Origin of the sequence: Geodermatophilus sp. CPCC 206100 (assembly GCF_048569675.1) — a bacterium.
GTDB lineage: Bacteria > Actinomycetota > Actinomycetes > Mycobacteriales > Geodermatophilaceae > Geodermatophilus.
The window spans coordinates 1-56,086 of the sequence record NZ_JAQISV010000045.1 but is presented as its reverse complement, the minus strand read 5'-3'; the positions used below and the strand labels follow the sequence as shown (position 1 = coordinate 56,086).

The window sequence follows — 56,086 nt, the reverse complement described above, 5'->3', positions numbered from 1 at the left end:
CCGGCGCACGGCGCGCTCGACCTCGTCGACCTCGACCGGGCGGCTGTCGATCTCCATTCGCAGCCGGCTGGCGGCCTCGTCGACCAGGTCGATCGCCTTGTCCGGCAGGAAGCGGGCGGTGACGTACCGGTCCGACAGCGTGGCGGCGGCGACGATCGCGGCGTCGGTGATCCGGACGCCGTGGTGCACCTCGTAGCGCTCCTTGAGACCACGCAGGATGCCGATGGTGTCCTCGACGCTGGGCTCGCCGACGAAGACCTGCTGGAAGCGGCGCTCGAGGGCGGGGTCCTTCTCGATGTGCTGGCGGTACTCGTCGAGCGTGGTGGCACCGACCATCCGCAGCTCGCCGCGGGCCAGCATCGGCTTGATCATGTTGCCGGCGTCCATGGCCGAGTCACCGGTGGCGCCGGCGCCGACGATGGTGTGCAGCTCGTCGATGAAGGTGATGACCTGGCCCTCGGCCTCGGTGATCTCCTGGAGGACGGCCTTGAGCCGCTCCTCGAACTCGCCGCGGTACTTCGCGCCCGCGACCATCGAGCCGAGGTCGAGCGCCATCAGCCGCTTGCCCTTGAGGCTCTCCGGGACGTCGCCGGCGACGATCCGCTGCGCCAGGCCCTCGACGATCGCCGTCTTGCCGACGCCGGGCTCGCCGATGAGCACGGGGTTGTTCTTGGTGCGCCGGGACAGCACCTGCACGACCCGCCGGATCTCGGTGTCGCGGCCGACGACGGGGTCGATCTTGCCCTCGCGGGCACGGTCGGTCAGGTCGACGGCGTACTTCTCCAGCGCCTGGAAGGTGCTCTCCGGGTCGGCGGTGGTCACCTTGCGGTTGCCGCGCACGGTCCGGAAGGCGGCCAGCAGCGTGTCGCGCGTGGCGCCGGAGCTCTCGAGCACCGCGCCGGCCTCGCCGTCGCTCTCGGCGAGGCCGACCAGCAGGTGCTCGGTGGAGACGAACTCGTCGCCGAGCGCACTGGCCTGCTCGCCGGCGGCGTTGAGCACCCGCAGCAGCTCGCGGGACGGCGACGGGGCGGGCACGGTCGCGCCGCTCACGCTGGGCAGGCGGCGGAGGGCGGCCTCGGTCTTGCTGCGGACGTCGGCGGTGTCGGCCCCCACGGCCTTGAGCAGCGGGCCGGCGATGCCGTCGGTCTGCTCCAGCAACGCGGCGAGCAGGTGCAGGGGCTCCAGCGCGGCCTGGCCACGGTCGACCGCCAGCCGCTGGGCGGCGGCGATGGCCTCCTGCGATCGGGTGGTGAGCTTGCTCTGCATGGTCTGTGGGGTCGGTCCTCTCCGGGAGTGGCCGGCGAGCCGGCCGGTGTTCTCGAGCGGTCCAACGTCGATGGAGTTGAGTCTGTTCCGCTCAACTCCGCTGCGCACGGAGCCGGCACGGGAGACGCCGTGCCCACGATCGTGCAGTTCTCCGCCACGGCTGCGGTGCCGCGCTGGACCGGACGCCTAGACTCCGGGGCGTGACGCGTCTGCCGGCTCCGAGCGCGGTCCTCGAGGACCAGCTCTGCTTCGCGCTCTACGCCGCCTCCCGGGCGATCACCGCGCGCTACCGGCCCCTGCTGGACGCGATCGGCCTCACGTACCCGCAGTACCTGGTGATGATGCTGCTGTGGGAGGAGGACAACCAGACCGTCGGCCAGCTCGGCGCCCGACTGTTCCTCGACAGCGGCACCCTGTCGCCGCTGCTCAAGCGGCTCACCGCGGCGGGCCTGGTCACCCGCAACCGCCGGGTCGACGACGAGCGCTCGGTCTCCATCGCGCTCACCGACGCCGGCCGGGCCCTCCGCGACCGCGCGGAGGCCATCTCCGGCGAGATCATCTGCGCGATCGACCTGGACCAGGACGAGTTCACCGACCTCCGGGCCAAGCTGAACGTGGTCACCGAGCGGATCAACGCCCGCTGACGCCGTCCCCCGGGGTTGCGAGCAACCGGCCGGGGTAGGGCGGGCTCCGTACGCACCCTGCGACAGAGGAGTTCGCATGCCCACGCGCTCGGCCCGCACCGCCTGGAACGGCACCCTGATGGACGGGTCCGGCCAGGTGGAACTCTCCAGCTCGAAGGTCGGCACCTACGAGGTCTCGTTCCCCAAGCGCGCGGCCGAGGAGGCCGACGGCACGACCAGCCCCGAGGAGCTCATCGCCGCGGCCCACTCGGCCTGCTACGCGATGGCCCTGTCCAGTGAGATCGGGAAGGCCGGCGGCACACCGCAGGCCCTCGAGGTCTCCGCCGACGTCACCCTGGGCCAGCAGGACGGCGCCCCGACGATCACGGCCATCGCGCTCACCGTTCGCGGCGAGGTCGACGGCCTGGACGCCGACGGCTTCGCCCAGGCCGCCCAGGCCGCGAAGGTCGGTTGCCCGGTGAGCAAGGCGCTGGCCGCGGTCGACATCACCCTCGACGCCCGCCTCGACAGCTGACGGCCGCGGCCCCGTGCAGGGTCCCGCCGCGAGCCTGCGAGCGGTGGGGGGCAGGGGGTCACCCCTCGGCCCCTGGCCCCGTGCAGGGTCCCGCCGCGAGCCTGCGAGCGGTGGGGGGCACGGGGTGCTCTTTCAGCGGTCGGCGCGCAGCCGCTCCTCGCCGCTCTCGGTCTTCAGCGCGATCTCGCGGATGAAGACGATCGCGACCACCGCGACCACCGCGACGACGGCGGAGATCGCGAAGATCCGCCCGGTCGCGTCGCCGTAGGACACCTCGATCAGCCCGCGGATCGCCGGCGGGGCGTCGGCCAGGTCGGCCAGGCCGACGTCCCCCGACCCCTGGGTCGCCTGCGTGGCGCCGGGCACGCCGGCCAGGCCCTGCGTGATGAGGGCGCCCACCCGGGAGCTGAGCACCGCGCCGAGCACCGAGACGCCGATCGTGCCGCCGAGGCTGCGGAAGAAGGCGACGGCGGAGCTGGCCGCGCCGAGGTCGCGGGCCGCCACGGTGTTCTGCACGGCCAGGACCAGGTTCTGCATCGTCATGCCGATGCCGACGCCGAGCACGAAGAGGAAGCCGCCGAGGACGGCCATGTTCGTCTCGTGGTCGATCGTCGACAGCAGCCCGAAACCGGCGACGACGAGCAGCGAGCCGACGACCAGGAACCGCTTCCACCGGCCGGAGCGGGTGATGAGGATGCCGGAGACGGTCGAGGACACCAGCAGCCCGGCGACCATCGGGATGGTCAGCAGGCCGGCGGCGGTCGGCGAGTAGCCGCGGGAGATCTGCAGGTACTGGCCGAGGAAGACCGTCGAGCCGAACATCGCGACGCCGATCGCCATGCTGGCGGCGATGGCGAGGGTCGTCGTCCGGTCGCGGAACAGCCGCAGCGGAACGATCGGCTCGGCCGCCCGCAGCTCGGTGACGACGAAGGCGACGATGGCGAGGATGCCGCCGCCGAGGAACAGCGCCGTCTCCACCGACCACCAGGGGAAGGTGCCGCCGGCCAGGGTGACCCAGATGAGCAGCGCGGAGACCCCGGCGGTGAGGAAGGTCGCACCGAGGTAGTCGATGCGCACCCGGCGCTTGGTGACCGGCAGGTGCAGGGTGCGCTGCAGCAGCACGAGCGCCACGACGGCGAACGGGACGCCGACGTAGAACACCGAGCGCCAGCCCAGCCAGCTGGTGTCCACGAGGACGCCGCCGATGAGCGGGCCGCCGACGGTGGCGACGGCCATGACGGCCCCGATGAGGCCGGAGTACCGGCCGCGCTCACGGGGGCTGATCATCGCGGCCATCGCGATCTGCATGAGCGCCTGGATGCCGCCGAGGCCGAGCCCCTGGAGCACCCGCCAGGCGATGAGGCTGTCCACCGACTGGGACAGGCCGGCGAGCATCGAACCGACGATGAAGACGACGATCGAGATCTGGATCAGCAGCTTCTTGCTGAACAGGTCGGCGAGCTTGCCCCAGATGGGCGTGGAGGCGGTCGAGGCGAGCAGCGTCGCGGTGACCACCCAGGTGTACTGGCCCTGGGTGCCGCGCAGGTCGGTGATGATCGTCGGCAGGGCGTTGGAGACGACCGTCGAGGACAGGAACGCCACGAACATCGCCAGCAACATCCCGGACAGCGCCGAGAGGATCTGCCGGTGGGTCATCCCGCCCTGCTGCTCGACGGGGACGACGTCGGTCGGCGCGATGTCGGCGGCTGCGGTGGCGGCGGGTGCGGAGCCGGCGGTGCCGGCCGCCGCGCGGTCGAGAGTGCTGGTCACGGTTCTCCTGGGCGGTGCAGAGGGATCGGCGGGCGGCGGGTCGAGGGGGCCGGTCACGAGGCGGCCCGGACCGGCGCACCGGAGAGGGAGGAGTCGAGGTCGGCGGCGAGGCGCTCGAGCAGCTCGGTCAGCTGCCGGGCGTCGTCCTCGGCCCAGTCGGCGAGCGCGGTGGAGGTCCACTCCCCGCGCAGCGCCCGGGTGGCGGCGAGGGCGTCGGCGCCCGCGTCGGTGAGGTGCATGAGGCTGGCCCGGCCGTCGTGCGGGTCGGGACGGCGGGCCACGAAGCCGGACCGCTCGAGGGCGGCCAGCTGCCGGCTGGCCACCGAGACGTCGACGCCGGCACGGGCGGCCAGGGCGCTGCAGCGCTGCTCGCCCTCACGCTCGAGGGGCACGAGCAGGGCCCAGCCGTAGGAGGGCAGGTCGCCGTCGATGCTGCCGGCCGCGCGGACGCTGAGGTGCCGCCCGGTGCGGACCACGCGGGCCATGCCGGCCGTCAGCCGGTCCCGGGTCTCGGGGGTGATGGGCATGGGGGTCCTCGCCACGATGTGTGCTTGCAGAATGCAACCATACGACTGTTGGTTGCGGTCTACAACATCCTGTGACGAGGATGACCCCGAGGGGTCAGGCGGCCGCGATCAGCCGCGCGGGGCGTCCCGGGAGAAGTCCTCGCGGGCCTCGCCGAGCCGGTTGAACCGGGCGAGCAGCTCGGCCAGGGTGGCGACGTCCTCCGCCGGCCAGTCAGCGAGGTCGGACTCCCACCGGGCGCGCCGGACCTCGCGGATCGAGGCCAGCCGGGACGCCCCCTCCTCGGAGGTGCGCAGCACCTGGGCGCGCCCGTCGGCCGGATCGGCCTCGCGGTCGACCAGCCCGAGGTCCACCAGCGAGGCGACCTGCCGGCTCACCGTGCTCTTGTCCAGCCCCAGCCGCGCCACCAGGTCGCTGGCCCGCAGCGGCCCGGCGTCCTGCAGCAGGGCGAGCAGCCCGTAGGCCGCGCCGTCCAGGTCGGGGTGCAGCTCCCGGGCCAGCCGGGCGGAGATGGCCCGCGACCGGCGCAGGAGCAGGCCGATCTCCCGCTCGACCCGGACGAAGGCGTCGTGGAGGTCGGTCACCGCTGCTGCTCCCGGGGCCGCCAGACGACCAGCGCCGACGTCGAGGGCCGCAGGGGCACCAGGTCGCGGCCGTAGGCCTGGAGGGTCGACTCGGCGGCGATGCGCCGCGTCTCGGACGCCTCCAGGTCGGCCAGCAGCTCGTGCACCCGCTGGTGCAGCGCCTCGACCTGCGACTCGAGGTCGATGATCCGCTTGATGCCGGCGAGGTTGACGCCGTCCTCCTGCGACAGCCGCTGGACCTCGCGCAGCAGCGCGACGTCCCGCGGGCTGTACCGGCGACCGCCCCCGGCTGTGCGGCCGGGGCGCACCAGGCCGAGCCGGTCGTACTGCCGCAGCGTCTGCGCGTGCATCCCGGCCAGCTCGGCGGCGACCGAGATGACGAAGACCGGCGCGTCCTCGGCCACGGCGCGGCCGGCGTCCGGCCGCTCCCGGCCGGCGTCGGCGGCGGTCACCGCACCCCACCCCCGCCCTGGACGGCGGCGGTGATCCGCGGCCGCGGGTCGCCCAGCTCGGCGTCGAGCACCTTGACCGCCTCCTGGGCCGCCGGGCTCAGCTTCTTCGGCACGGCCACCTCGACGGTCACCAGCAGGTCACCGGCGCGGCCCTTGCCGGGGGCGCCCCTCCCCCGGACCCGCAGCGTCTGGCCGCTCGCCGTCCCCGCGGGGACCTTGAGCGAGACGTTGCCGTCGAGGGTGGGCACCGTCAGCGTCGCCCCGAGGCTGGCCTCGGTGAAGGTGATCGGCACGGTCAGCGTCAGGTCGTTGCCCTTGCGGCCGAACAGCTCGTGCTCGGACACGTGGACGACGACGAACAGGTCACCGGCCGGCCCGCCCCGCCGGCCCGGAGCACCCTTGCCGGCCAGCCGGATGCGCTGGCCGTCCTTGACGCCCGCGGGGATCCGGACGGTGATGGTGCGGGTCTGGGTGGTGACGCCGTTGCCCGCGCAGGTGGGGCACGGGTCGTCGACCACCTGGCCGGTGCCGCGGCAGTTGCGGCACGGCTCGGAGAAGGCGAACGCGCCCTGGCTGCGGCTCGTCACGCCGGCGCCCTGGCAGACCGGGCAGGTGTGCGGGCTCGTCCCCGGCTTGGCGCCGCTGCCGGCGCAGGTGGGGCAGGTGCCGGGGCTCTGCATCCGCAGCGGCACGGTCACGCCGAGGACGGCCTCCTCGAAGGAGAGCGTCGCCTCGGTCTCGACGTCCTGCCCGCGGGCCGGCCCGGAGGCCGCCTGACTGCGCGCCCGGGCCGACCCGGCGCCGGCACCGCCGCCGCCGCCGAACAGGCCACCGAAGAGGTCACCCAGCCCGCCGGCGCCGCCGCCGGTCCGGGTGCCGGCGCCGGCCGCCCCGAACAGGTCGCCGAGGTCGAAGGGCTGCCCGCCACCGGCTCCACCGGCTCCACCGGCTCCACCGGGGAACCCCCCGGGGAAGCCGGCGCGGGCGCCGGCGCCGCCGGCCCCGAACAGCCGGCGGGCCTCGTCGTACTCGGCCCGCCGCTTGGTGTCGGACAGGACGTCGTAGGCCTCCGACACCTCCTTGAACTTGGCCTCCGCCTGCGTGTTTCCCGGGTTCTTGTCCGGGTGCAGGTCACGGGCCAGCTTGCGGTAGGCCTTCTTGATCTCCGCGGCGTCGGCGGCCTGGGGGACGCCCAGCGCGGCGTAGTAGTCCTTCTCGATGAAGTCCCGGGTGCTCATCGGGCGCCCTCCTCCCGTCTCAGTCGGACGCCGGTGTGGCCGGGCCCTCGCCCGGCTGCGCCGCCGGCTCGCCCGCGACGTCGGCCGGCGCGGCGGCCGGGACCGGGTGCTCCGGATCGGTCACCGCGACCATCGCCGTCCGCAGCACCCGGTCGCCCCGGCGGAACCCCTGCCGCAGCACCGTCGTGGCGGTGGGGACGTCGACCTCCGCGGAGGTGTCGTGGATGACCGCCTCGTGCAGGGACGGGTCGAACGGGTCGCCGCCGACGCCGAAGGGCTCGACGCCCAGGCCGTCGAGCAGCCCGAGGATCCGGTCGGCCACCGACTTGAAGCCGCCGGTCAGCTCGCCGTGGTCGCGGGCCCGCTCGACGTCGTCGACGATCGGGAACAGCTGCGCGGCGAACCGCTCGGCGGCCTGGTCGACGACGAGCTGGCGGTCCCGGTCCACCCGGCGGCGGTAGTTGGCGTACTCCGCGGTGACCCGCTGGAGGTCCTCGGTCCGCTCCGCGAGCTGGCGGGCCAGGTCGTCGTCCACCATCGCGGGCTGTTCCTGCCCGGCGACGGCCTCGTGCTCACTCATCTGCTCCCCTGGTGCTCGTGCGCCCGTGCGGGCGCCGGCCGGCTGCTCACCGGCCGGCACCCGCACGGTGCCGCTGGTCGGGTCGATGCGCCGCTTGTCGCGGATGACGACCCGCGGCTCCTCTTCCCTCGCTGTCATCGGCGGTCGTTGTCCTCGTCGACGATCTCGGCGTCGACGACGTCGTCGTCCGCCGTCGTGGTACCGGACGCACCGGCGTCACCGGGGGTTCCCGCGCCGCCACCGGGGCCGGCCTGCTCGCCGGCCGCCCCCGCCTCGGCCTGCTGGGCGTAGAGCGCCCCGCCGACCTCCTGCGAGATGCGGGCGACCTTCTCCTGCGCGGCCTTGATGGCGGCGATGTCCGAGCCGCCCAGGGCCGAGCGCAGGTCGGTCAGCGCCTCGCCGAGCTCCTCCTTCTTCTCGGCCGGGATCTTGTCGCCGTTCTCGGCCAGGAACTTCTCGGTCTGGTACTGCAGCGACTCGGCCAGGTTGCGGGTCTCGGCCTCCTCGCGGCGGCGCTTGTCCTCCTCCGCGTGGGCCTCGGCGTCCTTCATCATCCGCTCGATGTCGTCCTTGGGCAGGGCCGAGCCGCCGGTGATGGTCATCGACTGCTCCTTGCCCGTCCCGAGGTCCTTGGCGGTGACGTGCACGATGCCGTTGGCGTCGATGTCGAAGGCCACCTCGATCTGCGGGACGCCGCGCGGCGCCGGGGGCAGGCCGGTCAGCTCGAACATGCCGAGCTTCTTGTTGTAGGCGGCCATCTCGCGCTCGCCCTGGAACACCTGGATCTGCACGGAGGGCTGGTTGTCGTCGGCCGTCGTGAAGATCTCCGAGCGCTTGGTCGGGATCGTGGTGTTGCGCTCGATGAGCTTGGTCATGATCCCGCCCTTGGTCTCGATGCCCAGGGACAGCGGGGTGACGTCGAGCAGCAGGACGTCCTTGACCTCACCGCGGAGCACACCCGCCTGCAGTGCGGCACCGATGGCGACGACCTCGTCGGGGTTGACGCCCTTGTTGGGCTCCTTGCCGCCGGTCAGCTCGCGGACCAGTTCGGAGACGGCGGGCATGCGGGTGGAGCCACCGACCAGGACGACGTGGTCGATCTGGGCCACCGAGATGCCGGCGTCCCGGACCACCTGGTTGAACGGCGCGCGGGCCCGCTCGAGCAGGTCCTGGGTCATCCGCTGGAACTCGGCGCGGGTGATCGTCACGTCGAGGTGCAGCGGGCCCTCGGCGCCGGCGGTGATGTAGGGCAGGTTGACGTTGGTCGACTGCGCGCCCGACAGCTCGATCTTGGCCTTCTCGGCGGCCTCACGGAGCCGCTGCATGGCCAGCTTGTCCTTGGACAGGTCGATGCCGTTCGAGGCGTTGAAGGTCTTGACCAGGTGGTCGACGACCTTCTGGTCCCAGTCGTCACCGCCGAGGTGGTTGTCCCCGGCGGTGGCCTTCACCTCGATGACGCCCTCGCCGATCTCCAGCAGGGAGACGTCGAAGGTGCCGCCGCCGAGGTCGAAGACGAGGATCGTCTGCTCGGTCTCGCCCTTGTCCAGGCCGTAGGCCAGCGCGGCCGCCGTCGGCTCGTTGACGATCCGCAGGACGTTGAGGCCCGCGATCTCACCGGCCTCCTTCGTGGCCTGGCGCTGGGCGTCCTCGAAGTACGCGGGGACGGTGATGACGGCGTCGGTCACCGGCTCGCCCAGGTAGGTCTCGGCGTCCCGCTTGAGCTTCTGCAGGACACGCGCGCTGATCTCCTGCGGCGTGTAGCGCTTGCCGTCGATCTCCGACGACTTCCAGGTCGTGCCCATCTCGCGCTTCACGGAGCGGATGGTGCGGTCGACGTTGGTGACCGCCTGGTTCTTGGCCGACTGGCCGACGAGGACCTCGCCGTTCTTCGCGAACGCGACGACCGACGGGGTGGTGCGCGAACCCTCGGAGTTGGCGATGACCGTCGGCTCGCCGCCCTCCAGGACGGTGACGACGGAGTTGGTGGTGCCGAGGTCGATACCGACCGCTCGAGCCATGGAGATGGCCTCTCTTCCGTGTGTACCGGGTGGTTCTCTGGTTCGTGTCCGTCAGGAGCTGGGTGCCCGCCTTGCGCGAGGTCCACTCAACTTTCCTGCCCACCCTAACGGCACCCCCGTCCGGAGTGTTCCCGGGTCCTGACACCGAGTTCCTCCACCGCCCGCCGGAGCCGCGGCGCACGGCGGCCGAACGCGCGGCACACCGCGCACTCGACGACCCCACGGCGTCGTCCGGTCCTTCTCGGTGGTTCCGCGTCCCCGTGGTCGTCGGAGATCTGCCTGACCGGCCGCGCCGTGCCCACGCCGACCACGCGGTACACGCCGTGTCCGGCGTGCGCGGGGCGCGCTCGGGCCGAGACTCCTCGCCGGCCGGCGGAGCGCGGGCGGGACACGGCGCGGCGAGGGGTTACCGGCGAGTAGCCTCCGGGGCCGGGCGGTTATCGTGCCCACGGCGGGAAGCGCCTCCCGCCGTCCCGGCGGCCGGGGGATCAACGGACGCCGCACCGGTGTCCGGGAGGGAAGTCGATGGGCCCCTTGCAGGTCGTCCTCGGGACGATCAGCGTCCTGTTCCTGGCGGTGGCGGTCGTGCTCGCCTACCGGGCGGTCCGCGCGATGGTCCGGATCATCCGGCTGGGGCAGCCCGACGGCTCCCGGTTCGGCCCGGTGAAGGAGCGCCTCACGACCCTGGTCACGGAGTCGCTGGGGCACACCCGGATGCTCAAGTGGTCCTCGATCGGCGTGGCCCACTGGTTCGTCTTCGTCGGCTTCTACGGCCTGTTCCTCACCCTCGTCGAGGCCTTCGGCGAGGTGTGGAACCCGGCGTTCCACCTCCCGCTCGTCGGCGAGTGGAGCCTGTGGAACCTGTTCGCGGACGTCATCGGCACCGGCACGATCCTCGGCATCCTGTACCTGATCTACCGGCGCCAGAAGGACCACCCGCGCCGGCAGGGCCGGGCCAGCCGCTTCGCCGGCTCCAACGAGGGCCGGGGCTACTTCGTCGAGGCCGTCGTCCTGGTCGTCGGCATCTGCATCCTGCTGATCCGCGGGCTCAAGATCTCCTCGGACCTGACCGAGGCCCCGGCCTGGTCACACCCCATCTCGGGGCTGCTGGCCACCGTGCTGCCCGACAGCCCCGACCTGCTGAGCGTCGTCGCGTTCGTCAAGATCGTCGTCTCGCTGGTCTGGCTGGTGGTGCTCAGCCGCACCCTCAACATGGGCGTCGCCTGGCACCGGTTCAGCGCCTTCCCGAACATCTACTTCAAGCGCGAGGACGACGGCGGCGTCGCGCTGGGGCCGCTGCAGCCGATGACCTCCGGCGGCGTGCCGATCGACTTCGAGGACCCCGACGAGGACGCGACCTTCGGCCGCGGCAAGATCGAGGACTTCACCTGGAAGGGGCTGCTGGACTTCACCACCTGCACCGAGTGCGGGCGGTGCCAGAGCCAGTGCCCGGCGTGGAACACGGGCAAGCCGCTCAGCCCGAAGATGGTGGTCATGGACCTCCGCGACCACCTGTACGCGAAGGCCCCGTACCTGCTCGGCGAGAAGACGGCGTCCGAGACCGCGCCCGACTACGACGTCCTCAAGCCCAGTGACGAGCAGGTCTGGGCGTCGGGCTACGCGCGCATCGAGGGCACCAACGACGCCCAGGCCCACCGCCCGCTGGTCGGCACCCTCGAGGAGGGCGGGGTCATCGACCCCGACGTCCTGTGGAGCTGCACCAACTGCGGCGCCTGCGTGGAGCAGTGCCCGGTCGACATCGAGCACGTCGACCACATCGAGGACATGCGCCGCTACCAGGTGCTCATCGAGTCCAACTTCCCCTCCGAGGCCGGCGTGATGCTGCGCAACCTGGAGAACCGCGGGAACCCGTGGGGCGTCCAGGCCAGCACCCGCGACGACTGGATGAAGGAGCTGGACTTCGAGGTGCGCGTGGCCGACGGCCCGCTGCCCTACGAGGTCGAGTACCTGTTCTGGGTCGGCTGCGCCGGCGCCATCGACGACCGCGCCAAGAAGGTCACCAAGGCCGTCGCCGAGCTGCTGCACACCGCCGGTGTCGAGTTCGCCGTCCTCGGCTCCGGGGAGACCTGCTCCGGCGACCCGGCCCGCCGCATGGGCAACGAGTTCGTCTTCCAGCAGCTGGCCATGGAGAACGTCGCCACCCTGGACGGCGTCTTCGAGGGGCGCGTCCCCGGGATGCGCAAGATCGTCGCCACCTGCCCGCACTGCTTCAACTCGCTGGGCCGGGAGTACCCGCAGGTCGGCGGCGAGTACGAGGTCGTGCACCACACCCAGCTGCTCGGGCAGCTCGTCGAGCAGGGGCGACTGACGCCGGTCACCCCGGTCGACCGCAAGGTCACCTACCACGACCCGTGCTTCCTCGGCCGGCACAACAAGGTCTACACGCCGCCGCGGGAGATCCTCGACTCCGTCCAGGGCCTGTCCACCCAGGAGATGCACCGCTGCAAGGACCGCGGCTTCTGCTGCGGCGCCGGCGGGGCCCGCATGTGGATGGAGGAGAAGATCGGCAAGCGGATCAACATGGAGCGCACCGAGGAGGCCCTCGAGCTCGATCCCGACGTCATCTCCACCGCGTGCCCGTTCTGCATCACCATGCTGTCCGACGCGCTGACGACGAAGAAGCAGAACGGCGAGGCCCGGGAGCACGTCGAGGTGCTCGACGTCAGCCAGATCCTGCTGCGCTCGCTGGCGCCGGTCGGCACGCCCGGCACGGGTTCCGGCCCCGACGTCGGCACCGCGGCGGACGACGTGGCCGGCACCGGGTCCGCGGCGACCGAGCACGGCGCCCAGCACTGACGCGGGGCCGCGCGGCGCAGGTCGTTGCCCAGGCAAACGACCCGGTGCCGACCGCCTCCGGCCGCAGGGGGACCATCGTCGGGTGACCCGCACTGCCCCGGTGGACGCCTCCTCGCACTCCGGCTCCCGCCGCGGACTGGTGCTCATCGGGACGGCGATCGTCCTGACCGGCGTCAACCTGCGCACGGCGGTCAACAGCATCGGGCCGGTGCTCGAGGAGATCGAGCGCGGCCTCGGCATCTCCAGCGGGATGGCCGGGCTGGTCACGACGATGCCGGTGCTGTGCTTCGCCGCGATCGGGTTCGCCGGGCCGCCGCTGGCCGCGCGCTTCCGGGACGGGCACGTGCTGGCCGGCGCGCTCCTGGCGATGGCGGCGGGCCTGGTGCTGCGGTCGGTGGCCGGCGCGTTCTGGCTGTTCCTCGTCGGCACCGTGCTGGCGATGGTCGGCGGTGCCCTGGGCAACGTGCTGCTGCCGAGCCTGGTCAAGCGGTACTTCCCGCAGCGCACCGGCCTGCTCGTCGGCGCCTACAGCACGGCCATGGCCGCCGGTGGCGCCGTCGCGTCGGTCGCCGCGGCGCCGATCGCCGCCGCCGCGGGGGACGACGGCTGGCGGTGGGCGCTGGGCTGGTGGGCGGCGGTCGCGCTGGTGGCCGCGGTGCCGTGGCTCGCCGTCCCGGCCCGGCCGGGGGCCTCGCGGGAGTCGCACCCCGCCGTCCGCACCCGCGCGCTGACCCGCAGCCCGACGGCGCTCATCCTCACGGTGTTCTTCGGCGTGCAGTCGATGCAGGCCTACGTCCTCATCGGGTGGACGGCGCAGTACCTCCGTGACCAGGGGCTCAGCGCCGCCACGGCCGGCCTGCTGCTCGGCGTCAGCACGGTCGTCGCCATCCCGCTCAACGCGGTCGTGCCGCCGCTGACCGTCCGGCCGCACCTGCAGCGCCCCCTGCTGGCGGCCTTCTGCTGCAGCTACGTCGCCGGCTGGGTGGGGCTGCTCGTCGCCCCCCGGACGGTGCCCTGGCTCTGGATGACCCTGCTGGCCCTCGGCATGGGCACCTTCGCGATGGTCCTCACGCTGCTCGGCCTGCGGGCGCGCACGCCGGAGACCACCGCCGCCCTCTCCACGTTCGCGCAGGGGTGGGGGTACCTGCTCGCCGGCGGCGGTCCGCTGCTGGTCGGCGTCCTGCGCGGCAGCACCGGCGGGTACACCGGCATGTTCGTCGTCGTCCTGGCCGGCGTGGCCGTCCTGGCGGTCACCGGGTGGCTGGTCACCCGCCCGCGGTTCGTCGACGACGAGGTGCACGACGGGTCGCCCCGGACGCCCCGCGGCGACCTCGTCGAGGTGGCCGGGGCCGAGCCGCCGGTCACCGTCAGGGAGACGGGCGGCGGGTCTCGGCGCGGGTGAAGTTGCGGAACGAGCGGGACGGCGTCGGGCCGCGCTGGTCCTGGTAGCGGGAGCCGTAGACCGCCGACCCGTAGGGGTGCGCGGCCGGGGTGGTCAGCCGGAACAGGCACAGCTGCCCGATCTTCATCCCCGGCCAGAGGGTGATCGGCAGGTTCGCCACGTTCGACAGCTCCAGGGTGATGTGCCCCGAGAACCCCGGGTCCACGAACCCCGCCGTCGAGTGGGTCAGCAGCCCCAGCCGGCCCAGCGAGCTCTTGCCCTCCAGCCGCGCGGCGAGGTCGTCGGGGACGGTCACGACCTCGAGCGTCGACCCCAGCACGAACTCCCCCGGGTGCAGCACGAACGGCTCGTCGCCGTCGGGCTCGACCAGGGTGGTGAGGTCGTCTTGCTGCTGGGCCGGGTCGATGTGGGTGTACCGGGCGTTGTTGAAGACCCGGAAGTAGCGGTCCAACCGGACGTCGATGCTCGAGGGCTGCACCAGCCCCTCGTCGTAGGGCGCGATCCCCAGGCGCCCCTCGGCGATCGCGGCGGTGATGTCGCGGTCGGACAGCAGCATGCGCGGGAGTCTAGGGACCACCCCGCGGGCCGCTCCGCGAGAAGCCGGGCACCGGCACGTCGGCGTCCCGGGTGCAACCCCGGGCTGCACTGCCGATGACAGGGAGACCGCATCGTCCGGAACCCGGGGAGGACCCGTGCTCGACACCCAGCTGCCCCGACCCGGGTCGCGCAGCACCGGCCACGGCGTGCGGCCCACGGGCGAGGAGCGGACGTTCCGGCCCGACGAGCTGATCGTGTCCACGACCGATCCCCGCGGCGTCATCACCTAAGCCAACGACGTCTTCCTGCGGGTCAGCGGCTACGAGCTCGGCTGAGGTGATCAGCCAGCCGCACAACCTGATCCGCCACCCCGAGATGCCGCGGGCGGTGTTCGCCCTGCTGTGGTCGACCCTCGCCGGGGGCGAGGTCGAGCAGATCCAGCAGGCCTGCGAGGAGGTCTCCGCGGTCATGGACCGGGTCGGGACGACGGTCAGCGAGATGAACGGCCTGGTCGACGGGATCGCCGCGGCCGTGGACGGGTCGGCGTCCCTCGGCTCCGGCGCGGGCGACATCACCGCGCTGTCCCAGATGGCCGAGCGGCTGCGCTCCGAGGCGACCGGCTTCCTGGCCGAGATGCGCCGCTGACCCGGGGGGTACCGTTCCCCTCCGGTGTCCGGCATCGGCCGGAGGTGCCGCCGGCGCGACGACGGTCGCCCCGGCCGCCCGGCCAGGACCGGAACGGGAGGTGTGGCAGGACGTGAGCGCACGCCCCGGCGAGCGATCGGGCCCCGGGGACGGGGACCCCTTCCGCGACGGGGGCGAGAACGGCCGGCTGATGGCCGCCTTCGACTGGTCCACCACGCCGCTGGGTCCGGTCGACGGCTGGCCGGCCAGCCTCCGGCACACCGTGCGCACCGTCCTGGCCTCGCGGTTCCCCATGATCCTCACCTGGGGCCCGGCCTACACGCAGATCTACAACGACGCCTACGCCACCCTGATCGGCGCCAAGCACCCCGGCGCCATCGGCGACGACCTGCGGGTGACCCTCGCCGAGGGCTGGGCCGCGCTGCAGGGTCCCGTGGAGCACGCGATGGCCACCCGGGAGCCGTCGTGGATCCCCCAGCTGCTGCTCCTCCTGGAGCGCGCCGGCTACCGCGAGGAGACCTACTTCACCGTCTCGCACGCGCCCGCTTCCGGCGACGACGGCGAGGTCGCCGGCATGCACGCGGTGTGCACCGAGGTCACCCGGCAGGTGCTCGCCGAGCGCCGCCAGCGGCTGCTGCACGACGTCGCGTCGTCGGCCGGGCCGCTCGGCGACGACACGGCGACCGTCGCCGGGATGACCGCGGCGCTGGCCGCGGACCCCCTCGACGTGCCGTTCGCCGCGGTCTACCTCTGCCCGCCCGGGGGAACCGCGCTGCACCGGGCGACCACGGCGGGCTGCGACCCCGCGCTGCTCCCCGAGGTGGCCCCCGTGGCCGGCGCGCTGCTGCCCGCCGAGGTCGCCGCGCTGGGCGTGCGCGGCGGGCCGTGGGGCGACCCGGTCACCGACGCCGTCGTCCTCCCCCTCGCCGGCGGGACGGGCGGGGAGCCGGTGGGGGCGCTGGTCGTCGGGGTCAACCCGAACCGCGCGCTCGACGAGGAGCACCGCTCCTTCCACGAGCTGCTGGCCGGCCAGTTCGCCGCCGCGGTGGTCAACGCCCGCGCCTACGCCGCCGAGCGCTCCCGAGCCGAGGCACTGGCCGAGCTGGACCGGGCCAAGACGGCCTTCTTCGCCGACGTCAGCCACGAGCTGCGGACGCCGCTGACCCTCCTGCTCGCCCCGATCACCGACGCGCTCGCCGGGGACGGCGCACCGCTGCCCGCGCCGGCCCGGGAGCAGCTGACCCTGGCCCTGCGCAACGGCGAGCGGCTGCACCGGCTGGTCGACGACCTGCTGGAGTTCGTCAGCATCGAGGCCGGCCGCACCTCGGCGGTCCGCGTCGAGACCGACGTCGCCGCGTACACCGCCGAGCTCGCCGGCGTGCTCCGTGCGGCCGCCGAGCGGGCCGGGCTGCGGCTGACCGTCGACTGCCCGCCGCTGGACCGACCGGCCTTCGTGGACCCGCGGATGTGGGAGAAGATCGTCCTCAACCTGGTCGCCAACGCGGTGAAGTACACCTTCGTCGGCGGCATCGACGTCACCCTGCGGGCCGACGGCGAGCACCTGGTCCTGCGGGTGTCCGACACCGGTGTCGGCATCCCCGCCGAGGAGCTGCCGCGCCTGTTCGAGCGCTTCCACCGGGTCCCCGGCAGCGCCGCCCGCAGCCGGGAGGGCACCGGCCTGGGCCTGGCGCTGGTCCGCGAGCTGGCCGGCCTGCACGGCGGCACCGCGGAGGTGGCCAGCGAGGCCGGCGTCGGCAGCACCTTCACCGTCACCGTGCCCCTCGGCGCACCCGACGCCGCGACGGAGGGACCGGCGACCCCGTCGGCTGCGGCGAGCGGCGCGGCCGTGGCGCCCTGGGACGACGACCTCGGCTGGACCGCCGGGGAGCAGCGCCCCGCGTCCGCGGCCACCGTGCTGGTGGTCGACGACAACGCCGACATGCGCACCTACCTGACCCGGCTGCTGTCCCCGCACTGGACGGTCCGGGCCGTCGCCGACGGCGAGGAGGCGCTGGCCGCGGTCGCGGCCGCCCGCCCCGACGTCGTCCTGACCGACGTGATGATGCCCCGGCTGGACGGCTTCGGCCTGCTCCGCGCGCTGCGCGCGGACCCCGCCACCCGCGCCCTCCCCGTCGTCATGCTCACCGCCCGGGCCGGGCAGGAGGCCGCCGTCGAGGGCTTCGACGCCGGCGTCGACGACTACCTGCCCAAACCGTTCCGGTCGACGGAGCTCGTCGCCCGGGTGCGGGCGGTCCTCGACCGCGCCGCCGGCCGGGCGGGCACGCCCCGGCCGCCCGCCTCCGCCCGGGGGACGGCGCCGACGCCGGCGGCCCCGGTGACCCCGCCCCGGCCCCGCAGCCCGCTCGCCCGCCCGCCGGCGCCCGGCCCGGCCGCGGAGGCGGCAGCGGTGACCGGTCGGTGGCGCTTCCCGTCGAGCACGTCGTCCATCCCCGCGCTGCGCCGGCGGCTGCGCGCGCTGTTCGCCGACGCCGGTCTCGACGAGGACCTCGCCTACGACCTCGTGCTGGCCACCTGCGAGGCGGCCACGAACGCCGTCGAGCACGCCCAGGACCCGACCGAGCCCCACATCGACGTCGCCGCGGAGGTCGTCGGCGGGCGCGTGGAGATCGCCGTCCGCGACTACGGGCGGTGGCGGGAGCGGGTGGCGAGCATGGACCGCGGCCGGGGGTCGATGCTCATGAGCGCGGTCGGCGAGATCATCGCCACGCCCAGCCCGGCCGGGACGACGGTGGTCATCCGCACCGGCTGAGGCGGCCGCCTCGGTGGGAACGCCCTCGTCGAGCGACCCTGCTCCGCGCTCCCCGGGCCCGTCCCTGTACGCTGGCCAGGTCCCGCGGGTGTAGTTCAATGGTAGAACATCAGCTTCCCAAGCTGACAGTGCGAGTTCGATTCTCGTCACCCGCTCTCCTGCCCCTCCGGGGCTGCCCGCACCGGGGCGCGCCGCGTCCAGGAGGTCCCGGTGCCCCTCCCCCTCCCGCCCGCCACGGCGCTGGTCCCGAGGCTGCGCGCCGCCGGGTGCGTCTTCGCGGAGGAGGAGGCCGGCCTCCTGCTCGGCTCCGCGACCGGCCCTCAGCACCTCGAGTCGCTGCTGTCCCGCCGGATCGCGGGTGAGCCGCTGGAGACGGTGCTGGGCTGGGCCGGGTTCGCGGGGCTGCGGGTGGCCGTGGCCCCGGGCGTCTTCGTGCCGCGCCGGCGCACCGAGCTGCTCGTCGAGGAGGCCGTCCGGCTCCTCCGCGGGACGCCGCGGGCGGTGGTCGTCGACCTGTGCTGCGGCTCCGGCGCCGTGGGCCTGGCCGTGGCCACCGCGCTGGCCGGCGTGCAGCTGCACGCCGCCGACCTCGACCCGGCCGCCGTCGGGTGCGCGCGGCGCAACCTCGCCGCGGTCGGCGGCCGCGTGCACCGAGGCGACCTCTACGCCGCCCTGCCGGCCGGCCTGCTCGGCCGGGTGGACCTGCTGGCGGTCAACGCCCCCTACGTGCCGACGGCGGCGATCGCCGACATGCCCCCGGAGGCCCGCGACCACGAGCCGCGCGCCGCACTGGACGGCGGGCCGGACGGCGTCGCCGTCCACCGGCAGGTCGCCGCGGGTGCGCGCCGGTGGCTGGCGCCCGGCGGCCGCCTGCTGCTGGAGACCAGCGAGGACCAGACGCCCCTGACCCTCGCCGCGGTCGAGGCCGGCGGTCTGGCGGCCGCCGCGGTGCGGGACGAGGACCGCGACGCGACGGTCGTGGTCGGCACGCCACCCGGGGTTGCCTGACCACTGCAACCGCTGCGTACGGATCCCGTCACACTGCGCAGTGACACGCTCCAACGCATTTCCGGAACGGTCCGGTCGCGCCTTGACCTGGGGGAACCGGGGTCCTTGGGCCCTGCCGCGGCGGTGCGACGCCGGACACGATCGCTGCGACGACGGCCGCGAGCGCTGTGGGGGACTCATGCCGGAGGACACGACACCGGAGCACGCGCGCGGCGGGACCGTCGGCGGGAACCCGGCCGAGGCGCCGCGGGTGGAGCCGCTCCGCCTGACGCCGCTGCTCCCCCGGCGGCAGAGCCCCTGGCTGGTCGTGGACGTCGACGGCACGCCCGGCGGCCACCGCGCCCTGGTGTGGGCGCTGCGCGAGGCCGCCCGCCGCGAGGCCACCGTCGTCGCCGTCAGCGTGATCGACGGGGACGACGAGGACCCGCTCGGCGGCCTGGGCCGGACGGCACGGCGCACCGTGGACGCCGCGCTCGAGCGGCTGGAGGCGCAGGTCCTGCGGGCGATCGCCGAGACCGGGGTCGTCGGGCGCACCCGCACCACCGTCCTGGAACGGCCGGTGTTCGACGCCCTGACCAGCGCCGCCCGCGGCGCCGACCTGGTGGTGGTCGGCGCCCACGGCAAGACGCTGCTGCGACCCGCCGTCCCCCGCCTGCCGGCCCGCCGCCTGGCGCGGGGCGCCTGACGGAGGCCGGCATCTCCCACACCGCCCTCGGGAGCATCCCCTCCCCCGGCGGCCGGGCCGTGACCCCGCCCGGCGCCGAGGCGCCCGACCCGTCCCTCATCCCCGTCCTCGTCGCCGGCGTGCAGACGGGGGCCTCCAGCGACCACCTCGAGGCGACGCTGGAGAGCATCGTCGAGGCCGCGGTGGAGCAGGTCGGCGCGGCGTTCGGCGCCCTCGGTGTCCTGGACGCCACGGGCACCCGGATCGAGCGCTTCGTCGTCGTCGGCATGGACGCCGCCGACCGCGAGCGCATCGGGCGGCTGCCCACCGGCGGGGGCGTCCTCGGCGTCCTGACCCGATCGCCCGACGTCCTCCGGCTGGACGACCTGCGGGAGCACCCGGCGTCGATCGGCTTCCCGGACGGCCACCCCCCGATGGCGGGCCTCCTCGGGCTGCCCGTGCGGGTCCAGGACCGCGTCTTCGCCAACCTCTACCTCACCGCCAAGCGCACCGGCAGACCCTTCACCGACGCCGACGAGCGGGCCGCCCGGGCACTGGTGGCCGTGGCCGGCCTGGCCATCGCCAACGCGCAGATGGTGGAGCGGGCCGAGCACCGCCGGGCGTGGGCCAAGGCCGGCACCGACGTCGCCACCGCGCTGCTGTCCGGCGCCGACCCCGACACCGCACTCCGGGCCATCGCCCAGCGCGTCGCGGCCCTGTCCTCGGCCGACGCGACGGGCGTCCTCCTCCCGTCGGCCGGCGACGGCGAGGAGGCGCTGACGATCGCGGTCGCCGTCGGGGTCGACGGGGAGGACGTGGAGGGCGTCCGGATCCCCCTGGCCGGAACGGCCCTCGGGGAGGCGCACCGCTCGGGACTGCCGATGATCCTCGAGGACGTCCACGTCCAGGCCGCGACCGGTCCGCACGCGGCGGTCGTCGACGACCTGGCCCGCCAGTTCGGCCCGATGCTCACGGTGCCCCTGTCGGGACGCCCGGCGCTGGGCACCGTGGTCGCGCTCCGCCTCCGCGGGCGCGAGCCCTTCGAGCCGGCGACCCTCGAGCTGGCGTCGGCCTTCGCCGGGCAGGCCGCCGTGGCGCTCGAGCTGGCCCGCACCCAGCTGCGGGAGCGCCGGCTCCAGGTCGAGGCCGACCGCGACCGCATCGCGCGGGACCTGCACGACCACGTCGTCCAGCGCATCTTCGCGACCGGCCTGGCGCTGGACGGGGTCAGCCGGTCGCTCCAGGACACCCACCCGGAGGTGGCGGCGCGGCTGGCGGAGCGGGTCGACGAGCTCGACGGCACCATCGCGCGCATCCGCTCGGCCATCTACGAGCTGCACGAGGCGCACGACGCCTCGCCCGACGCGGTCCGCTCCCAGATCGCCGACGTGGTCCGCTCCATCACCGGCGGACACGGGATCCGCCCCGACGTCCGGCTGCGCGGGGACATCGAGGAGCTCCCGCGCACCCTCGTGCCGGACGTGATCGCCGTCGTCCGCGAGCTGGTGACCAACGTCGTCCGCCACGCGCGGGCCACCCGGCTCACGGCCACCGTCACCGTGGACTCCGAGCTGCGGGTGGTGGTGACCGACAACGGCATCGGGCTGCCGGCGGTCACCGTCCGCAGCGGGCTGACCAACCTGGCCGACCGGGCGGAGCGGTACGGCGGGCGGCTGACCACGTCGGCCGGCCCCTCGGGCACGCAGGTGCGCTGGTCGGTGCCGCTGCCCCGGCCCTGAGCGGTCAGCCGGCCGGGCCCAGCCGGTCGCGCATCTCGGTGGCGAGGATGGCGGCCTGCGTGCGCCGTTCCAGGCCCAGCTTGGCCAGCAGGTGGCTGGTGTAGTTCTTGACCGTCTTCTCGGCCAGGCCCATGCGCTCGCCGATCTGCCGGTTGGTCAGCCCCTCGCCGATGAGCAGGAGCACCGTCCGCTCCTGCTCGGTGAGCACGTCGATCCGGCGGTCCCGCTCGACCGGGCGCCGGCGCGGAGCCGCCAGCACCGGCCCCTCGATGTCCGCGCCGAACAGCCGGCCGCCCCCGGCCACGGTGCGCACCGCCGACACCAGCGCGGACCCGCGCACCTGCTTGAGCAGGTAGCCCGAGGCCCCGGCGTCGAGGGCCGCGGCGACGGCGTCCTCGTCCGGGTAGCTGCTGAGCACGAGGAAGCGCACGCCCGGGCAGCGCGGGCCCAGCCGGCGGCAGACCTCGGCGCCGTCCCCGTCGGGCAGGCGCATGTCGACGACCGTGACGTCGGGGCGCACCGCGGGCACGCGGGCCAGCGCCTCGGCGACCGAGCCGGCCTCCCCCACCACGGTGATGCCCGGGTCCTCCTCGAGGACCTCCGCCACCCCACGCCGGACCACCTCGTGGTCGTCCACGAGGAAGACACGGACCCCGTCCCCCGGCTCCACTCCCGCTCCCCCCTCCGCAGAGTGACCCAGATCACAGAGCGTAGGGCCGGGCGGGGTGCCGCGTCACCCCAGGTCAGGCCGGGAGCAGCAGCGCCGCATAGAGGGTGAGGCCCGGGCCGAACGCCATGGCGACGACCGGCCCGTCCACGTCGGCCATCTCCTCGAGGACCAGGAGCACGGTGGCCGACGAGCAGTTGCCGTGCTCGGCCAGCACGCGCCGGGAGGCGGCCAGTTGCGCCTCGGCCAGCCCCAGCTCGTCGCGGACGACGTCGAGGATGCGCGGACCGCCCGGGTGCACCGCCCAGCCGGCGACGTCCTCGGCACGCAGCCCGGCGCCGGTGAGCAGCTCGTCGACGACGTCCCCCACGTGGCGGGAGAGCACGTCGGGCACCCGCGGCGAGAGCCCCATGCGGAAGCCGAGGTCGGTGACGTCCCAGGTCATGTGGTCCGCGGTCGAGGGGTCGGTGCGTGCGACGACCCCGGCCAGCCGGCGTCCCCGCCCGGCCCCCGGCTCGAGGACGACGGCCGCCGCGGCGTCGGAGAACAGGGCGTGGGCGACCACCTGCTCGAGGTCGGCCTGGGCCGGCTGCACGTGCAGGCTGGTCAACTCGCAGCACAGCAGCACGGCCGGGCGGGACCGGGCCGTCACGAAGTCACCCACGGCCGCCAGGCCCGGGATCGCCGCGTAGCAGCCCATGTGCCCGACCAGCAGCCGCTGCAGCCCCGGCGGCATGCCCAGGTCACTGGCCAGGCGGATGTCCAGCCCCGGCGTGGCGTACCCGGTGCAGGTCGCGACGGCGAACAGCCCCACGTCCCCCGGCGCCAGGCCGGCGGCGTCCAGCGCACCCGCGACGGCCTGCTTGCCCAGCGGCAGCGCCTCCTCGACGTAGCGCTGCATCCGGGCGCCGGTGCCCCAGCCGCTGAGGTCCTCGTCCACCGGGTTGGCGACCGCGTGCCGGCGGCGCACCCCGGCGGAGGCGAAGATCCGGCGGGCGGCCCGCACGCCGGTGTAGTGCGCCGCGAAGAAGCCGTCCCAGACGGCGTCCTGCTCGATCGTCGTCGGCAGCGCCGCCCCGGCGCCGGTCAGGACCGCGCTCCCGGTCACGCGCGGACCTCCGCCAGGCTGGGGCTCGGCCTCATGGGAGGGACGGTACGTGCGACCTGCACCTGCTGCCCGCTCACCGCTTGCGCCCGTAGCCGGCGAAGAGGACGGCGGTGAGCGGCAGGGACCGCATCCGCACGGTGCGCCGCCGGCCGCGCCGCCAGGAGACGACGTCCCGCACCGACGGCCGCAGCCCGACCAGCCGGAGCTCGAGCCCCAGCCGGTCGGCGGCCGCGAGCAGCCGCCGTCGGTCGACGAACAGCGCCGGGTCGTGGATCCCCGGCGGCGGCCCGCCGGGGACCCGCTCGAGGATGCGGACGGCGATCAGCTCGGCCAGCCGGGTGGCGGCGATGCTGTCGATGACGAGCGCGCCGCCCGGGCGCAGCAGCCGCGCGCACTCGGCCAGCACGGCGACGTCGTCCTCGACGTGCTCGAGGATCTCCCCGGCGACGACGACGTCCGCGCACCCGTCGGCCAGCGGGACCGCGGTCACCGACCCCTGGACGGTGGCCACCCCGTGCGACCGGGCCACCTCGACGCAGCTGCGGCCCAGGTCGACGCCCACGTGCACGTACCCCAGCCGGGCCACGTGCGGCGCCATGAGACCGCCACCGCAGGCGAGGTCGACCAGCACCGCACCCGGGGACGCCGCCGGGGGGATGTGCTCGGCGCGCGACGCGGCCAGCCAGTGCAGCATCGCGAAGCCGCCGGTGGGCTCCCACCAGTGGTCGGCCAGCTCGTCGTACTGCGCGGGGTCGTTGCGCCGCGGGTCGTCCAGCCGCACCTAGCGCCCCTTGAGCGGGTCGTGTCCCCAGTTCATCAGCGAGTACCGCCAGCGGGAGGTCTCGACGTCCTCCTTCGCCGGCTCCTGCGCCAGGTGCCGCTGCACGTAGCCGTGGACCTTGCGCATGTGCGCGAGGTCGTCGTCGGTGAGGTCGGCCTTCTTCGTGTGCAGCAGCTCGACGATCCGGCGTCCCGACTCGTGGCCGGTGGACTCACCGCCGCCGTCCTTCTGCCCCACCGACCGCGACTCCTCGGTCTCCAGCCACCGCTCCAGCTCACCGGCGGTCATGTTCACCGCCTCGCCGAACTCGCGACGGATCGTGTCCTCGTCGTCGGTCGCCATGCCGCTCCCTCGCGTGTCGGGCCCTCCCGGCTGCGGTACCGCAGGTCCGTGCAGCGGAAACGGACGGACGTGGCGACCACCGCGCTGGCCCGGGGGCAGACGCCGGAGGAGGTGCTCGACCGCAACCTGGCCGAACTGCTCCAGGAGGTGCGCGTGGTGATCACCGGCGTGCAGGTCCTGTTCGCGTTCCTGCTGACGATGGCGTTCACCGCGCGGTTCGACGAGCTGGGCGCCTTCGGGACGACGGTGTACACGGTCACCCTGCTCAGCACCGCCAGCGCGACCCTGCTGCTGATCGCCCCGGTGTCCTTCCACCGCACCCTGTTCCGTCAGCAGCGGAAGGCGCAGCTGGTGGCCTTCGCCGACGGCGCCCTGATGATCGGCCTCGCGCTGCTGTTCCTCGGCGTCTCGAGTGCGGTCCTGCTCGTGCTGGACGTCGTCCTGGGCCGCGGCCCGGCCGTCGCGGGGTGCGGCTTCGTCGTCCTGCTCGGGGCGGTCTCCTGGTACGTGCTGCCGCTGCGGCAGCGGCGGCGCTGAGCCGGTCTGGTACAGCTGACCCGTGTCCGTCACCGTCGTCGGCAGCCTCAACGAGGACGTGCTGGTCCGCGTCGACCGCCTGCCCGGCCGCGGGGAGACCGTCGTCGGCCGGGGCACCGTGCTCGCCCCCGGCGGGAAGGGCGCCAACCAGGCGGCCGCGGCCGGGCGGCTCGGCGGCGACGTCGCGATGGTCGGCCGGGTCGGCGCCGACCCCGCCGGCGAACGCCAGCTGGCGGCGCTGCGGGCGGCCGGCGTCGACGTCACCTCCGTGCGGCCGGCCCCGGAGGCGCCCACCGGGACCGCGACCATCCCCGTCGAGGACGGCAGCGGGGAGAACCTCATCGTCGTGGTCCCGGGGGCCAACGCGATCCTCGGGCCGGGCGACGTGGACCTGCGGTCGGTCCGGGAGGCGCGGGTCGTGCTGCTCCAGCTGGAGGTCCCGCTGGACACGGTCGCCGCCGCGGCCGCGGTCGCCGGCGGCACCGTCGTCCTGACGCCGGCACCGCCGCAGTCGCTGCCGGCCGGGCTGCTGGCCCGGGTGGACGTGCTGGTGCCCAACGAGCACGAGCTGCTCCAGCTGGCCGGCGGCACCCCCGCCGAGCGGACGCCGGCGGAGCTGGCCGCGCTGGCCCGGGGCCTCGCGGCGCGGACCGTCGTGGTCACCCTCGGCGCGCGCGGGGCCCTGCTCGTGCCCCCCGACGGCCCGGCGCTCCTCCAGCCGCCGCCCCCGGTGCGACCGGTGGACACGACCGGCGCCGGTGACTGCTTCTGCGGCGCGCTCGCCGTCGCGCTGGCCGGCGGGGCCGCGCCGGGCGAGGCCGTGGCCGCCGCCGTCACCGCGGCCGCGCTGTCCACGACCGGGCCGGGCGCGCGGGGTGCGCTCCCGGACGCCGACGCCGTGGCGGGCCTGCGCCCGCAGCTGCCCGCGGCCACCGCGGTGCGGGGTTGAGCTGGCCGTTCCCCGGGCACGGACCCCGCAGCGCCGGACCGAGCACCGACCGAGGAGGACGACGATGACCGAACCGGAACGACCGCCGCGCAGCGCCGAGCGCGCCGAGGGGGACCCGCCCGGCGAGGAGTCGACCGACGGGCGCACCCCGCGCGCCGAGGAGCCCGCCGAGGGCGCGGACCGGCCCGACGGGGGCGCCGACACCCCCTGAGCCGGTGGCGGCCGGCGCGGTGGGTGCGGCAGGCTCCGGCCCGTGCTGCTCGACGCCGCCCTGCCCGCCGGCCGCGATGACGTCGGGGAGGTCGCGCGCGAGCTGGAGCAGCGCGGCTACGCCGGCGTCTGGACGTCAGAGACCGACCACGACCCCTTCCTGCCGCTGCTCCTCGCCGGCCGGGCGACCACCCGGCTGCAGGTGGGGACGGCGATCGCGGTGGCCTTCGCCCGGTCGCCGATGACGCTGGCCACCACCGCGCACGACCTGCAGCGGTACACCCGCGGCCGGTTCGTGCTCGGCCTGGGCTCGCAGGTCCGGGCGCACGTGGAGCGGCGGTTCTCGATGCCCTGGAGCGCCCCCGTCCCGCGGATGCGCGAGTACGTGGCCGCGCTGCGCGCCATCTGGTCGGCCTGGCAGGAGGGCAACCGGCTGCGGTTCGCCGGTGAGCACTACCGGCACACCCTGATGACGCCGGTCTTCACCCCGCCGCCGCACGAGTGGGGCGGCCCGCCGGTGCACCTGGCCGCGGTCGGCCCGGCGATGACGCGCCTGGCGGGGGAGGTCGCCGACGGCCTGCTCGCGCACTCCTTCACCACCGCCCGCTACCTGCGCGAGCGCACGCTGCCCGCCCTGGCCGAGGGCCTCGCGGCCGCCGGCCGGACCCGCGACCAGGTGACCGTGAGCCTGCCGGGCTTCGTGGTCACCGGCGGGACCGAGGCCGAACGCGCGGAGTCCGCCGCCGCGGTCCGGGCCCAGGTCGCCTTCTACGGCAGCACCCCCGCCTACCGCCCGGTCCTGGAGCTGCACGGCTGGGGCGCGCTCGCCGACGAGCTGCACGCCCTGTCGGTCGGCCGCCGGGAGGACCGGTGGACGGCGATGCGCGACCTGGTCGACGACGAGGTGCTCGCCGCGTTCGCCGTCGTCGCCGACCCGGCGGACGTCGGGCGGGAGGTGCGCGCCCGGTTCGCCGGCCTGGTCGACCGCTTCAGCGTCTACGGCGCGGGACCGCCCCGGCCGGCCGCCGAGCAGTCCCTCGCCGCCGCCCTGCGCTGATCCGGAGCGGTCGATCCGTACGCTGAGTGACAGAAGTCTCAGCTTCTCGGCTTCAACTCACCGTCTCGGGTCTGTTTTCGACACGCCCGGCCGGGGGACGCTGGGTGGCATGGAGAACACGCAGCGCGAACCCCGCGTATCCGAGGAGACGACCACCGGCCAGCACGCCGACGAGTCGCAGGCCGGTCCGACCCCCACCGTCCAGCTGGGACGAATGCTGGCCAACCCCCGCCGCGTCCGCCGGGCGTGACCCCGGCCCCCCTGCAGGGGCCCGCCGCGAGCCTGCGAGCGGCGGGGGGCAGGGGGGTCCTCCTTCACTGATCGTCACACCGGTCCCACCGATCCCCGGGGTCCCGACCTGCTCGGCAACCCCTCGTCACTCACTGCAACCAACCCACTGGCGAGCCCGGCGTGCCGCGAACTGATCCGTCACGCACTGCGGCAGCATCCGATCCGTGACCGCAGCCGCACTCCCCCTCGCCGCCGACGACGCCGTGGCTCCTCTCCGCCGGAGCCGGGCCGAGCGGCAGACCATCGTCCTGGACACCGCCGAGCGGTTGTTCGCCACCCGCAGTTCACGCAGCGTGGGCATGGACGAGCTGGTCCGCGAGACCGGTCTCGGCAAGATGACCGTCTACCGGCTCTTCAAGAGCAAGGACGACCTCGTCGGCGCCTACCTGGCCCGCAAGGCCGCGACGGTCCTGGCCTCCATCGACGCCGAGCTGGCCCGCCTCGACGGCGACCCGCGCGCCGCGCTCCTGGCCGTGGTGGACGCCGTCGAGCGCGACGTCACCCGCGCCGGTTTCCGCGGCTGCCCGTTCACCAACGTCAGCAGCGAGTACGACGACCCGCAGCACCCCGCGCGCAGCGCCGCGGCCGACTACAAGTTCGAGCTGCACGCGCGGCTGGAGCGGCTGGCCGAGGAGCTGCTGCCCGGCGCCGGTGAGGACCTCGCCGCGCAGGTGCACCTGATCATCGACGGCATGTACCTCTCCGGGGGCCTGCTCGGGCCCGACGGCCCCGCCGCGCACGGCCGCACGCTGGCCGGGAAGCTCGTCGCCGCCGCCATCGCCGCGCGCTGACCTGCGGCGGCGCGGCCGGCACCGCACGATGGTGCGGTGAGCACCGACCGCAGTCGCCCCGACCTCGACGACACCACCGTGGAGGGCCTCGGCAAGCTCTCCGAGGCCCTGGAGACCATCGAGCAGGCGCGCGGCCAGCTGTACGGCTTCCACCAGCACTCGGGCAAGGCCGACCTGCTCCTGCAGGACGCCGTCGAGCTGCTCCGCAAGGCCGGGCACACGCAGCTGGCCGCCGACCTCGACCGCGACCTCGTCGGGCGCAACGTCATCGCCGACCGCTGGACGTTCCAGATCGTCGAGGACTACGACGCGAACTACTGGTCGGTGTTCCGCGCCTTCGACGAGCGGGCCCGCACCGAACTCGCCGACGGCGACCGGCACGTGTACGAGGCCCGCATGAAGCAGCGCGAGCGCACCCACGGCCACCCCCACCACGAGGCGGGCCCGGTCCTCGACGACTGAGGACGCCGGCGCGCGGCTCGGGCACCGCGGCCGCAGACTCGAGGGCGTGACGATGCCCGAGCCCGACGAGCGCGACGCGCAGCCCCTCGGCGCCGAGGAGGCCCCGCCGGGCGACCCGGCCTCACAGGGCGGCACCGAGGGCCCCGCCTCCGGGATCGCCGGCCCGAGCTGGCCGCCGGCGGGGAGCGAGCCGGACACGCACCGATGACCGTGCACTCTCCGACCGGGAGCAGCAGACTCGACGCGTGACGTCTCCCGGCTCCCCCGTCGACCCCCTGGGCACCCCCACCGGCACCTCCGGAGCACCTGGTCCCGGCGACGGGACGACGGGCGCCGGCGGTGTCTCCCCCGCGCCGACGGCCGGCCGGACGACGACGTCGGCGCGCGCGGCGGGCCGGACGGTCGGCCGATCCCTCGCGCTGGCGCTGCTGCTGTTCGTGACCGTCGTGCTCGTGCTGTTCGTCGTCTTCAACACCCAGACCGTCGCCGTGAGCCTGGTGTTCGGCACCGTCGACGCCCCGCTGGTGGTGGCCCTGGTCATCGCCGCCGTCCTCGGCGCACTCGTGGGCTGGCTGAGCAGCCTCGTGCTGCGCGCCCGCCGCCGCACCCGCTGACTCCTCGACGCCCCCGGGACCCTGGCGGTCCCGGGCCCGTCGCCGTCCCGACCCGCCCGAGGGTGTCCCCGCCGCGGGTGCTTGCTCGGGTTACCCGTCGGTAATACCGTTTGTTACCGGCGGGTACGAGCCCGCTGAGCGGCACGGAGCACGGGAGCCACGGCATGGGCCACTACACCGCGAACCTGCGGGACCTCGAGTTCAACCTCTTCGAGTTCCTCGACACCAAGGACCTCTTCGGCACCGGGCCCTTCGCCCAGGTGGACGCCGAGACGGCGCGCGGCGTGCTCAGCGAGATCCGCCGGCTGGCCGAGGGCCCGCTGGCGGCGTCGTTCACCGACGCCGACCGCAACCCGCCCGTGTTCGACCCGGCCACGCACGAGGTGACCCTGCCCGAGTCGTTCCGGCGGTCGTACCGCGCCATGCACGACGGCGAGTGGTGGCGGCTGGACGTGCCCGAGGAGCTCGGCGGCTTCGGTGCGCCCGCCGCGCTGGCGTGGGCGGCGTTCGAGATGGTCCTGGGCGCCAACCCCGCGGTGTTCGTGTACGGCTCGGGCCCGGCGTTCGCCGCCACCCTGCACGAGCTGGGCACCCCGGAGCAGAGGCGGCTCGCCGAGCTCATGATCGAGCGGGGCTGGGGCGCCACGATGGTGCTCACCGAGCCCGACGCGGGTTCCGACGTCGGGGCCGGCCGCACCCGGGCCGTGCAGCAGCCCGACGGCTCCTGGCACCTCACCGGCGTGAAGCGCTTCATCACCTCCGCCGAGCACGACCTGTCCGACAACATCGTCCATCTCGTGCTGGCCCGTCCCGAGGGCGCCGGCCCCGGCACCAAGGGCCTGTCGCTGTTCGTCCTGCCCAAGTTCCACGTCGACCTGGAGACCGGGGAGCTCGGCGAGCGCAACGGGGTGTACGTCACCAACGTCGAGAAGAAGATGGGCCTCAAGGTCTCCACGACCTGCGAGGTCACCTTCGGCGACGGGCCGGTGCCCGCCCGGGGCTGGCTGGTCGGCGACGTGCACGACGGCATCGCGCAGATGTTCCGGGTCATCGAGTACGCCCGGATGTTCGTCGGCACCAAGGCCATCGCCACGCTGTCGGCCGGCTACCAGGTCGCGCTCGACTACGCCAAGAACCGCGTCCAGGGCGCCGACCTCACCGCGCCGTCGAAGGACGCGCCGCGGGTGACGATCACCCACCACCCCGACGTCCGTCGCTCGCTGATGCTGCAGAAGTCCTACGCCGAGGGGATGCGGGCCCTCTACCTGTACGCGGCGGGCTGCCGCGACCGGGTCACCGCCGCCGAGGCCGCCGGCACCGCGGACAGCGAGGAGGCCCGCCTCGCCGCCCGCGTCAACGACCTGCTGCTGCCGGTGGTGAAGGGCTTCGGCTCCGAGCGGGCCACCCAGCTGCTCACGGCCGAGTCCCTGCAGACCCTCGGGGGTTCGGGGTACCTGCAGGACTACCCGATCGAGCAGTACATCCGCGACTCCAAGATCGACACCCTCTACGAGGGGACGACCGCGATCCAGGGGCAGGACTTCTTCTTCCGCAAGATCGTGAAGGACGGCGGGGTCGCGCTGACCTGGCTGGCCGGGCAGATCCAGGCCACGATCGACGCCGAGGCCGGCAACGGGCGGCTCAAGGAGGAGCGTGCGCTGCTCGCCACCGCCCTCGGCGACGTCCAGGGGATGCTGACCGCGATGTTCGGGCACCTGGCCGCGGCGCAGGAGGACGTCACCTCGCTGTACAAGGTCGGCCAGAACACCAGCCGGCTGCTGCTGGCCACCGGCGACCTGGTGACCGCCTGGCTGCTCGTCCGCCAGGCCGAGGTCGCGCTGGCCGCACTGGCCGGGGAGGTCGGCGAGCGGGACCGGCACTTCTACGAGGGCAAGCTCGCCGCCGCCCGGTTCTTCTGCACCCAGGTGCTGCCGCGGCTGACCGCCGAGCGGGTCGTGGTCGAGACCACCGACAACGCGCTGATGGAGGTCGACGAGTCCGCCTTCTAGAAGGACCGCCCTCCTCCCACGCCTCGCAGGCTCGGCGCGGGCCCCGGGAGGGTGGCCGTTCCCGGCTCTCACCACTGATGGCCGTCGTCCCTGCGGGGACGGCGGCCGTCGTCGTTTTCCGGACCGGGGAAGCGGGCATGGGTTCCCGCGACGACGTCCCCAGGAGGCTCCCGTGACCGATCCGCAGGGCAGCGACCGGATCCAGCAGGACATCCCGACCGCCTCGGGCACCGGGGACAACAGCAGCACCGGCTCCGGTTTCGACGAGGTCCCGCTGACCCGGGAGGAGGCCCTCGAGAAGGACGCCGCCCACGGCGACGACCTGCCCGCCCGGGCCGACGGCGACGTCGCCCGCGCCCGGGGCGCCGGCGCGTCGGGCGAGGTGTCGGGTCCCACACCGCTCTCAGGAGGTAGTACCGAATGACCGAGTCCGACCCCACCGGCTACGGCGAGTCCCCCGACACCGCCGACGGGCCGACCAGCAGCAACCTGGTCGACGGCGTCCCCGGCGAGGACCGCGCCGACGGCGGCGAGCAGGACACCACCCTCACCACGGACGACGAGGCCCAGCGCGACGACGGCACCGCCCGCCCGGGCAACGCCGCCTCCTGACGGCTCCCCTCGGCCCCGTCCCGGGACCCGGCCTGAGCCTGCGAAGGCCGGGGAGGACGGGGTCCTTCTTCAGATCCAGCCGTGCCGGCGGGCGGCCTCCACGGCGGCGTGCCGGTTGGGCGCGCCGAGCTTGGCGGCCGCGGCCGACAGGTGGTTGCGCACCGTCCCCGGGGACAGGTGCGCGCGGGCGGCGATCTCCTCGACCGGCGCACCACCGGCGGCCAGCTCCAGCACGTCGGCCTCGCGTGGGGTCAGCGGGCTGTCCCCGGCGCTGATCGCCTCGGCGGCCAGCTCCGGGTCGACGTACCGCCCGCCGCGGTGCACGGTCCGGACGACGTCGGTCAGCACCGGCGCGCTCACCGTCTTGGGCAGGAACCCGCGCACCCCCGCCTCCAGGGCCCGCTTGAGGTGCCCGGCCCGGCCGTGGCCGGTGACGATGACGACCGCGCAGCCGGGCACCGCCGATGCCAGCTCGCCGGCGACCGTGATGCCGTCCCGGTCGGGCATCTGCAGGTCGAGGACGGCGACGTCCGGGGTGTGCGCCCGGGCCATCGCCAGCGCCTCCGCGCCCGAGGCGGCCTGCGCGACGACCTCGAGGTCCTCCTCCAGCGCCAGCAGCGCGGCCAGCGCCGAGCGGATGAGGTTCTCGTCGTCGGCCAGCAGGACCCGGATCACGCCGGCACCCGCGCCGGGACGGTCGCGGTCAGCTCGAAGCGGTCCCCCTCCGGCCGGGCCGACAGCCGCCCGCCGGCGTGCGCCAGCCGCTCGGCCAGCCCGGTGAGCCCGCTCCCCCAGCGGCCCGGCGTCCCGGCCAGCCCGTCGTTGGTCACCCGCAGCTCCGCCTCCCCGCCCACGGCGGCCAGGGCGACGGTGCACGAGGTTGCCCGGCTGTGCCGCAGCACGTTGGTCACCGCCTCGCGGACCACCCAGCCCAGCGCCTCCTGCACCGGCTCGGGCAGCGCCTCGCCCGCCGCCTCGCCCTCCACCGTGCACGTCACCCCGGCCGCGCGCAGCACGGACCGGGCGCCGGCGAGCTCCCCGGCCAGGTCGGTGCGGCGGTAGCCCCGGACGACGTCGCGCACCTCGCGCAGGCTCTCCTCGGCCACCCGGCTGATGTCGGCCAGCTCCTCGGCGGCGCCGTCCCGGCCGCGGCGCACCAGCTCGGCGGCCAGCTGGCTCTTCAGCGCGATCGCCGAGAGGTTGCGGCCCATGACGTCGTGCAGGTCGCGGGCGAAGCGCAGCCGCTCCTCGGCGACCGCCAGCTGCAGCTGCACCCCGCGGCTGCGCTCCATCTCGCGGACGACGTCCAGCACCCACACGGAGAACCGGAACGCCGCGGCCAGGAAGGTGACCGTGGCGCCGATGACGACGGCGAGGACGGCGGCGGCGGCCAGCGGGCCGACGGTCGCGGCGACGATCCCGGTCGCGCCGCCGATCCCGAAGCCGGCGCGGGTGAGCACCGCCGTCGGCCACACGGTGGAGGCCGCGGTCAGCGCCATCGCGGGGGGCATGGCGACGCCCCACACCAGAGCCGGGGTGTCGGGCGCGTCGGCGGAGAAGGCCAGCACGGCCACGCCGGCCGTGGCGACGGCGGCGACTGCCGCGGCGAGCGCCGGCCGACGCGGCAGCCCGCGGCCCTCGCGGTGCGCGGCGAAGCCGGCGTGGGCCAGCAGCACCGCCGTGACGGCCACCGCGACCGAGCCGGCCAGGAAGAGGGTCCCGGCGGCCTGTGCGGGCGACCGCTCGGCGGACCCGTACACGCCGACACCCAGCAGCGGGGTCATGGCCAGCCAGCCGTAGAACGACCAGCGGGTGTAGAGCTCGATGCGCTGCGGCGCGGAGCGGTTCTCCCACCAGCGGGCGACGGTCGGCACGGCGCCCATGCTGCCGTACCGGCCGTCGCCGCCCGGGTCCCTCGAGCTCACCTGCGCGGCGCCCAGCGGAACACCCGGCCGGCCACCAGGCCGCCGACGACGGTCCACGCGACCAGCACCGCGAGGGGCACCAGCGCCTCGGACCAGGCACCGGCGAGGTCCACCGCCCGGCCGTCCCAGGCGCGCCCGGTCAGGCCCAGCTGGGCGAGCTCCACGACGGGGGCCAGCGGGAGGAAGCGCAGCACCCCGGCGAGGGCTTCGGGGAAGGCCGACAGCGGGACGAACAGCCCGGACAGCGACGTCGCGACGAGCACCAGCGGCAGCGTGGTGATCTGCGCGCTCTCGGCGGTGCGGGTGAACGAGGTGCTGGCCGCGGCGAGCACCACCATGAGCGCGGCGCCGCCGACGAGGGCGATGAGTGGCAGGACGACGTCCACCGGGGCGGTCCACTCGCCGATGACCGCCACTCCCGCGGCGACCAGCACGACCTGCGCGACCGTCACGAGCAGCGTCGGGACGGCGGTGGCGAGCAGGATCTCCGGCCCGGTCAGCTCCCCGGTGCGCATGCGCTGCAGCACCAGCTCCTCGCGGCGCGCGACGTAGGTGGTGACCAGGTTGTAGTAGGTCAAGAAGACCAGCGTGATGCCGAGTGCGGTCACCACGAGCTGGGGGCCGCCGGCGGTGTCCAGGCCGATCATGCGGGTCGCCGCCACCAGCAGCAGCGGCATGAGCACGGAGTTGACGACGGCGGTCCGGTTGCGCAGCAGCAGCCGGGTCTCGGCGGTGGCGAGGGCGCGCACGCGGCGGCGGGCGCCCGGGGAGGCAGGGGCAGCGGTCAGGGTGGTCATCGGGGGTCTCCTGTCGGGGGCTGGTGCAGGGAGCAGCGCGAGGTCAGGCGGCGGCGGACTCGGCGGCGTTCTCGCCGTCGGCGACGGCGAGGAAGGCCTGCTCCAGGGAGGCCGAGCGGGCCTGCAGGCCGGTGAGCTCCACCCGGTGCGCGGCGGCCCAGGTGAGGAGCGCGGTGAGCGCCGGCTGCAACGCGCGGGTGTGCAGCTCGACGTCCGGTCGGCCGCGGTGCGCCCGCACCCCGGGCAGCGACGGCAGCGCCGGTGCGTCGTCGGCCAGGGTGAAGGTGACGGTGGCCGGCTGGGTGGCGGCGATCTCCTCGCGGGTGCCGGAGAGCACGATCCGCCCGGCCCGCATGACGGCGATCCGGTCGGCCAGCTCCTCGGCCTCCTCCAGGTGGTGTGTGGTCAGCACCACCGCGGCACCGTCGTCCACCAGGCCGCGGACCAGCTCCCACACGGTCCGCCGGCTCTCCGGGTCCAGTCCGGTGGTCGGCTCGTCGAGGACCAGCACGCTGGGGTGGCCGAGCAGCGCCAGGGTCAGGTCGAGCCGGCGGCGCTCGCCGCCGGAGAGGCTGCGCACCCGGACGTCGGCGCGGCCGGTGAGCCCGACCATCTCCATCGCCTCGCCGACCGGCCGCGGGTCGGTCAGCGTCTGCGCCCAGGTGCGCACGGTCTCGGCGACGGTGAGGTCGCCGGGCAGCCCGCTGGACTGCAGCAGCACGCCGAGGTGCCGCCGGACGGCGGCCCGCTCGCGCTGCGGATCGCGGCCGAGCACCCGCACCGAGCCCCCGGACGGGGCGGCCAGGCCCTCCAGGACCTCCAGCGCCGAGGTCTTGCCCGCGCCGTTCACCCCGAGCAGAGCCAGGACCTCGCCCGGTGCGACCTCGAAGGAGATGCCGCGGACGGCCTCGAACGCGCCGTAGTGCCGGCGCAGGTCGACCACCTCCACGGCGGGCGGCTCCGGCGTCGGGCGCTGCAGGGCGGGCACGTCGATCGGGTGCACGGGGACCTCCTCCGGTGCGCCCGCCGGCCGCGGTCGGCCGGTGCTCCCGGGCGCACCTCCGAGGCTGCCGCCGCCCCGGCGCCGGCACAGGTGCCGCTTCTCACGACTTCCGGCGCCGACGGCACGGGCCGCCCGTGACACCTGTCATGGGCGGCCCGTGGGTGCTGCCTCAGACCGACGTGGGACGGCGCTCCTTCACCACGACGGCCTTGTCCTCGCCCAGGTCCCGCGTCCGCGTCTCGCTGTAGGACCAGACCGCGATGAGCGTGACCACGGCGCAGACGACGATGTAGAGCCCCACGGCGACGACGTTCGGGTCCTCGAAGCTGCCCAGCAGCGCCAGCGCGATCAGCGGCGCGGGCGCGCCGGCCACCAGGGAGGCCAGCTGGGCACCGACCGAGACGCCGGTGTACCGGGCCTTGGTACCGAAGAGCTCGGAGAAGAACGCCGCCTGCGGCCCGTACATCGCACCGTGGAACAGCAGCCCGACGGTGATCGCCACGACGGCCAGGAAGAAGTTCCCCGTGTCGAGCAGCCCGAAGAAGGCGAACGCCCACACGCCGACGCCGGCGGCGCCGAACAGGTAGACCGGCTTGCGGCCGATCCGGTCGGAGAGCGCGCCCCACAGCGGGATGGTCACCAGGTGCACCGCCGAGGCGATGAGCACCGCGTTGAGCGCGAAGGACGAGTCCAGGCCGCCGACGTTGGTCAGGTACGTGAGGCTGAAGGCGGTCAGCAGGTAGAAGGAGACGTTCTCCGCGATCCGCGCCCCCATGGCGGTGAGCACCTCGCGCTTGTAGCGGGTGAGCACCGTGACGATCGGCGCCGCCTCGGCCACCCCGCTCTGGGCCGCCTTGGCCTCGGCCTCCCGCTGGGCCTCGAGGAAGACCGGCGACTCGCTCACGCTCAGCCGCACCCAGAGCCCGACGATGATCAGCACCGCCGACAGCAGGAACGGGATCCGCCAGCCCCAGGCCTCGAACTGGGCGTCGGACTGGAAGGTGGCCAGGAGCGCCAGCACGCCGGTGGCCAGCAGGTTGCCCGCGGGCGCCCCGGCCTGCGGCCACGAGGCCCAGAAGCCGCGGTGCTCGGGCTTGCCGTGCTCCGAGACGATGAGCACCGCACCACCCCACTCGCCACCGAGGGCGAAGCCCTGGATCAGGCGCAGGGCGATGAGCAGGACCGGCGCGAGCACGCCGACGCTGTCATAGGTGGGCAGCAGGCCGATGAGGAAGGTCGCCGACCCCATCATCATCAGGGAGATGACCAGCAGCTTCTTGCGGCCGAGGCGGTCGCCGAAGTGGCCGAAGACCAGCGCGCCGACCGGGCGGGCGAAGAAGCCCACGGCGTAGGTGGCGAAGGCGGCGAGGACGCCGACGAAGTCGTCCTGCTCGGGGAAGAACAGCGGGCCGAACACGAGCGCGGCCGCCGAGCCGTAGAGGAAGAAGTCGTACCACTCCACGGTCGTGCCGATGATGCTGGCGCCCACGACACGGCCGAAGCGCGCGCCGGACTGCGCTGGTGCGGACAAGGTGGCCTCCCTTGGTGATGTGCTCTGCCGCCGACGCTAGGGCCGGGTGACGTGGCTCACCATCCGAGCGGTGTGCGACGGTGTCGGCATGGGCGACGAGGGCGTGCTGGCGGGACGACGGGCACTGATCACCGGAGGGGCGTCGGGCATCGGCCGCGCCTGCGCGCTCCGGCTGGCCGACGCGGGCGCGTCGATCGTGGTGCTAGACCGGGACGGGAACGCGGCGCAGGACGTCGCGGAGTCGGTGGGGGGCAGCGCGGTCGCAGTCGACCTCACCGACCTCGACGCCCTCGACGCGCTGGACCTCGACGTCGACGTCCTGGTCAACAACGCGGGCCTGCAGCACGTGGCACCGGTGCACGAGTTCCCGGTGGACCGCTTCTCGCTCATCCTCCGGCTGATGCTGGAGGCGCCGTTCCGGCTGGTCCGGGGCGCGCTGCCGCACATGTACGGCCGCGGCTGGGGGCGCATCGTGAACGTCAGCTCGGTGCACGGGATCCGCGCCTCGGCCTTCAAGAGCGCCTACGTGAGCGCCAAGCACGGGCTGGAGGGGTTCTCGAAGGTGGTCGCGCTGGAGGGGGCGCCGCACGGGGTGACGTCGAACTGCGTGAACCCGGCCTACGTCCGCACGCCCCTGGTCGAGGGCCAGATCGCCGACCAGGCGCGGGCGCACGGCCTGTCGGAGGACGAGGTCGTGGAGCAGGTCATGCTCGCGCCGGCGGCGGTCAAGCGGCTGATCGAGCCGGAGGAGGTCGCCGAGGCGGTCGCCTACCTCTGCTCGCCGGCCGCGGCCTCGATCACCGGCAGCTCACTGGTGATGGACGGCGGCTGGAGCGCCCACTGAGAGAGGACCCCGTCCTCAGCCGCCGACGAAGCCGGGCGGGACGCCGTCGGTCGTGAGGTGCCGCTGCCGGCCGCAGAGCCGGCACACCTGGTGGTCGGGCCCCTCGGGCCGCTCGTCGACGGGGTGCCGGCGCACGTAGGCGTGGAAGCCGAGCCGGCAGCGCACTGGCCTGGTCGCCATGACCCGATGCTGCGCGCGGGTCGGCCACCCGCACAGGGCCCAAGGGCTCGCCGGGCGGGCTCGTCCGGGAGACGGCGCGGGCGGCGGCGCTCCTACCCTGGACCGGTGCGTCCCGAGCCCCTCCGCCTGCCCCCGCACGAGTGGACAGCGCGGACGTCGGCCCACGAGGCGCGGGCCGACGCGCTCACCGCCGGGCACCGCGCGCGCCGCGTCCGCGGCGAGGCGCACCCGGTCGAGGACTTCCTCTACGAGTACTACTCGACCCGGCCCGCCGTCCTGCGGCGCTGGCACCCGGGGGCCGGGACCGTGCTCGAGGCGGCCGCGGACGGCCCCGCCCCGCACGCCGGCCGGCGCTGGTACGCGACGGCCGAGGACGGCGCGGTCGGCCTGGACCCCGCCGCGTTCCTGGCCGACCGCGGCGACACCGTCGCCTTCGTCCACCGCCTGCTGGCGGCGACCGCCGCGCGGCCGGCGTTCACCGGCTGCTTCGGCCTGCACGAGTGGGCGATGGTCTACCGGCAGGGCGAGCACCGGCACCCGCTGCCGCTGCGACTCGGGCAGGCCGGCACCGACGCGGTGGTCGAGGCGGCCCCCGTCCGCTGCACCCACTTCGACGCCTTCCGCTTCTTCACCCCGGCCGCCGTCGGCCTCAACCGGGTGCAGCCCACGCGCGCCACCCAGCCCGACCTGGAGCAGCCGGGCTGCCTGCACGCGACCATGGACCTCTACAAGTGGGCCGCCAAGCTGGGTCCCGCCGTCCCCGGCGAGCTGCTGCTGGACTGCTTCGCCCTCGCCCGCGACGTCCGCGAGCTGGACATGCGGGCCTCGCCCTACGACCTGCGCGACCTCGGCCGGGCGCCCGTGCCGATCGAGACGCCCGCGGGCCGGACCGAGTACGCCGCCGCCCAGCGCGGCTTCGCCGAGCGGGGCGCGGCCCTGCGGGCACGGCTGCTCGACGTCACCGGGGCGCTGCTCGGCGGCCGGGACACCGACGCCGGGACGTCGGCAGCGGGTCGTACCGTCGGGGTGTGAGCTCGACCGGCAGGGAGGACCTGCGCACCGACCGCTGGCTGCGACTGGACGGGACGACCAACACCCGCGACCTGGGCGGGCTGCCCACCTCCGACGGCGGGACGACGCAGCCCGGCCGGATCCTGCGCAGCGACAACCTCCAGACGCTGAGCGAGGACGACGTCCGGTGGCTGATCGGCGACGCGCGGCTGCGGGAGGTCATCGACCTGCGCACCACCGCGGAGGTGCTCCTGGAGGGTCGCGGTCCCCTGCGCGCCGTCCCCGAGGTCACCCACCGGCACTTCAGCCTGCTGCCCGAGCGCGGGCACCACACCGACGTCTTCGCCGTCGAGGAGGCCGACGTCCCCGAGCTGCCGCAGGACTGGGCCGAGTCGCTGCTCCCCCGGCAGGTGGCCGAGAGCGACGAGGACGAGCCCCCGGCCGTGCGCTCCTACCTCGGGTACCTCGCGCACCGGCCCGACAACGTGCTCGGCGCCCTCCGCGCGCTGACGGCGGTGTCCGACGGCGCCTCGGTGGTGCACTGCGCGGCCGGCAAGGACCGCACCGGCGTGGTGGTCATGCTGTCCCTCGCGGTGGCCGGCGTGCCGCACGAGGAGATCGTCGCCGACTATGCCCTGACCGCCGAGGTCATCGACGCGCTGGTCGCCAAGCTGGCGGCCTCACCCACGTACGCCGAGGACATGGAGCGGCGCGACGTCGCCCTGCACACCCCGCGCGCGGAGACGATGGACCGGCTGCTGGCGTTGCTCGACGAGCGGCACGGCGGCCCACTGGGCTGGCTGACCGAGCACGGCTTCGGCCCCCGCGAGCAGGCCGCGCTGCGGGCCCGCCTCCGGGACTGACGGAGGCCGCGCTCAGGACTCGGGCGCCTCGGGTGCGTCCGCGCCGGTCCGGCCGGCGTGCTTGTGCCGGTACATCGCCGCGTCGGCGGCGCGCAGCAGCGCGTCCGCCGCGCCCCACTCCCCGCTGTGGACGGCGACCCCGATGCTCGTGCCGACGACCGCGTCGGTGCCGTCGAGCCGGAACGTCTCGTCGAAGCAGCCCCGCACCCGGGCCACCACGCGGTCGGCGTCCTCGGGCCGGGTCAGGCCGGGGAGGATGACGGCGAACTCGTCGCCGGACAGCCGCCCGACGGTGTCCCCCGGCCGGACGGCGGCGCGCAGGCGGGCCGACACCTGGCGGAGGAGCTCGTCTCCGGCGGCGTGGCCGAGGGAGTCGTTGACCGCCTTGAAGCGGTCGAGGTCGCAGAAGAGCACGGCCAGGTGCTGCTCGGGCCCGGTGCCGGCCAGCGCCGCGCCCAGCCGGTCGAGGAACAGCACGCGGTTGGGCAGCCCGGTCAGCGCGTCGTGCGTGGCCTGGTGGCGGACGGTCTCCAGCAGCCGGGCCTTCTGCAGCGCCGTCGAGGCCTGGTCGCCGACGCCGCGCAGCCGGTCCAGCGCGTCGCCGTCCAGGCGGGCGGGGGCCCGGCCGGGTGCCCAGCTGGCGGCGGCCACCCCGAGGAACGTGCGGCCGAACTGCATGGGCACGGCGACCGCCCGGGCGACCTCCAGCCGGGTGAGGAGCTCGGCCAGGGCGGGGCTGGCGGTCGCCGGGTCGAGGAACCGCGGCTCGCGGTCGGTGAGCATGCCGATCAGCTCGGGGGTGTCCTCGGCGGTCAGCGACGTCTGCAGCAGCAGCTCGCGCTGCCCTCCGAGCTGCCCGGCCGCGGCGGCGGTCACCAGGGAGCCCGCGCCGGGCTCCCACAGGAACAGCGCGCCGTTGTCGCAGCCGACGATCCCGGGCAGCGCCTCGGCGACCACCCGGCAGACGGCGGCGGCGTCCTCGGCCTGCGCCAGCTCGTGGGCGACGGCGAGCAGCGCGCCGGCGCGCGAGGCCTCCTGGCGGGAGCTCTCCAGCGCGAGCAGCAGGTCCAGCGCCGCGGCCGCGTGGCCGGCGTAGGCGGCCAGCATCTGCCGCTCGTCGCCGAGGGGCCCGCCTCCGGGGGAGTAGACCGCGGCCAGCCGGCCGTGGGTGCGGCGGCCCGAGGCCACGTCGACGGCGATGACGTGGGGGCCGGGGTCGGCCCCGGCCAGCAGTGCGGCCGCGAGCTCCTCGACCTCCGCGCGGGGCAGGCCGACGCCCTGCACGAGCGGCGGACCGCCGGCGGGGTCGGTGACGGCGAGGACGTGCCCGGGCGCGAGCACCGCCTCGGCCGCGCGGGCGACGATGCGCTGGAGGGCGGAGTCGACGTCGTCGCTCGCGACGAGGTCGGTGGCCGCCGCCTGCAGGATGCGCACCTGGTCGCGCAGCGCGGTGAGCTCCGGAGCGCTCACCGGACGGCGGCGCCAGCGGCGATGGCGCTGCCAGGTCAGCTGGTAGAGGCAGCCCGGGTGGCCGTCGGACTCGCACTCGCTGTGCCGCACCTCGGCCGGGGGCAGACCGAAGATCGCCGGCACCGTGCTGATCAGGCCCTGGGCGTAGGCGCAGTCCAGCCGCGAGTGCACGTACCCGGGACGCAGGCGGAAGCGGACGGTCGCCGACCGGGCACCGACCTCGAGGACCTCCATCGTCGAGGTGGTGGAGAACATGGCGATCGCGCGGGGCAGCTGCCGGAAGACGTGCCGCGGCGAGCCCATCGCGCGCACCAGCAGCACGAGTGCGGGGTGCATGCAGTGGCTCAGCGCCGCACGGCCGACCCGGAACATCGCGTCGGGGTCGCCGAGCACCTCCGTCGCGGCGGTGAACAGGCGGATGCGGGTGTCGTAGCTGGTCCAGGACGAGGCGCGGGACAGCTCCTCCGCGGTGCACGGCACACCGGCACGGCGCAGGACGTCCTCGACGGCGGCGTCGCCGGCCTGGGCGCGCACGTAGCCCAGCACGAGGGACGTGGTGGCCCCCGAGGTCTCCCGGGGTTCCGCCGGCAGGTCTCCGCTCATCGCCCGTCCCTCTCCGGCCACCGGGTGCCCGTGCGGCGGCGGCGCCGCACGCTCCCGGCCTCCCGCACCTCCATCGGCAGCCCAGGGCGCCGCGTTGAGCCGGCCACCCCCAAGGGGGGACGCCGGTCCGGTGCGGACTCCCTTGCACCCGCCGGGCTGGGAGAGTACAACGACAGATACCCCCACGGGGTATGAGTCACCGGGGGTTCGACGAGGAGGAGGTGTCTCCGATGGAGGCGACCGGACTGCACCAGCACGAGGGGCCCGCACACCAGGGACACGGCGGGGGCCGCGGACCGGCCTCGTGGGCCATGGCGGCGACCGCGACGCTGCACTGCCTGACCGGCTGCGCGATCGGGGAGGTCCTCGGCATGGTGATCGGGACGTCGCTCGGCCTGCCCGACGGCGCGACGGTCGCCCTGGCGGTGGCCCTGGCCTTCGTCTTCGGCTACGCGCTGACCATGCGCGGCGTGCTGCGGGTCGGCCTGCCGTTCCGGCGCGCCCTGCGGGTGGCCCTGGCCGCCGACACGCTCTCCATCGCGGTGATGGAGGTCGTCGACAACGCCGTCGTGCTGTCCGTCCCCGGGGCCATGGAGGCCGGCGTCACCAGCGCGCTGTTCTGGTTCGCCCTGGCCGGGGCGCTGGCCGTGGCGTTCGTCGTCACCCTGCCGGTGAACCGCTGGATGATCGGCCGCGGCAGGGGGCACGCCGTCGTCCACGGCCTCCACTGAAAGAGGACCCCGTCCTCCCCACCCTTCGCCAGCTCAGGGCGGGACCCCGTCCTCCCCACCCTTCGCCCGCTCAGGGCGGGACCCGGGACGGGGCCAGGAACCGACGAAATCCGGCGGCGGACAGCGAGCGACCCCGGTCTCCACACGAGGAGGCCGGGGTCGCACACGGTCGCGGCACCCCGCGGGTGCGGGGGCCAGGGAGGGGTCGTCGCTCAGCGGAGCGGGAACCCGCTCGCGTTCGCCATGGTGAGCAGCTCGTCGCGCATGGCCGGGCTGCTGCTGCGCGCGAGGGCGCGGTCCAGCGCCCGACGCGTCCGCGCCACCTGCCGACGCTGCCGCCAGCTCGCCGTCACGCTGTTCATCTCTGCTGCCTTCTCTCTCCGGTTCGGGGGCCTGCACCCTATGCAATGCAGGCAGGACCGAGACTATTCCGAAGAAAACGAAGGAGAGGTAGCCACGCGGTGACGTTCGTTCACCCCGTGGGGTGAGATCCGCCTCAGCCGGCGGCGAGGGCGGTCCGCGCGGCCGCCCGCGCGGCCTGCGGGTCGTCGGTGGCCAGCGCGGCCTCGGCGGCCGCCCGGCAGGCCGCCAGGTCGACCCCGGCCAGCCGGGCGCCCACCCCCGCGACCGACGACGTCGCGCAGGACAGCGAGGTGATCCCGAGGCCGACGAGGACGCAGGCCAGGAGCGGGTCGGCCGCCGCCTCCCCACAGACGCCCACGGGCTTGCCGGCCCGCTCGCCCGCCGCCGCGGTGAGCTGCACGAGGGCGAGCAGGGCCGGCTGCCACGGGTCGGTCAGGTCGGCGAGGTCGGCCGAGAGCCGGTCGGCGGCGAGCGCGTACTGCGACAGGTCGTTGGTGCCGATCGACAGGAAGTCGACGTGCCGGAGCAGCCGGTCGGCCAGCAGGGCCGCCGACGGCACCTCGATCATCACGCCGGGGACGAGGCCGCGGTCGCGCACCTGCCGGGCGAAGTCGGCCGCCTCGCCGACCGTGGCCACCATGGGCGCCATCACCCACGGCTGCGAGCCGGTCAGCCGGGCGGCCTCGGCGACGGCGTCGAGCTGCCGCTCGAGCAGCCCCGGGTCGCGGCGGGCGATGCGCAGGCCACGGACGCCGAGGGCCGGGTTCGCCTCGTCCGGGGGCGTGGCGAAGGCCAGGGGCTTGTCCGACCCGGCGTCCAGGGTGCGCAGGACGACCCGCCGTCCCTCGAAGGCGGCGAACACCTCCGCGTACCCGCGCGCCTGCTCGTCGACCGACGGCTCCTCCGCGCGCCCCAGGAAGGCCAGCTCGGTGCGCAGCAGCCCGACACCCTCCGCGTGCGCCGCGGCGGCCGCCCGCGCGCCGGCGCCGTCCTGCACGTTGGCGAGCACCTTGACCACCACCCCGTCCCGGGTGCGGCCGGGACCGCGGTAACCGGCCAGGGACTCGGCGGCCAGGCGGGCGGCGGTCACCCGCGCCCGCGCGTCCTCGGGGTCGGGGTCGACGGTCACCGTGCCGCGGTCGCCGTCGAGCAGGACGGTGGCGCCGGAGGGGACGTCGTCCAGTCCGTGGACCGCGACGACACAGGGCAGGCCGAGCTGGCGGGCGATGATCGCCGTGTGGCTGGTCGTGCCGCCCAGCCGGGTGGCCAGGCCGGTGACGCGGGCCGGGTCCAGCCCGGCGGTGTCGGCGGGCGCCAGGTCGTCGGCGAGCAGCACGGAGGGGACGACGGGGCTCGGCACGCCCGGCTCCCCCTGGCCGGTCAGCTCCGCCACGATCCGGTCGCGGACGTCGCGCACGTCGGTCACCCGCTCGGCCATGAGGCCACCGAGCCCGGTGAACAGGTCGACGAACTGCTGGGCGGCCTGCACGGTGGCGACCGCGGCGAGGGTCCCGCCGTCGATCCGCTGCTCCACGGCCGACAGCAGCCCGCGGTCACGAGCCAGGCCGGCGGTGGTCGCCAGGACCTCCGCGCTGACGCCGGTCGCCCCGGCCGCGCGCCGGCCCAGGCGGTCGGCGACGACGTCGGCAGCCGCGACGAAGCGCTGCTTCTCCCCGGCCCGCGCCTCCTCGGGGACGACCGTGCCGTCGTCCTCGGGCAGGCGCACCGCGCCGGACGGGCGGATCACCGGGCCGTACGCGACGCCCGGGACCACGGGCGTGCCGGGCAGCACGGCGGGGCCGGTGCCGACGGAGGGAGCAGCGGTGCTGGAAGTGGTGGTCATCAGTACCTGCCTGGGAGCCGTAGGGACCGGGGGCGCCGACGGACACGCCGTCCTGCTGGTGACCACGGTCACGGAAATCTGTTGACTTGTCAACGGATCGGACGTAGAACAACACCATCAAAAGCGCAAACCCACATGAACGGGCACGGGAAGGGGTGGTGCGGTGTACGCGGAGGAGCGACAGCAGGCCATCGCCGGGCTGGTCGCCGACCGCGGCCGCGTGGCGGTGACCGCGCTGGCCGAGGAGTTCGGCGTCACCACCGAGACGGTCCGGCGGGACCTGGCCGTCCTCGAGCGCGCCGGGATGCTGCGGCGGGTGCACGGCGGCGCGGTGCCGGCCGGGGCGCTGACCTACGTCGAGACGGCTCTGGGCGAGCGGCACGGCACCCGCAGCGAGCAGAAGCGGAAGATCGCCGCCGCCGCCCTCGACCTGCTCCCGGGCACCGACGGCAGCCTGCTGCTCGACGGCGGCAGCTCGACCGCCGCCCTCGCCGAGCTGCTGCCCCCGGACCGGCGGCTTTTCGTGGCCACGCACTCGGTGCCGATCGCCGCCCGGCTGGGCACGATGGCCGGGCTCTCCCTGTACGTGGTCGGCGGCCGGGTCCGCGGGATCACGCAGTGCGCCGTCGGCGAGCAGGCGATCACGACCCTCGCCGACCTTCGGGTGGACGTCGCCTTCCTCGGCACCAACGGGATCACCGCTGACCACGGGTTCACCACGCCGGACGAGGCCGAGGCGTCGGTCAAGCGCGCCATGACCCGCGCCGGTCAGCGGGTCGCCGTGCTCGCCGACAGCAGCAAGCTGGGCCGTGAGCACCTGGTCCGGTTCGCCGCCCCGGCCGACGTCGACGTGCTGGTCACCGACGACGGCGCCGACCCGGCGCTCGTGGCCCGGCTCGAGGACGCCGGCGTCGAGGTCGTGATCGCGTGAGCGCCGAGAGGCCGCCCACCGGCCGCATCGTCACCCTGACGGCCAACCCGAGCCTGGACCGCACGCTGGCCCTGCCCGGCCCGCTCGAGCGCGGCAGCGTGGCGCGGCTGGCGCCGAGCTCCACCGAGCCGGGTGGGAAGGGCGTCAACGTCGCCCGCGCGGTGGCCGCCGCCGGCGCCGACGTCGTCACCGTGCTGCCGGCCGCCGACGACGACCCGATCGTCGCCGCGCTGCACCGGCTGGGCCTCCCCCTGGCCACGGTGGCGGTCCCGACGCCGGTGCGCACCAACTACACCCTCGCCGAGCCCGACGGCACCACCACCAAGCTCAACGAGCCCGGCGCCCCGCTGGACGAGGCCACCCGCGCCCGCCTGACCGCCGTGCTGCACGAGTCGGCCGCCGGCGCCCGCTGGGTGGCCCTCTCCGGCTCGCTCCCGCCCGGGACCCCCGTCGGCTGGTACGCCGACCTGGTCCGGTCGCTGCGGGACACCGGTGCGCGGATCGCCGTCGACACCTCCGAGGCGCCCTTGCTGGCCCTGCTCGACGCCGGCCCGGACGCCGCGCCCGACCTCCTCAAGCCCAACGCCGAGGAGCTCGCCCAGCTGGCCGGCGCGACGGAGGCGGAGCTGACCGCCGACCGGGACGCCGCACTGGCGGCCGTCAGCACCCTGCACGCGCGCGGCGTGGCCGAGGTGCTGCTGACCCTCGGGGCGGACGGCGCGCTGCTGTCCTGCGCCGAGGGGGTGTGGTCGGCCGTCCCGCCGCGGATCGCCGTCCGCAGCACCGTCGGCGCCGGGGACTGCAGCCTGGCCGGCCACCTGCTGGCCGACCTGGCCGGCGCACCCCCCGCGGAGCGGCTCCGGGCCGCCGTCGCCTACGGAGCCGCCAGTGCATCGCTGCCCGGCTCCGCCGTCCCGACCCCGGCCCAGGTCGATCGGGCCGCCGTCGAGGTCACCGCCCTGGGGGCGCCCGTGGCCCCGACGTCCGCACCGCCCCGCACCGCCGTCCCGGCCGCCGGCCGCGACGTCCGCTGACCCCCTCCCGAGAGGTCCGCCATGCCCGACCTGATCACCCCTGACCTGGTGGCGCTCGACGCCGACCTGGGCACCGACAAGAGCGCGGTCGTCCGCCGCCTGGCCGCCCTGGTGGCCGGCGCGGGGCGCGCGACGAGCGCCGACGGCCTCGCCGGGGACGCCCTGGCCCGCGAGGCCCAGGCCGCCACCGGCCTGCCCGGCGGCATCGCCATCCCGCACTGCCGCTCGGAGGCGGTCACCGAGGCGTCGCTCGCCTTCGCCCGGCTGACTCCGGAGGTCGACTTCGGGGCCCCCGACGGGCCGGCGGACCTCGTCTTCCTCATCGCCGCCCCCGCGCACGGCGACGCCGACCACCTGACCCTGCTCACCGCCCTCGCCCGGGCGCTGGTGCGGCCGGAGTTCGTCGCGTCGCTGCGGGCGGCCGGGTCGGACGACGAGGTCGTCCGCCTGGTGCAGGAGGTCGTCTCCCCGGAGTCCGCGGCCGCGCCCGTCGGGTCCCCCGCCGGTGCGCCGGCGCCCACCCCGGCACCCGCGGTCCAGCCGCAGGCAGCCGCCGCCCGCCGCAGCGTGGTCGTGGTCAGCGCCTGCCCGACCGGCATCGCGCACACCTACATGGCCGCCGACAAGCTCACCGCCGCGGCGGCGGACGCCGGCGTCGACCTGCACGTGGAGACCCAGGGCTCCTCGGGCTCGACGCCGCTGGCCCCGGACGTCATCCGCAACGCCGACGCCGTCATCTTCGCCGTCGACGTGGGCGTCAAGGACCGCGACCGGTTCGCCGGCAAGCCCCTGGTCCAGTCGGGCACCAAGCGGGCGATCAACGAGCCGGACGTGATGATCCGCGAGGCGCTGGCCGCCGCGGACGACCCGAACGCCCGCCGGGTCCCCGGCGCGGGCGCCACGGGTGAGGCGCACGCCGCGTCGTCCTCGGCCGGCGGCCCCAGCTCCGGCGCGGAGATCCGCCGCTGGCTGCTGACCGGCGTCAGCTACATGATCCCGTTCGTCGCGGCCGGCGGCCTGCTCATCGCGCTGGGCTTCCTGTTCGGCGGCTACCAGATCGTCAACCCGAACCCGGACGTCGAGGGCCAGAGCTTCGCGCTCAGCTGGGTGCTCAACAACTCGTTCTTCGACCTGCCGACCGCCGCCCCGCTCGAGGGGCTCAACGACGGGTTCTTCGGGTACCTCGGCGCGGTCTGCACGGTGCTGGGCCAGGCCGCCTTCGGCTTCCTCGTCCCCGCGCTGGCCGGCTACATCGCCTACGCGATCGCCGACCGGCCCGGCATCGTCCCCGGCTTCGTCGTCGGTGCCGTCTCCGTCACCGTGGGCGCCGGCTTCATCGGCGGCCTGGTGGGCGGCATCATCGCCGGCTTCGCCGCGCTGTGGATCAGCCGCTGGAAGCTGCCGCTCGGTGTCCGGGGCCTCCAGCCGGTCGTGATCATCCCGCTGCTCGCGACGCTGATCTCCAGCGGCCTGATGGCCGTCGTCCTCGGCCGGCCCCTGGCCGCCGCGCTGACCGGCCTGGGCAACTGGCTCAACGGCCTGACCGGCACCTCGGCGGCGCTGCTCGGGATCATCCTCGGCCTGATGATGTGCTTCGACCTCGGCGGACCGGTGAACAAGGCGGCCTACGTCTTCGCCACCACCGGGCTGGCCGCCGGCAGCGGCGCCCCGCTGGTGATCATGGCGACCGTCATGGCCGCCGGCATGGTGCCCCCGCTGGCGATGGCGCTGAGCACGGCCGTCCGCCCGAAGCTCTACACCCCGGCCGAGCGGGACAACGGCAAGGCGGCCTGGCTGCTGGGTGCCTCGTTCATCTCCGAGGGCGCCATCCCGTTCGCCGCGGCCGACCCGCTGCGGGTCATCCCGTCGATGATGCTCGGCGGGGCGACGACCGGCGCGATCGTCGCGGCGGCCGGGGTCGAGCTGCGCGCCCCGCACGGCGGCATCTTCGTGTTCTTCGCGATCACCGGGCTGCTGTGGTTCGTGATCGGGATCCTCGCGGGCATGGTCGTCGGCGCCGTCGCGGTGACCGTCGCCAAGACGATCGGCCGCCCGAAGGCCGACGCCGTCCCCGAGGACGCCGTGGACCTGGCGCACGCCCACGTCGCCGCCCCCGTCACCCAGCCGACCCGGGCCTGACCGGGCAGGCTGTGACCACCGATCCCCCGCAGCGAGGAAGAGGACAGATGCCCAGTCAAGTCGTCACCGTCGGCTCGCGGGTCGGGCTGCACGCCCGCCCGGCCGCGCTCATCGCCGAGGCCGTCGGCAAGGCCGGGGTGCCGGTCACCCTGGCGACGGCCGGCGGGAACCCGGTGGACGCCGGCTCGCCGTTGATGATCATGACCCTCGGCGCCAAGAAGGGCACGGAGGTCGTCGTCACCAGTGACGACCAGGCCGTGCTCGACCAGATCGCCGGCATGGTCGCCCAGGACCTCGACGCCGACTGACCGACCGACGACGGCGCCCGCCCCTGCAGCAGGGGGCGGGCGCCGTCACGTGAGGTGCTGGAACGGCGCCCTCGCAGGATCCCGCCGCGAGCGTGCGAGCGGTGGGGGCGAGGGCGTCCTTCAGGGCTGGTCGGGCCGGGGGACCTCACCGCGCCAGGCACCGGTCTCGGTGCCCCGGCTCTCGATGAACTCCTTGAACTTCTTGGCGTCGGCCTTGACCTGCCGGTCGTCGAAGCCGAGGGCCGCGCCGGCCTTCTCGACCAGCCCCTCCGGCTCCCAGTCGATCTGGATCATCACGCGGGTCTTGGCGTCGTCGAGGCGGTGGAAGGTCACCACGCCCGCGTGCTTGGCCTCGCCGCTGGTGCTGGTCCAGGCCACCCGCTCCTCGGGGCGCTGCTCGGTGATCTCCGCGTCGAACTCGCGCTTCACGCCGTCGATGTTGGTGATCCAGTGGGTGCGCGTGTCGTCGAGCTGGGTGATCCGCTCGACCCCGCCCATGAACTGCGGGAAGGTCTCGAACTGCGTCCACTGGTCGTAGGCCACCCGGATCGGGACGTCGACGTCGATGGCTTCCTGCACGCTGGCCACGGGAACTCTCCTCTGTCTCGGGAACTCGGTGGTGCACCGCCTACCCAGCCGACCGGTCCCGAACACGCGTCAGCGCAGGGCGGCCGCCACGCTGCCGCGCACGGGGAGCTCCTCGGACAGCAGCAGCATCTGGCTGAGGTGGTAGGCGTCGGGCTGCCCGTCCCACGTCCCCGAGGTGACCTCGCCGGACGGCGCCAGCTCGTGGTGCCAGCTCCCGGTGACGGGGTCGGCGAACCGCTGCTCGCCGTGGTCGCGCCACCGCCGGACCAGGTCGCGGTAGCGCTGCTCGCCGGTGACCTGGGCGAGCACCGCGGCGGCGGCGATCGCCTCGCAGAGCACCCAGTGCATGCGGGCGCCGACCACCACGCGGTCCGCCCAGTCCAGCGTGTAGGGGAACCCGTCGTGCCCGTCGGCGGCCCAGCCGCGCTCGGCGGCGGCGCCGAACAGGCCGACCGCGTCCTCGAGCAGCCAGTCCGGCGGGTCCGGGGTGACCGCCCGGACGTGCAGGGCGAGGCGGGCCCACTCGAACTGGTGCCCGATCGTCACGCCGTAGGGCCGGAACTGGTGGGCGGGGTCGTCGCGGTTGTACTCGGGCAGCGGCGTCCACCCGGGGGTGAAGTGCTCGGGCAACCGCCAGTCGCCCTCCCGCGCCCAGCCGTGCAGGACCCGCTCCACGGTGCGCAGCGCCTGGGCCCGCAGCTGCGCCGCCCGCGGGTCGTCGCCCAGCGCGTCGGCGGCCGCCAGGGACGCCTCGACGCCGTGCATGTTGGCGTTGACGCCGCGGTAGTCCGACAGCCGCGTCCAGCCGGCGTCCCACTCCTCGACCGCGAGTCCGGCCGCGTCGTCCCAGAACCGGGTCTGCCAGACGTCGAGCGCGGCGTCGAGCAGCGCCCGACCCCTGTCCGCGCCGACCACCGTGGCCGTCGCCCCCGCGAGGACGACGAAGGCGTGCACGTACGCCGACTTGGTGTCGTCCTCGGCCGTCGCGCGCCAGCCGCCGGCGTCGTGGTCGCGCAGCGGCCCGTCGGTCAGCGCCGCGACTCCGTGACGGACCAGTTCCTCCGCACCCGGCCGGCCCAGGAGCTGGGCGAGGCCGAAGACGTGGGTCTTGCGCGCGGTGATGAACGTCATCAGCGGGCGGTCGGCGAACACCTGCCCGTCCGCACCGAGGAAGCCGAACCCGCCCGGCACCGCGGAGCGCTCGGCGAAGTCGAGCAGCCGTGGCAGGTCGGTCATCGCGGACGGCGGGCCGCGACGACGTCCCGGGCCACGCGGGCGGTGGCGGCGCAGAGCACGAGCAGGAGGAGGAGCCGCACGAACCCGGCGCCGATGTTGGCCCCGCCCTCGTCCGACGCCAGGACGGCGGCGTCCAGCAGGGCGAGCACCACGACGGCGGCCAGGACGACGAACCCGGTCCGGCGTTGCCCCCCGTCGCCGTGCGCCGCGAGCAGGACCCCCGCCGCCAGCGCGAACAGGTGGCCGATGACCTGCAGCAGCCACGGCAGCGTCCCCTGATCGAGGCCCGGACGGGAGCCGCTGACCGCGATCGAGGCGCCGGTGAGCACGACGAACAGCACCAGGGCGAGCAGCGGGAGTCGTCGGTCCACGGCAGGTCCTCCGTCGGGCGGGTCGGTCAGAACGCCAGGGCGGTGCCGGGGTCGGCCAGCAGCGCGCCGACGTCGGCGAGGAACCGGCTGCCCAGCTCCCCGTCGATGATGCGGTGGTCGAACGACAGCGCCAGCTGGGTCACCTGCCGCGGCCGGACCTTCCCCTTGTGCACCCACGGCATCTCGCGGACGGCGCCGAACGCCAGGATCGCCGACTCACCCGGGTTGAGGATCGGCGTCCCGGTGTCCACGCCGAACACCCCGACGTTGGTGATCGTGATCGTGCCGCCGGTCATGTCCGCGGGCGCGGTCCGCCCGGCGCGCGCGGTCTCGGTCAGCTCGGCCAGCGCACCGGCCAGCTCGGCCAGCGACAGCCGGTCGGCGTCCTTGACGTTGGGGACCACCAGTCCGCGCGGCGTGGCCGCGGCGATGCCGAGGTTCACCTGCCCGTGGACGACGATCTCCTGCGCGGCCTCGTCCCAGGAGCTGTTGACCATCGGGTGCCGGCGGACCGCGAGCAGCAGCGCCTTGGCCACGAAGAGCAGCGGGCTCACCTTGACGCCGGCGAACTCGGGCCGGGCCGCGAGCCGGGTGCGCAGCTTCATCATCCGCGTCACGTCGATGGTGAGGAACTCGGTGACGTGCGGCGCGGTGAACGCGCTGGCCACCATCGCCGCGGCGGTGTGCTTGCGGACCCCCTTGATCGGGATGCGCTGGACCTCCCCCGCGGCGACCGGCGCGAGCGGCTGCGGCACCGGCACCGGTTCCGCGGCGGTGACGCGCCCGGCGGCGGCCTCGACGTCGGCGCGGGTGATGACCCCGCCGGCGCCGCTGCCGGTCAGCGCGGCCAGGTCCACGCCGAGGTCCTTGGCCAGCTTGCGCACCGGCGGCTTGGCCAGCGGCCGCGGCCGCCCCTGCCCGGGCCGGGCGACGAGCGCGGTCGCCGCGTCCTCGGCCAGCGCGTGGGCCTCCGCCTGCCGCCCGACCTCCAGGCCCCCGTGCCGCACGGGCTTGGTGGTCGCGTCCGGTGCGGTGGTGAGCAGCGGCGGGTGGTCGGTCCCGCCGGAGCCGTAGTCGGCCCCGGGCAGCTGGGCGGGTGCGGGGTGCGCGTGGACGGCGCGGCGCGGGCGGCGGCGGGCCTCCGTGGTGCGCGGCCCGTAGCCGACGAGCACCGCCGTCCGGCCGCCGGGAGCCGCTCCGCCGATCAGCCCGGCCTGGACCTCCGCGCCCGCGCCGTCGCCGTCGGGGGCCGGCGCCGAACCGCCGATGTCGATCGTGATGATCGGCGACCCGACGTCGACGGTGGCCCCGGCGTCGTGCAGCAGCGCGGTGACCGTGCCGGCCCACGGCGAGGGAAGCTCGACGGCGGCCTTGGCCGTCTCCACCTCGCACAGCGGCTGGTTGACCGTGACCGTGTCGCCGACGGCGACCAGCCACTGCAGGATCTCGCCCTCGGTCAGCCCCTCGCCGACGTCGGGCAGCTTGAACTGCCGCAGCTCGCCCATCCTCAGAAGCCCATCGCGCGGTCGACGGCGTCCAGCACCCGGTCGAGGTCGGGCAGGTACTCCTCCTCGAGCTTCGCCGGCGGATACGGGGTGTCGTAGCCGCCCACCCGCAGCACCGGCGCCTCCAGCGAGTGGAAGCAGGTCTCGGTGACCCGTGCGGCGATCTCCGCGCCGAGGCCCAGCGTCAGCGGCGCCTCGTGCACGACGACGCAGCGGCCGGTGCGGCGCACGCTGTCGTACACCGGGTCGAGGTCGAGGGGGGAGAGGGCGCGCAGGTCGACGACCTCGAGGGAACGGCCCTCCTCGGCCGCGGCCTCGGCCGCCTGCAGCGCGGTCTTCACCATGGGGCCGTAGGCCAGGACGGTGACGTCGTCCCCGCCGCGGACCACCCGGGAGGCGAACAGCGGCTCCGGGGTGGCGTCGGGGTCGACCTCCGCCTTCTCCCAGTACCGGCGCTTGGGCTCGAGGAACACGATCGGGTCGGGGTGGGCGATCGCCTGCTGGATGCCCCAGTAGGCGTCGACCGGGTTGCTGACCGCGACGACCTTGAGGCCGGGGGTGTGCCCGAAGTAGGCCTCGGGGCTCTCGCTGTGGTGCTCCACGGCGCCGATACCCCCGCCGAACGGGATGCGGATGACGATCGGCATCGCCAGCCTCCCGCGGGACCGGGCGTGGATCTTGGCGACCTGCGTGACGATCTGGTTGTAGGCGGGGAAGACGAAGCCGTCGAACTGGATCTCGCAGACCGGCCGGTAGCCGCGCATCGCCAGGCCGACGGCGGTGCCGAGGATCCCGGCCTCGGCCAGCGGGGTGTCGACGACGCGGTCCTCGCCGAAGTCCTTCTGCAGGCCGTCGGTGATGCGGAAGACGCCGCCGAGGCGGCCGATGTCCTCGCCCATCAGCACGACCTTGGCGTCGTCCTCCATCGCCTTGCGCAGGCCGAGGTTGAGTGCCTTGCCGATGGTGAGCGTCTGGGCGGTCACCGGTGGCCTCCCTCGAAGCTCGCCTGGTACGCCTCGAACCCGGCCTGCTGGGCGGCCAGGTGCGGGGTCTGCTCGGCGTAGACCCGGTCGAAGATCGCCGACCCCGGCGGGTCCGGCATCTCGACCGTGCCGCTGCGGATGCGCGCGGCGAGCTCGTCGGACTCCGCCTCGACCCCGTCGAAGAACGCGGAGTCGGCGACGCCGGTGCGCGCCAGGTGGGCCTTGAGCCGGGCGATGGGGTCGCGCAGCTTCCACTCCTCCAGCTCGCTGGCCAGCCGGTAGCGCGTCGGGTCGTCGGAGGTGGTGTGCGCGCCCATCCGGTAGGTGAAGGCCTCGATGAACGTCGGGCCCTGCCCCTCGCGGGCGGCGGCGAGGGCGGCCCGCGTGACCGCGAGGACGGCGAGGACGTCGTTGCCGTCGACGCGGACGCCGGGGAAGCCGAAGCCCGCAGCGCGCTGGTACAGCGGCACCCGCGACTGGCGCTCGAGCGGCACGCTGATCGCGTACTGGTTGTTCTGGCAGAAGAAGACGACGGGTGCGGAGAAGCTCGCCGCCCAGATCATCGCCTCGTTGACCTCGCCCTGGCTGGTCGCGCCGTCGCCGAGGAAGGCCAGCGCGGCGGACTCGGCGCCGTCGCGCTGCAGCCCCATCGCGTAGCCGGTGGCGTGCAGGCACTGGGCCCCGATGACGACGGTGTAGAGGTTGAAGCCGGTGGCCACCGGGTCCCAGCCGCCGTTGTCCACGCCGCGGAACAGGCTGATGACGTGCAGCGGGTCGACGCCGCGGGTCCACGCGACGCCGTGCTCCCGGTAGGTCGGGAACGCGGTGTCACCGGGCCGCATCGCGCGGCCGGCGCCGATCTGGGCGGCCTCCTGCCCCAGCAGCGAGGCCCAGATGCCCAGCTCGCCCTGGCGCTGCAGGGCGGTGGCCTCGACGTCCCACCGGCGGACCAGGACGAGGTCGCGGTACAGGCCGCGGAGTTCGTCGTCGGAGAGCTCGATCGAGTACTCGGGGTGCTCGACGAGCTCGCCCTCGGGTGTCAGGAGCTGGACGAGGTCGGGCTGTTGCGGGAGGTGGGGTGCCCCGGCCCCGGGTACGGGGTCGACCACCTCGGTGGTTCCGCTCGACAGGCTCACGGCTCACTCCTCCGTCGGCCGCTCGGGCCGGGGTCGCCGGCGCCAGGCGGTGCTGGACGTCTCGTGGCACCGGGGTGTGGCGCCACTCACACATCGTGGCACGCCCCCCGCCCGACCGAGAAGATCACCGCTCCTGCGGGATGCGCAAGGGGGATCCCATCAGGTGCGCAGAATGCTCGGTACTAGGACGTCCACGCATGTCAGACTGAGCACCGTGCCGGCCGTTGACGCCACCGACGCGCGCCTCCTGCAGGCGCTGTCCGAGGACCCCCGAGCGACCGTGATGGCACTGTCCCAGAAGCTGGGGCTGGCCCGGAACACGGTGCAGGCGCGCCTCACCCGGCTCGAGGGCAGCGGCACGCTGGCGCCCTTCGAGGCCCGCGTCCGCCCCGAGGCCCTCGGCTACCGGTTGTCGGCCTACGTGACGGTGCAGGTGGTGCAGCGCAGCCTGGCGGACGTCGGCGATGCGCTCGCCCACATCCCGGAGGTGCTGGAGGTGACCGCACTCTCCGGGGTCGCAGACCTCTTGGTGCGGGTCGTGGCGACCGACGCCGACGACCTGTGGCGGATCACCGAGCGCGTGCTGGCCATCCCCGGGGTGCAGCGCACCGACACCGCACTGGCGCTGCGCCGGCTGGTCGACCACCGGATCGCTCCGCTGCTCGAGCGCGCCGCCGGCCCGGACGGGGCCTGACGAGGGCGGGTACTCACCGTTGTCCCAGCGCGACTGCCAAGGGGGCGGCTGGGACTGTGGACAGCCGCCTGACCTGGGGATTCGCGTAGTGGACGGCGCCTGATCGCGGTACTATTCGAGCACGTGATCGAAGCTGCCGGGAGGTGTCGTGGACGGGTTGTCGTCGGTGCTCGACACGCTCGCGGGCGGTGACCTGGCCGGGTTGGGCGACGGGGAGCTGCTGGACCGGATCGCGGCGCTGGTCGCCGCGCGGAACCGGATCGAGGCGGAGCTGGCCCGCACGGTGCGGGCCGCGGACGTCCGGCGGGCCGCGGAGCACGACGGGCTGACGACGATGCGCTCCTGGCTGCGCGGGCACGCCCGGTTGTCCGCGGCCGAGGCCGGCCGGGTGGTG

The 56,086-nt window shown here is 75.0% G+C and carries 58 protein-coding genes, 1 tRNA gene and 1 pseudogene (1 of these 60 cut by a window edge); 33 read left to right on the top strand and 27 right to left on the bottom strand.

Going from position 1 to position 56,086, the window contains the following annotated elements:
- Window positions 1–1,266, bottom strand: the 5' end (the start) of a protein-coding gene (gene clpB, locus PGN05_RS19805; protein WP_419754288.1) for an ATP-dependent chaperone ClpB. It extends 1,320 nt beyond the left edge of the window; only the first 1,266 of its 2,586 coding nucleotides appear in the window; its start codon is at window positions 1,264–1,266; its stop codon lies beyond the left edge, outside the window.
- Window positions 1,267–1,466: 200 nt separating this feature from the next.
- Here clpB and PGN05_RS19800 point away from each other — a divergent pair, with 200 nt between their 5' ends.
- Both PGN05_RS19800 and PGN05_RS19795 read left to right on the top strand, forming a co-directional pair.
- Window positions 1,467–1,910: a MarR family winged helix-turn-helix transcriptional regulator gene (locus PGN05_RS19800; RefSeq protein WP_419754287.1), complete on the top strand. Its 444-nt coding sequence runs from the start codon at window positions 1,467–1,469 to the stop codon at window positions 1,908–1,910.
- A gap of 76 nt (window positions 1,911–1,986) precedes the next feature.
- Window positions 1,987–2,424, top strand: a complete 438-nt coding sequence (locus PGN05_RS19795; RefSeq protein ID WP_419754286.1) for an OsmC family protein — start codon at window positions 1,987–1,989, stop codon at window positions 2,422–2,424.
- A 132-nt stretch (window positions 2,425–2,556) separates the two neighbouring features.
- Here the strand turns inward: PGN05_RS19795 and PGN05_RS19790 are convergent, their stop codons facing one another.
- The 7 genes from PGN05_RS19790 to dnaK all read right to left on the bottom strand — a co-directional run bounded on the left by PGN05_RS19790 (window position 2,557) and on the right by dnaK (window position 9,591).
- Window positions 2,557–4,194, bottom strand: coding sequence for an MDR family MFS transporter (locus tag PGN05_RS19790; protein WP_419754285.1), 1,638 nt, complete (start codon window positions 4,192–4,194; stop codon window positions 2,557–2,559).
- Between the two features lie 53 nt (window positions 4,195–4,247).
- Complete coding sequence (locus PGN05_RS19785; protein WP_419754284.1) at window positions 4,248–4,721, bottom strand: MarR family winged helix-turn-helix transcriptional regulator; 474 nt, start codon at window positions 4,719–4,721, stop codon at window positions 4,248–4,250.
- Window positions 4,722–4,829: 108 nt separating this feature from the next.
- Window positions 4,830–5,303, bottom strand: a complete 474-nt coding sequence (locus tag PGN05_RS19780; protein ID WP_419754283.1) for a MarR family winged helix-turn-helix transcriptional regulator — start codon at window positions 5,301–5,303, stop codon at window positions 4,830–4,832.
- Window positions 5,300–5,755: a heat shock protein transcriptional repressor HspR gene (locus PGN05_RS19775; RefSeq protein ID WP_419754282.1), complete on the bottom strand. Its 456-nt coding sequence runs from the start codon at window positions 5,753–5,755 to the stop codon at window positions 5,300–5,302. The genes PGN05_RS19780 and PGN05_RS19775 overlap by 4 nt, the downstream gene beginning before the upstream one ends.
- Window positions 5,752–6,993 carry a molecular chaperone DnaJ gene (gene dnaJ, locus PGN05_RS19770; protein WP_419754281.1) on the bottom strand — a complete coding sequence of 414 codons (1,242 nt, stop codon included), beginning with the start codon at window positions 6,991–6,993 and terminating at the stop codon, window positions 5,752–5,754. Before dnaJ ends, PGN05_RS19775 begins: the two co-directional genes overlap by 4 nt.
- Before the next feature lie 19 nt (window positions 6,994–7,012).
- Window positions 7,013–7,711 (bottom strand): nucleotide exchange factor GrpE, encoded by a 699-nt coding sequence (grpE, locus tag PGN05_RS19765; RefSeq protein WP_419754280.1) that lies wholly within the window; start codon window positions 7,709–7,711, stop codon window positions 7,013–7,015.
- Window positions 7,708–9,591 carry a molecular chaperone DnaK gene (gene dnaK / locus PGN05_RS19760; RefSeq protein WP_419754279.1) on the bottom strand — a complete coding sequence of 628 codons (1,884 nt, stop codon included), beginning with the start codon at window positions 9,589–9,591 and terminating at the stop codon, window positions 7,708–7,710. The genes grpE and dnaK overlap by 4 nt, the downstream gene beginning before the upstream one ends.
- A gap of 525 nt (window positions 9,592–10,116) precedes the next feature.
- Between dnaK and PGN05_RS19755 the strand changes: the two genes are divergently transcribed.
- Window positions 10,117–12,408, top strand: coding sequence for a heterodisulfide reductase-related iron-sulfur binding cluster (locus tag PGN05_RS19755; protein WP_419754278.1), 2,292 nt, complete (start codon window positions 10,117–10,119; stop codon window positions 12,406–12,408).
- 82 nt (window positions 12,409–12,490) lie between these two features.
- Entirely contained in the window at window positions 12,491–13,810 is a 1,320-nt protein-coding gene (locus PGN05_RS19750) for an MFS transporter (protein ID WP_419754277.1), read from the top strand.
- Here PGN05_RS19750 and dcd read toward each other — a convergent pair.
- Window positions 13,776–14,366, bottom strand: a complete 591-nt coding sequence (gene dcd / locus PGN05_RS19745; protein ID WP_419754276.1) for a dCTP deaminase — start codon at window positions 14,364–14,366, stop codon at window positions 13,776–13,778. The two genes, PGN05_RS19750 and dcd, sit on opposite strands and share 35 nt — an antisense overlap.
- A gap of 136 nt (window positions 14,367–14,502) precedes the next feature.
- On the opposite strand from dcd, the gene PGN05_RS19740 reads away from it, so the two are divergent.
- The 7 genes from PGN05_RS19740 to PGN05_RS19710 all read left to right on the top strand — a co-directional run bounded on the left by PGN05_RS19740 (window position 14,503) and on the right by PGN05_RS19710 (window position 21,173).
- Window positions 14,503–14,637 carry a hypothetical protein gene (locus PGN05_RS19740; protein ID WP_419754275.1) on the top strand — a complete coding sequence of 45 codons (135 nt, stop codon included), beginning with the start codon at window positions 14,503–14,505 and terminating at the stop codon, window positions 14,635–14,637.
- A 46-nt stretch (window positions 14,638–14,683) separates the two neighbouring features.
- Window positions 14,684–14,992: a hypothetical protein gene (locus PGN05_RS19735; protein ID WP_419754274.1), complete on the top strand. Its 309-nt coding sequence runs from the start codon at window positions 14,684–14,686 to the stop codon at window positions 14,990–14,992.
- Window positions 14,993–15,104: 112 nt separating this feature from the next.
- Window positions 15,105–17,762: an ATP-binding protein gene (locus PGN05_RS19730; protein ID WP_419754273.1), complete on the top strand. Its 2,658-nt coding sequence runs from the start codon at window positions 15,105–15,107 to the stop codon at window positions 17,760–17,762.
- Between the two features lie 84 nt (window positions 17,763–17,846).
- Window positions 17,847–17,917: transfer RNA gene (locus PGN05_RS19725), tRNA-Gly, on the top strand.
- Window positions 17,918–17,972: 55 nt separating this feature from the next.
- Window positions 17,973–18,770 carry a putative protein N(5)-glutamine methyltransferase gene (locus tag PGN05_RS19720; RefSeq protein ID WP_419754272.1) on the top strand — a complete coding sequence of 266 codons (798 nt, stop codon included), beginning with the start codon at window positions 17,973–17,975 and terminating at the stop codon, window positions 18,768–18,770.
- A gap of 178 nt (window positions 18,771–18,948) precedes the next feature.
- Window positions 18,949–19,455, top strand: a complete 507-nt coding sequence (locus PGN05_RS19715) for a universal stress protein (RefSeq protein ID WP_419754271.1) — start codon at window positions 18,949–18,951, stop codon at window positions 19,453–19,455.
- A gap of 59 nt (window positions 19,456–19,514) precedes the next feature.
- A complete protein-coding gene (locus tag PGN05_RS19710; protein ID WP_419754270.1) occupies window positions 19,515–21,173 on the top strand; it encodes a GAF domain-containing protein in 1,659 nt (552 codons plus the stop codon).
- 4 nt (window positions 21,174–21,177) lie between these two features.
- Here the strand turns inward: PGN05_RS19710 and PGN05_RS19705 are convergent, their stop codons facing one another.
- The 4 genes from PGN05_RS19705 to PGN05_RS19690 all read right to left on the bottom strand — a co-directional run bounded on the left by PGN05_RS19705 (window position 21,178) and on the right by PGN05_RS19690 (window position 24,071).
- A complete protein-coding gene (locus PGN05_RS19705) occupies window positions 21,178–21,843 on the bottom strand; it encodes a response regulator transcription factor (RefSeq protein ID WP_419754269.1) in 666 nt (221 codons plus the stop codon).
- A 73-nt stretch (window positions 21,844–21,916) separates the two neighbouring features.
- On the bottom strand, window positions 21,917–22,948 hold the full coding sequence (locus PGN05_RS19700) for a type III polyketide synthase (RefSeq protein WP_419754268.1): 1,032 nt from the start codon (window positions 22,946–22,948) through the stop codon (window positions 21,917–21,919).
- 73 nt (window positions 22,949–23,021) lie between these two features.
- A complete protein-coding gene (locus PGN05_RS19695) occupies window positions 23,022–23,729 on the bottom strand; it encodes a methyltransferase domain-containing protein (RefSeq protein WP_419754267.1) in 708 nt (235 codons plus the stop codon).
- Window positions 23,730–24,071: a DUF3140 domain-containing protein gene (locus PGN05_RS19690; RefSeq protein WP_419754266.1), complete on the bottom strand. Its 342-nt coding sequence runs from the start codon at window positions 24,069–24,071 to the stop codon at window positions 23,730–23,732. It lies immediately after the preceding gene.
- Between the two features lie 69 nt (window positions 24,072–24,140).
- Between PGN05_RS19690 and PGN05_RS19685 the strand changes: the two genes are divergently transcribed.
- The 12 genes from PGN05_RS19685 (at window position 24,141) to PGN05_RS19630 (ending at window position 31,603) form a co-directional block, all read left to right on the top strand.
- Window positions 24,141–24,608: a DUF6328 family protein gene (locus PGN05_RS19685; RefSeq protein WP_419754265.1), complete on the top strand. Its 468-nt coding sequence runs from the start codon at window positions 24,141–24,143 to the stop codon at window positions 24,606–24,608.
- Between the two features lie 22 nt (window positions 24,609–24,630).
- Window positions 24,631–25,557, top strand: a complete 927-nt coding sequence (locus PGN05_RS19680) for a ribokinase (protein ID WP_419754264.1) — start codon at window positions 24,631–24,633, stop codon at window positions 25,555–25,557.
- A 64-nt stretch (window positions 25,558–25,621) separates the two neighbouring features.
- Window positions 25,622–25,768: a hypothetical protein gene (locus tag PGN05_RS19675; RefSeq protein WP_419754263.1), complete on the top strand. Its 147-nt coding sequence runs from the start codon at window positions 25,622–25,624 to the stop codon at window positions 25,766–25,768.
- A gap of 42 nt (window positions 25,769–25,810) precedes the next feature.
- Window positions 25,811–26,824 (top strand): TIGR03617 family F420-dependent LLM class oxidoreductase, encoded by a 1,014-nt coding sequence (locus PGN05_RS19670; RefSeq protein ID WP_419754262.1) that lies wholly within the window; start codon window positions 25,811–25,813, stop codon window positions 26,822–26,824.
- Window positions 26,825–26,933: 109 nt separating this feature from the next.
- Window positions 26,934–27,074 carry a hypothetical protein gene (locus PGN05_RS19665; RefSeq protein WP_419754261.1) on the top strand — a complete coding sequence of 47 codons (141 nt, stop codon included), beginning with the start codon at window positions 26,934–26,936 and terminating at the stop codon, window positions 27,072–27,074.
- A gap of 205 nt (window positions 27,075–27,279) precedes the next feature.
- A complete protein-coding gene (locus PGN05_RS19660; RefSeq protein ID WP_419754260.1) occupies window positions 27,280–27,906 on the top strand; it encodes a TetR/AcrR family transcriptional regulator in 627 nt (208 codons plus the stop codon).
- A 36-nt stretch (window positions 27,907–27,942) separates the two neighbouring features.
- A complete protein-coding gene (locus tag PGN05_RS19655; RefSeq protein ID WP_419754259.1) occupies window positions 27,943–28,368 on the top strand; it encodes a hypothetical protein in 426 nt (141 codons plus the stop codon).
- Between the two features lie 46 nt (window positions 28,369–28,414).
- Window positions 28,415–28,576, top strand: coding sequence for a hypothetical protein (locus PGN05_RS19650; protein ID WP_419754291.1), 162 nt, complete (start codon window positions 28,415–28,417; stop codon window positions 28,574–28,576).
- Window positions 28,577–28,613: 37 nt separating this feature from the next.
- Window positions 28,614–28,982, top strand: a complete 369-nt coding sequence (locus tag PGN05_RS19645; protein ID WP_419754258.1) for a LapA family protein — start codon at window positions 28,614–28,616, stop codon at window positions 28,980–28,982.
- Between the two features lie 164 nt (window positions 28,983–29,146).
- Window positions 29,147–30,991 carry an acyl-CoA dehydrogenase gene (locus PGN05_RS19640; RefSeq protein WP_419754257.1) on the top strand — a complete coding sequence of 615 codons (1,845 nt, stop codon included), beginning with the start codon at window positions 29,147–29,149 and terminating at the stop codon, window positions 30,989–30,991.
- 172 nt (window positions 30,992–31,163) lie between these two features.
- Entirely contained in the window at window positions 31,164–31,415 is a 252-nt protein-coding gene (locus PGN05_RS19635) for a hypothetical protein (RefSeq protein ID WP_419754256.1), read from the top strand.
- The gene (locus PGN05_RS19630; protein ID WP_419754255.1) at window positions 31,412–31,603 is read left to right on the top strand and encodes a hypothetical protein; all 192 of its coding nucleotides are present in this window, start codon (window positions 31,412–31,414) and stop codon (window positions 31,601–31,603) included. Before PGN05_RS19635 ends, PGN05_RS19630 begins: the two co-directional genes overlap by 4 nt.
- Before the next feature lie 69 nt (window positions 31,604–31,672).
- Here the strand turns inward: PGN05_RS19630 and PGN05_RS19625 are convergent, their stop codons facing one another.
- The 5 genes from PGN05_RS19625 to PGN05_RS19605 form a co-directional block, all read right to left on the bottom strand.
- Complete coding sequence (locus PGN05_RS19625; RefSeq protein WP_419754254.1) at window positions 31,673–32,278, bottom strand: response regulator; 606 nt, start codon at window positions 32,276–32,278, stop codon at window positions 31,673–31,675.
- On the bottom strand, window positions 32,275–33,477 hold the full coding sequence (locus PGN05_RS19620; protein ID WP_419754253.1) for a sensor histidine kinase: 1,203 nt from the start codon (window positions 33,475–33,477) through the stop codon (window positions 32,275–32,277). Before PGN05_RS19620 ends, PGN05_RS19625 begins: the two co-directional genes overlap by 4 nt.
- Before the next feature lie 47 nt (window positions 33,478–33,524).
- Window positions 33,525–34,325, bottom strand: coding sequence for an ABC transporter permease (locus tag PGN05_RS19615; protein WP_419754252.1), 801 nt, complete (start codon window positions 34,323–34,325; stop codon window positions 33,525–33,527).
- A 43-nt stretch (window positions 34,326–34,368) separates the two neighbouring features.
- On the bottom strand, window positions 34,369–35,328 hold the full coding sequence (locus PGN05_RS19610; RefSeq protein ID WP_419754251.1) for an ABC transporter ATP-binding protein: 960 nt from the start codon (window positions 35,326–35,328) through the stop codon (window positions 34,369–34,371).
- 169 nt (window positions 35,329–35,497) lie between these two features.
- Window positions 35,498–36,859 (bottom strand): MFS transporter, encoded by a 1,362-nt coding sequence (locus tag PGN05_RS19605; protein ID WP_419754250.1) that lies wholly within the window; start codon window positions 36,857–36,859, stop codon window positions 35,498–35,500.
- Window positions 36,860–36,929: 70 nt separating this feature from the next.
- On the opposite strand from PGN05_RS19605, the gene PGN05_RS19600 reads away from it, so the two are divergent.
- Window positions 36,930–37,703 carry a 3-hydroxybutyrate dehydrogenase gene (locus tag PGN05_RS19600; RefSeq protein WP_419754249.1) on the top strand — a complete coding sequence of 258 codons (774 nt, stop codon included), beginning with the start codon at window positions 36,930–36,932 and terminating at the stop codon, window positions 37,701–37,703.
- Window positions 37,704–37,718: 15 nt separating this feature from the next.
- Here the strand turns inward: PGN05_RS19600 and PGN05_RS19595 are convergent, their stop codons facing one another.
- A complete protein-coding gene (locus PGN05_RS19595; RefSeq protein ID WP_419754248.1) occupies window positions 37,719–37,883 on the bottom strand; it encodes a hypothetical protein in 165 nt (54 codons plus the stop codon).
- Between the two features lie 105 nt (window positions 37,884–37,988).
- Between PGN05_RS19595 and PGN05_RS19590 the strand changes: the two genes are divergently transcribed.
- Window positions 37,989–38,915, top strand: coding sequence for a 3-methyladenine DNA glycosylase (locus PGN05_RS19590; RefSeq protein ID WP_419754247.1), 927 nt, complete (start codon window positions 37,989–37,991; stop codon window positions 38,913–38,915).
- Window positions 38,912–39,757: a tyrosine-protein phosphatase gene (locus PGN05_RS19585; protein WP_419754246.1), complete on the top strand. Its 846-nt coding sequence runs from the start codon at window positions 38,912–38,914 to the stop codon at window positions 39,755–39,757. Before PGN05_RS19590 ends, PGN05_RS19585 begins: the two co-directional genes overlap by 4 nt.
- 12 nt (window positions 39,758–39,769) lie before the next feature.
- Here the strand turns inward: PGN05_RS19585 and PGN05_RS19580 are convergent, their stop codons facing one another.
- Window positions 39,770–41,830, bottom strand: a complete 2,061-nt coding sequence (locus PGN05_RS19580; RefSeq protein ID WP_419754245.1) for a diguanylate cyclase domain-containing protein — start codon at window positions 41,828–41,830, stop codon at window positions 39,770–39,772.
- Between the two features lie 230 nt (window positions 41,831–42,060).
- Here PGN05_RS19580 and PGN05_RS19575 point away from each other — a divergent pair, with 230 nt between their 5' ends.
- On the top strand, window positions 42,061–42,561 hold the full coding sequence (locus PGN05_RS19575) for a DUF4396 domain-containing protein (protein ID WP_419754244.1): 501 nt from the start codon (window positions 42,061–42,063) through the stop codon (window positions 42,559–42,561).
- A 496-nt stretch (window positions 42,562–43,057) separates the two neighbouring features.
- On the opposite strand, the gene PGN05_RS19570 is transcribed toward PGN05_RS19575, so the two are convergent.
- The gene (locus tag PGN05_RS19570; protein ID WP_419754243.1) at window positions 43,058–44,767 is read right to left on the bottom strand and encodes a phosphoenolpyruvate--protein phosphotransferase; all 1,710 of its coding nucleotides are present in this window, start codon (window positions 44,765–44,767) and stop codon (window positions 43,058–43,060) included.
- Between the two features lie 163 nt (window positions 44,768–44,930).
- On the opposite strand from PGN05_RS19570, the gene PGN05_RS19565 reads away from it, so the two are divergent.
- From PGN05_RS19565 to PGN05_RS19550, 4 genes are read left to right on the top strand one after another with little or no spacing between them, the layout of a single operon-like run.
- Complete coding sequence (locus PGN05_RS19565) at window positions 44,931–45,698, top strand: DeoR/GlpR family DNA-binding transcription regulator (RefSeq protein ID WP_419754242.1); 768 nt, start codon at window positions 44,931–44,933, stop codon at window positions 45,696–45,698.
- The gene (locus PGN05_RS19560) at window positions 45,695–46,732 is read left to right on the top strand and encodes a 1-phosphofructokinase family hexose kinase (RefSeq protein ID WP_419754241.1); all 1,038 of its coding nucleotides are present in this window, start codon (window positions 45,695–45,697) and stop codon (window positions 46,730–46,732) included. Before PGN05_RS19565 ends, PGN05_RS19560 begins: the two co-directional genes overlap by 4 nt.
- Window positions 46,733–46,753: 21 nt before the next feature.
- Complete coding sequence (locus tag PGN05_RS19555) at window positions 46,754–48,871, top strand: PTS fructose transporter subunit IIABC (protein ID WP_419754240.1); 2,118 nt, start codon at window positions 46,754–46,756, stop codon at window positions 48,869–48,871.
- A 47-nt stretch (window positions 48,872–48,918) separates the two neighbouring features.
- Entirely contained in the window at window positions 48,919–49,179 is a 261-nt protein-coding gene (locus PGN05_RS19550) for an HPr family phosphocarrier protein (RefSeq protein ID WP_419754239.1), read from the top strand.
- Window positions 49,180–49,299: 120 nt separating this feature from the next.
- Here the strand turns inward: PGN05_RS19550 and PGN05_RS19545 are convergent, their stop codons facing one another.
- The 6 genes from PGN05_RS19545 to pdhA all read right to left on the bottom strand — a co-directional run bounded on the left by PGN05_RS19545 (window position 49,300) and on the right by pdhA (window position 54,998).
- Window positions 49,300–49,767, bottom strand: coding sequence for an SRPBCC family protein (locus PGN05_RS19545; protein ID WP_419754238.1), 468 nt, complete (start codon window positions 49,765–49,767; stop codon window positions 49,300–49,302).
- Between the two features lie 69 nt (window positions 49,768–49,836).
- A complete protein-coding gene (locus tag PGN05_RS19540) occupies window positions 49,837–51,003 on the bottom strand; it encodes an AGE family epimerase/isomerase (protein ID WP_419754237.1) in 1,167 nt (388 codons plus the stop codon).
- On the bottom strand, window positions 51,000–51,374 hold the full coding sequence (locus PGN05_RS19535; RefSeq protein WP_419754236.1) for a hypothetical protein: 375 nt from the start codon (window positions 51,372–51,374) through the stop codon (window positions 51,000–51,002). The genes PGN05_RS19540 and PGN05_RS19535 overlap by 4 nt, the downstream gene beginning before the upstream one ends.
- Before the next feature lie 26 nt (window positions 51,375–51,400).
- Window positions 51,401–52,879, bottom strand: a complete 1,479-nt coding sequence (locus PGN05_RS19530; RefSeq protein WP_419754235.1) for a dihydrolipoamide acetyltransferase family protein — start codon at window positions 52,877–52,879, stop codon at window positions 51,401–51,403.
- Between the two features lie 2 nt (window positions 52,880–52,881).
- The gene (locus PGN05_RS19525) at window positions 52,882–53,862 is read right to left on the bottom strand and encodes an alpha-ketoacid dehydrogenase subunit beta (RefSeq protein WP_419754234.1); all 981 of its coding nucleotides are present in this window, start codon (window positions 53,860–53,862) and stop codon (window positions 52,882–52,884) included.
- Window positions 53,859–54,998 (bottom strand): pyruvate dehydrogenase (acetyl-transferring) E1 component subunit alpha, encoded by a 1,140-nt coding sequence (gene pdhA, locus PGN05_RS19520; RefSeq protein WP_419754233.1) that lies wholly within the window; start codon window positions 54,996–54,998, stop codon window positions 53,859–53,861. The genes PGN05_RS19525 and pdhA overlap by 4 nt, the downstream gene beginning before the upstream one ends.
- Before the next feature lie 214 nt (window positions 54,999–55,212).
- On the opposite strand from pdhA, the gene PGN05_RS19515 reads away from it, so the two are divergent.
- Both PGN05_RS19515 and PGN05_RS19510 read left to right on the top strand, forming a co-directional pair.
- Window positions 55,213–55,692 (top strand): Lrp/AsnC family transcriptional regulator, encoded by a 480-nt coding sequence (locus PGN05_RS19515; protein ID WP_419754232.1) that lies wholly within the window; start codon window positions 55,213–55,215, stop codon window positions 55,690–55,692.
- Window positions 55,693–55,840: 148 nt separating this feature from the next.
- Window positions 55,841–56,086: pseudogene (locus tag PGN05_RS19510) on the top strand (endonuclease); the annotation flags it as partial.

What these genes read in the sequence shown, in the direction of transcription:
- PGN05_RS19795 (WP_419754286.1), top strand. Translation starts at nt 1,987, where the DNA reads ATGCCCACGCGCTCGGCCCGCACCGCCTGGAACGGCACCCTGATGGAC.
- PGN05_RS19785 (WP_419754284.1), bottom strand. Translation starts at nt 4,721, where the DNA reads ATGCCCATCACCCCCGAGACCCGGGACCGGCTGACGGCCGGCATGGCC.
- dnaJ (WP_419754281.1), bottom strand. Translation starts at nt 6,993, where the DNA reads ATGAGCACCCGGGACTTCATCGAGAAGGACTACTACGCCGCGCTGGGC.
- grpE (WP_419754280.1), bottom strand. Translation starts at nt 7,711, where the DNA reads ATGACAGCGAGGGAAGAGGAGCCGCGGGTCGTCATCCGCGACAAGCGG.
- dnaK (WP_419754279.1), bottom strand. Translation starts at nt 9,591, where the DNA reads ATGGCTCGAGCGGTCGGTATCGACCTCGGCACCACCAACTCCGTCGTC.
- PGN05_RS19755 (WP_419754278.1), top strand. Translation starts at nt 10,117, where the DNA reads ATGGGCCCCTTGCAGGTCGTCCTCGGGACGATCAGCGTCCTGTTCCTG.
- dcd (WP_419754276.1), bottom strand. Translation starts at nt 14,366, where the DNA reads ATGCTGCTGTCCGACCGCGACATCACCGCCGCGATCGCCGAGGGGCGC.
- PGN05_RS19715 (WP_419754271.1), top strand. Translation starts at nt 18,949, where the DNA reads ATGCCGGAGGACACGACACCGGAGCACGCGCGCGGCGGGACCGTCGGC.
- PGN05_RS19690 (WP_419754266.1), bottom strand. Translation starts at nt 24,071, where the DNA reads ATGGCGACCGACGACGAGGACACGATCCGTCGCGAGTTCGGCGAGGCG.
- PGN05_RS19675 (WP_419754263.1), top strand. Translation starts at nt 25,622, where the DNA reads ATGACCGAACCGGAACGACCGCCGCGCAGCGCCGAGCGCGCCGAGGGG.
- PGN05_RS19665 (WP_419754261.1), top strand. Translation starts at nt 26,934, where the DNA reads ATGGAGAACACGCAGCGCGAACCCCGCGTATCCGAGGAGACGACCACC.
- PGN05_RS19640 (WP_419754257.1), top strand. Translation starts at nt 29,147, where the DNA reads ATGGGCCACTACACCGCGAACCTGCGGGACCTCGAGTTCAACCTCTTC.
- PGN05_RS19630 (WP_419754255.1), top strand. Translation starts at nt 31,412, where the DNA reads ATGACCGAGTCCGACCCCACCGGCTACGGCGAGTCCCCCGACACCGCC.
- PGN05_RS19615 (WP_419754252.1), bottom strand. Translation starts at nt 34,325, where the DNA reads ATGACCACCCTGACCGCTGCCCCTGCCTCCCCGGGCGCCCGCCGCCGC.
- PGN05_RS19595 (WP_419754248.1), bottom strand. Translation starts at nt 37,883, where the DNA reads ATGGCGACCAGGCCAGTGCGCTGCCGGCTCGGCTTCCACGCCTACGTG.
- PGN05_RS19580 (WP_419754245.1), bottom strand. Translation starts at nt 41,830, where the DNA reads ATGAGCGGAGACCTGCCGGCGGAACCCCGGGAGACCTCGGGGGCCACC.
- PGN05_RS19575 (WP_419754244.1), top strand. Translation starts at nt 42,061, where the DNA reads ATGGAGGCGACCGGACTGCACCAGCACGAGGGGCCCGCACACCAGGGA.
- PGN05_RS19570 (WP_419754243.1), bottom strand. Translation starts at nt 44,767, where the DNA reads ATGACCACCACTTCCAGCACCGCTGCTCCCTCCGTCGGCACCGGCCCC.
- PGN05_RS19555 (WP_419754240.1), top strand. Translation starts at nt 46,754, where the DNA reads ATGCCCGACCTGATCACCCCTGACCTGGTGGCGCTCGACGCCGACCTG.
- PGN05_RS19550 (WP_419754239.1), top strand. Translation starts at nt 48,919, where the DNA reads ATGCCCAGTCAAGTCGTCACCGTCGGCTCGCGGGTCGGGCTGCACGCC.
- PGN05_RS19540 (WP_419754237.1), bottom strand. Translation starts at nt 51,003, where the DNA reads ATGACCGACCTGCCACGGCTGCTCGACTTCGCCGAGCGCTCCGCGGTG.
- PGN05_RS19530 (WP_419754235.1), bottom strand. Translation starts at nt 52,879, where the DNA reads ATGGGCGAGCTGCGGCAGTTCAAGCTGCCCGACGTCGGCGAGGGGCTG.